Here is a 53,404-nt window from a genome sequence, read left to right on the forward strand (position 1 = left end):
GTTAATCCACCATAATCGATAAAAGTAAACAGTTCAATTTTCAAACAATAAAATATTTATCACTTTGTATTTGGATACGTAATGCTAACTTTGATAGATAGTTTTTGCCTTTAATGACGTTGATACAAACTAATCAAACTATCTAACTTCTCCGCTAACTGATTCAAGCTATTCGTTTGATCTGCAATTTGTTGCACGTTTTGTACATTTTGCTGTGCACTGTAACGAATATCCGCCATTTTTATATTTATGGATTCGATATTTTCCGATTGTTCGTTTGTGGCCACCGCCACTGTTTTATTCGTTTGTGAAATTTGGACAAAATGCTGCTGATTTTCCAACAATATTTTTTCTGCCTGACTAATTGATGTAGAGGTCGTTTGTGACTGCTGAATGATCTGGGCGATTTCAGTGGTAGCAGAACCTGAAGTTCGCTTTAATTCTTCCATGATATCTTGGACTTCGTGAGTGGAATCAGCCGTTCTGCGAGCTAAATTACGCACCTCTTCAGCTACTACGGCGAAACCGCGCCCCTGCTCGCCAGCCCGAGCTGCTTCTATCGCTGCATTTAACGCCAATAAGTTAGTTTGATCTGAAATGGCCTGAATGGTTTCAAGCACTTTAGCGATTGTCTCCGTATTGTTCGTTAGAGAAGTTATAACTTTGGCTACGTCGTTAATCTTTTCAGCTAGCTGCTTTATGTCAATTTGGGTACTATGAATGACGTCGGTAATGACCTTGCCGTCGCCACTAATTTGATCCGCCACTTTAGCGGCATCAGTCGCATTACTCGCCGCCATCACCACGCTGGCACTGACTTTTTCTAAAGCATTAGATATTAGTTGAGTATTTTGAGCGCTGTCCTCTACACTCTTTTTTGTTTGATCAGCATCACGCTTGAGCAAGGTTGCGACTCCCCTTAACTCCTCACCGCTGCGGGCAATTTGATTAAACAAGTCCTCTAGCTTCTGAATAAAGTTGTTGTAGCCAATAGCGACAACCGCTATTTCTTTTTGACCATCTTGAGGTAAACGATAAGAAAGATCTGCATTGCCCTGCCCTAGTTGACTGAAAACTTCGGCAAGCTGGCTAATAGGACGGGTCACTGTTCCTGCAATAAACCAAGCCACTATAGAAGCCAGTAACGCAATGAATAAGGACCAAAGTAAAATTTGCCAAGTAGCACTTGTTAAACTACTGAACATCTCATCGTATGGTACTTCAGCTACAACAAACCAGCCCATACTTGGAATAAAACTAGAAGCAAGTAAAAAGCGCTGTCCGTTTTTGTCTATCACTGACATGTTGAATTTTTGCTTATTTAATAATACCGCGCTGGTAGTAGCATCGAATAAAGTTGTTAAGCTGGCTTGCCCCACCACCGAACTGTCTTTGTGTAACTGCACAGCACCGCTACCATCCACCAAATAAACAAAGCCACTTTGTTCCAATTGGAAGCTTGCCAGCATATCAACAACAGATTTGAAAGACTTAGCTGTACCTGACAAACCTTGGCCATTGGGCTGTTGATAATTAACAAATAAATCAGTTTTACCTGTGTTTGGGTCACGATACACACTCACCATGTACTCTTTGCCACTTGCCGTATAGTTGTAATACCAACCATCAGCATTATCTTGTTTTAAACGACGCAAGAAGCCATCTTGATTCCAATAATCAGCGGTATTTTTGTCTGCAAAAGATACCGCACTTAATTGGTTAGCCACAGCGACGGCTTTTAATTTTCTCACTAATAAAGCTTCACCTGCGTTATCTCGCACGCCATTTACCCACTGGTGAATATGCTCATCAGTGGCGATTTGGCGAGCTATAACCTGCATTAATACGATATCGCTATCAATATTTTCAGCAATTTTTTCAACTGTAGTTGGCAACTCAGATTTTAAGACTCGATTTTCAATACTGGATTTTGCCGTCAACATACTCACCGTACCGACCAGCATCGCAGTTAGCATTACAAAAAGAATTAGGGTTAAAAGAATTTTTTGTCTAATTGAAAAAGTATTTATCATTATTTATGCCATCAAACAGTAAGTTGCGAATAAAAACGAAGAGCAAAGTCTAAGTTAAGCGCGTAAATTACAACATCCTGTTGTTCATTATTGTCCCCTCAACTGCATAATGATAAATGCTACAGCAACTGTAAAGTCACCCTTGAGCATTATTAAGAATATTACCATTTTTTTGCAATAATCCGGACCAAAAGGTCCAATTTGTTACAATAATGTATATAAATCAACATTTTAGAAACAAAATAAATGTTCGCACTTTACTTGTTTGTAAACTTCACAGCTATTTATAGTGATAAAAAAAGGCCACCGAAGTGACCTTTTTATAACGTTAATTAAATCAGCTATTAAACAATGATTTTAGCTACTACAGCAGCATGGGATGCCCCGCATTGGATGCCCCGCATGGGATGCCCCACATGGGGTGCACCACACTGAGTGCTCACGCCTACGGAACCACAAACTTACTCCGGGCATCCTAGCCTACGCCCCTTCGGGGCCGCGTTTCACACGTTCAACCTTCTCTCGAAACTTTTTCTCACGTAGGTATCCATTCGCCAGCGCGCAATAGTTGAAAGCCATAAAAAAAGGCCACCGAAGTGACCTTTTTTAGAACGTGAGTTAAATCAGCTATTAAGCAATGATTTTAGCTACTACGCCAGCACCTACTGTACGTCCACCTTCACGGATTGCGAAGCGTAAACCTTCGTCCATCGCGATTGGGTGAATCAACGTAACAACAAATTTAAGGTTGTCACCAGGCATTACCATTTCTACGCCTTCTGGTAACTCAACAGCACCTGTTACGTCAGTTGTACGGAAGTAAAACTGTGGACGGTAACCTTTGAAGAATGGCGTATGACGGCCACCTTCGTCTTTAGACAAGACGTAAACTTCAGCTTCAAACGTGGTGTGTGGCTTGATTGAACCAGGCTTACACAATACTTGACCACGCTCTACGTCTTCACGCTTAGTACCACGTAGTAACACACCTACGTTTTCACCAGCACGACCTTCGTCAAGCAATTTACGGAACATTTCTACACCAGTACAGGTCGTTGTCGTTGTGGCTTTGATACCTACGATTTCTACTGGCTCACCTACTTTAACGATACCTTGCTCAACACGGCCTGTTACAACAGTACCACGACCTGAGATTGAGAATACGTCTTCGATAGGAAGGATGAACGGACGGTCAATCGCACGCTCTGGCTCTGGGATATAAGCATCTAGAGCTTCAGCCAATTCGATTACTTTTGCTTCCCATGCTGGGTCGCCTTCAAGAGCTTTAAGCGCTGAACCTTTGATTACTGGTAAATCGTCGCCAGGGAAGTCATATTCAGTTAATAACTCACGAACTTCCATTTCAACTAATTCTAATAATTCTTCGTCGTCTACCATGTCACATTTGTTCATGAAAACGATCATATAAGGTACGCCAACCTGACGGCCTAACAAGATGTGCTCACGCGTTTGTGGCATAGGACCATCAGTTGCAGCAACAACCAAGATAGCGCCGTCCATTTGAGCAGCACCAGTGATCATGTTTTTAACATAATCGGCGTGTCCAGGACAGTCTACGTGGGCGTAGTGACGCTTAGGAGTATCGTATTCTACGTGTGAGGTATTGATAGTAATACCGCGCTCACGCTCTTCAGGAGCGTTGTCGATGGCTGCGAAGTTTTTCGCAGTACCGCCGTAGGTTTTTGCCAATACAGTGGTGATCGCTGCAGTTAAGGTGGTTTTACCGTGGTCAACGTGGCCGATAGTACCTACGTTTACGTGCGGTTTTGTACGTTCAAATTTTGACTTTGCCATTTTACCATTTTCCTAAGTTAAAAGTCCGGCCCCTATTAATATAGATAACCGGACCAGACCTTCATTATTAAGAGTGTCTAGCGTCAATAATAGCTTTAGCTACGTTATTGGGCGCTTCTGCGTAATTAAAAAATTCCATTGAGTATGACGCACGGCCCTGAGTAGCAGAACGCAGTGCAGTAGCATAACCAAACATTTCCGACAATGGCACTTTAGCATGAATTATTTTTATTCCAGCTAAACCGTCATCCATGCCTTCAATCATTCCGCGGCGGCGATTTAAATCACCCACCACATCACCCATCCAATCCTCTGGTGTGGTGACTTCAACTTTCATTGTTGGTTCAAGCAATACCGGATTCGCTAACGCTGCACCATTCTTGAAACCCATTGAACCAGCGATTTTAAACGCCATTTCCGAAGAGTCAACATCATGATATGAGCCATCAAACAAGGTTACTTTAACATCAAGCACCGGATAACCTGCTAACACACCATTTTGCAACTGTTCCTGAATACCTTTATCAACTGCGGGGATATATTCCTTAGGAACCGTACCACCTACAACAGCGTTAATAAATTTGTATCCAGCACCTTCTTCTTGAGGTTCAATCGTTAACCAAACGTGACCATATTGGCCTTTACCACCCGATTGACGGATAAATTTACCTTCCACATCCACCTTAGAGCGAATAGTTTCGCGATAGGCGACTTGTGGTTTACCTACATTACACTCTACATTGAATTCGCGTTTCATGCGATCAACGATGATATCGAGGTGTAATTCCCCCATACCTGAGATAATGATTTGGCCAGTCTCTTCATCTGTCTTGACCTTGAATGAGGGGTCTTCCGCCGTTAATTTACTTAAGGCAATGCCCATCTTTTCTTGATCAGCTTGCGAACGTGCTTCAACAGCAATAGAAATAACCGGTTCTGGAAATTCCATACGTTCAAGGGTGATTATGTGGTTTGGATCACATAAGGTATCGCCAGTGGTGACATCTTTTAAACCAATAGCTGCTGCGATATCTCCTGCTCGAACCTGTTTAAGTTCTTCACGGTCTTTCGCGTGCATTTGCACTATTCGTCCAAAACGTTCACGTTTGGCTTTAACTGGGTTATATACCGCGTCACCAGTGTTAACTACACCAGAATAACAACGGAAAAAGGTCAAGGTACCGACAAAAGGATCTGAGGCAATTTTAAACGCTAATGCCGCAAAGGGGGCATCATCGTCTGCAGGCCTTTCACCTTCCGTTTCGTCCTTATCATCGAGAATACCTTTAATAGCGGGTACATCTACCGGTGAGGGTAAATATTCGATAACAGAATCGAGTACGGCTTGAACACCTTTATTTTTAAAGGCAGAACCACAGGTTGCCAATACAATTTCGTTGTTTAAAGTACGCTTACGCAAACCAAATTTGATTTCTTCTTCAGAAAGTTCTTCACCTTCCAAATACTTGTTCATCAATTCGTCGTTTGCTTCGGCGGCTGCCTCGACTAAGTCAATACGCATTGCTTTCGCTTGCTCAACTAACTCAGCTGGTACAGCTTCATAACTAAAGGTCATACCTTGATCGGCATCACTCCAGTTAATCGCTTTAAACTTGATTAGGTCGATGACACCTTTAAAGGTCTCTTCTGCACCAATATTCAAATGAATAGGCACACAATTGGCACCTAAACGAGTACGAATCTGTTTGATAACACGTTTAAAGTCCGCTCCAGCTCTGTCCATCTTGTTAACAAATACAATACGTGGAACGTGGTATTTATTAGCTTGACGCCACACTGTTTCTGACTGAGGTTCTACACCTGATGAGCCGCAAAAAACTACCACGGCACCATCAAGCACACGCAAAGACCGCTCAACTTCAATAGTGAAGTCAACGTGTCCAGGCGTGTCTATGATATTTATACGATGTTGCTCGTATTGTTTATCCATGCCTGCCCAAAAGCAGGTAATCGCTGCCGACGTAATAGTAATGCCGCGTTCCTGTTCTTGTTCCATCCAATCCATGGTGGCAGCACCGTCATGTACTTCACCTATTTTGTGAGATACACCGGTGTAGAACAGCACGCGCTCAGTTGTTGTGGTTTTACCCGCATCAACGTGAGCCACGATACCAATATTTCGATAACGACCAATGGGCGTAATACGAGCCATAGCTTTCTCTTATTACCAGCGGTAGTGAGCGAAGGCTTTGTTTGCTTCAGCCATACGGTGAACGTCTTCACGTTTCTTAACCGCAGAGCCTTTGTTTTCAGCAGCGTCGAGCATTTCAGCTGCAAGGCGTTGAGCCATTGATTTTTCGCCACGCTTACGAGCAGCATCTACTAACCAACGCATACCTAGCGCATTACGACGAACTGGACGAACTTCTACTGGTACTTGGTACGTAGAACCACCAACACGACGAGATTTAACCTCAACCGTAGGGCGGATGTTGTCTAGTGCATCTTCAAATACGTCTAGCTGTGCTTTGCCAGCTTTTTGCGCAACAATTTCTAATGCGCCGTAAACGATTTTTTCAGCAGTCGATTTTTTGCCGTCTAACATCACGACATTCATAAATTTAGCTAGTAACTGTGATCCGAACTTAGGATCTGGTAGGATTTTTCGTTGACCTACAACTCTTCTTCTTGGCATCTTCAACTCTCCGTAGAATTTTCAGGGATATCCCAAAACTCAATTAATACTTAGTTTGGCCTTACTAACGGAGAACCGTTAAGACTTCGGCCTTTTTGCGCCGTACTTAGAACGGGCTTGTCTACGTTTGGTCACGCCAGCGCAGTCTAATGTTCCGCGCACAGTGTGATAACGCACACCTGGTAAATCTTTAACACGACCACCACGAATAAGAACAACACTGTGCTCTTGTAAGTTATGACCTTCACCGCCGATATAAGAAGAAACTTCAAAACCGTTGGTTAAACGAACACGGCATACTTTACGTAATGCAGAGTTCGGCTTTTTTGGTGTGGTGGTATATACACGAGTACATACGCCACGACGTTGTGGACAAGCTTGCAAAGCTGCGACGTTGCTCTTCGTCACTGGTGCTTGGCGTGGCTTGCGCACTAACTGGTTAACTGTTGCCATTAACTAGCTCCTGATTAAAATTACGACTGATTAACCCCTTGGGGTATAAAACGCGAAAAATCCGCTCCCATCATTGGATAACCATAGGGCTACCTAATTTTGGGTCGCGGAAGTCTAATGATCAATACCCTAGCTGTCAAGTAAGAAAGCCCTTAAACCGCATTTAATATGGGTTTAAGGGCTTCATTTTACTTACAGATCAAATTTGATCTTATTTTTTATTCGTCAATTTCAGAGGATTCATTAACCTCTGCATTTAACGCTTCACTCAAAGCTAACTCTGCATCAGAAGCTGAAACAGAAGGCTCTGGGTAACGTGCGGCCAATTTATTTGCTGCACGTTTTTGATGATACGCAAAACCAGTACCAGCTGGGATCAAGCGTCCAACGATAACGTTTTCTTTCAAGCCACGTAACTCATCTTCTTTACCTTGTACTGCTGCTTCAGTAAGAACACGGGTTGTTTCTTGGAAAGATGCCGCTGAAATAAAGGATTCAGTCGACAACGACGCTTTGGTGATACCCAATAATTGGGTTTCATACTTGGCAGGGATTTTTCCTTGCTTTTCGATTTCACGGTTAGCGATTTTAACGTTAGAAACTTCTACTTGCTCACCTTCTAAGAAGTTTGTATCACCTGAATAGGTAATCATACACTTACGCAACATTTGGCGGATGACCACTTCGATGTGCTTATCGTTAATTTTTACGCCTTGTAAGCGGTAAACTTCTTGTACTTCGTTAACAATGTAGTTAGACACCGCAGAGATGCCACGTAAACGTAGAATGTCATGGGGTGACTCTGGACCGTCAGCAATAACTTCACCTTTTTCAACGTTTTCACCTTCGAATACGTTGAGGTTACGCCATTTAGGGATCATCTCTTCATAGGGCTCGCCCTCTTTAGGAGTTATCACTAAACGTTTTTTGCCCTTAGTCTCTTTACCAAAACCGATCATACCAGACACTTCCGCAAGGATAGCTGGTTCTTTCGGACGGCGAGCTTCGAACAAGTCGGCAACACGTGGTAAACCACCGGTAATATCGCGTGTTTTTGAGCTTTCTTGAGGAATACGCGCCAACACATCACCAGGTTTAGCCATCATGCCATCTGTGGCTTCAATGGTGGTAAAACTAGGCAGACGGATTTCTTGTAAACCAAACTCGTCGCTTTCAAGAATAAGTTTAGGCTCTTTCGCATTAGCCTTAGACAAGTCGTTAACCACGATACGGGTCAAACCTGTCAACTCATCTTGTTGCATCTCAGTATTACTATCATCGATGTCAGCAAAAGAGATTTTTGCAGCACGTTCAGTAACGATTGGATGTGAATGCGGATCCCAGTTAGCGACGATCTCGCCAGCAGTGACTTTAGCACCATCATTAACAGTCAAGATGGCGCCGTAAGGTACTTTATAACGCTCTTTTTCACGACCTTGATCATCAATAATGGTGATCTCAGTTGAACGCGATACGATAACCACTTTGTCATCAGTATTACGTACAAACTTAGCGTTATGTAACTTAAGAGTACCCGTCGTTTTAACTTGTACGCTGTTTTCAGCAGAGGCTCTCGATGCCGCACCACCAATGTGGAAGGTACGCATCGTTAACTGTGTACCTGGCTCACCGATTGATTGAGCTGCGATAACACCGACAGCTTCACCGAAGCCAACCATGTGTCCACGGGCCAAATCACGACCATAACACTTGGCACAAACACCAAAGTCATTTTCACAAGTGATAACCGAGCGAACCATGATCATGTCAACCGAGTTGGCTTCTAACATGTCAACCAAAGCTTCATCTAACAATACGTTACGTTCAACAAGGATTTCATCAGAACCTGGTTTAACTACGTCTTCAGCAACTGTACGACCCAATACGCGTTCACGCAATGGTTCTACTACGTCACCACCTTCGATTAACGGAGTCATTTTGACACCTTCGAAAGTGCCACAGTCTAGGTTGTTAATAACCAAATCCTGCGCAACGTCTACTAGACGACGAGTCAAATAACCCGAGTTAGCTGTTTTAAGTGCAGTATCGGCCAAACCTTTACGTGCACCGTGAGTTGAGATGAAGTACTGAAGTACGTTCAAACCTTCACGGAAGTTTGCAGTAATTGGTGTTTCGATGATTGAACCATCAGGTTTAGCCATCAGACCACGCATACCAGCCAACTGACGTATCTGCGCGGCGCTACCACGAGCACCAGAGTCAGCCATCATAAACACAGAGTTGAAAGATGCTTGTTCTTCCATTACTCCATCACGGTTCATGACTTTTTCAGTTGATAGGTTTGTCATCATGGCTTTTGCTACACGTTCGTTAGCATTTGACCAAATATCGATTACTTTGTTGTAACGCTCACCGGCTGTTACTAAACCTGATTGGAATTGCTCTTGGATTTCACGAACTTCAGCTTCTGCTTCTTCGATGATATCTTTTTTGGCATCAGGAATAACCATGTCATCAATACCAACAGACGCACCTGCGATCATCGCGTAGTGGAAACCGGTATACATGATTTGGTCAGCAGTAATAACCGTATCTTTCAAACCTAGAGTACGATAACAAACGTTTAGTAAACGTGAGATCGCTTTTTTACCCATGGCTTGGTTGATGGTTTCAAAAGGTAAACCTTTTGGTAGGATCAACGATAAGATTGCACGGCCAACTGTGGTATCCGTTAAGGTTACTTTTTCAGTTTTATTGCCATCAGCATCAACATCATATTCAGTAATACGTACTTTTACGCGAGCATGCAATTCAGCCGCTTCGGTACGATAAGCTTTTTCAGCTTCATGGGGACTGGTAAATACCATACCTTCACCACGACCATTTACACGGTCACGAGTCATGTAGTACAGACCCATTACAACGTCCTGTGAAGGAACGATGATTGGCTCACCATTAGCTGGAGATAAGATGTTGTTGGTTGACATCATTAACGCACGAGCTTCTAACTGAGCTTCGATAGTTAATGGAATGTGTACCGCCATTTGGTCACCATCGAAGTCGGCGTTATAAGCCGCACACACCAATGGATGCAATTGAATGGCTTTACCTTCAATTAAGGTAGGTTCAAACGCTTGAATACCTAATCTGTGAAGTGTTGGTGCACGGTTAAGTAATACCGGGTGTTCACGGATTACTTCATCTAATACATCCCATACTTCTGGATCTTCACGTTCAACTAACTTTTTAGCCGCTTTGATAGTAGTAGCTAAACCACGGCCTTCTAACTTTCCGTAGATAAACGGCTTGAATAATTCAAGTGCCATTTTCTTAGGTAAACCACATTGATGTAAACGTAGTGTAGGACCAACGGTAATAACCGAACGGCCTGAATAATCTACACGTTTACCCAATAAGTTTTGACGGAAACGACCTTGTTTACCTTTGATCATATCGGCCAAAGATTTAAGAGGACGTTTGTTAGAGCCAGTAATTGCACGACCACGACGGCCGTTATCTAACAAAGCATCTACCGCTTCTTGTAACATACGTTTTTCGTTACGAACGATGATATCTGGCGCAGCCAAATCCAAGAGACGTTTCAAACGGTTGTTACGGTTAATGACACGGCGATATAAATCGTTTAGATCTGAAGTAGCAAAACGACCACCATCAAGTGGTACCAAAGGACGTAAATCCGGTGGTAATACTGGCAGTACTGTCATAATCATCCACTCTGGCTTGTTACCAGACTGTTGGAAAGACTCAAGCAGTTTAAGGCGTTTAGTGATCTTTTTACGCTTGGTTTCAGAATTAATACTTGGCAATTCTTCACGCATTGAGGCTACGTCGGCATCCACGTTTAAGGCTTTTAGCAATTCATAAACTGCTTCGGCACCCATCTTCGCTTCAAACTCGTCACCGTGCTCTTCTAAGGCATCCAAATATTCTTCTTCGTTGAGAAGTTGGCTGCGCTCAAGCGTCGTCATACCTGGTTCTGATACCACGTATGATTCAAAATATAATACTCGCTCAATGTCACGTAAGGTCATGTCTAACATCAAACCGATACGAGACGGTAATGATTTTAGGAACCAAATATGTGCGACTGGGCTGGCAAGTTCGATGTGACCCATACGCTCACGACGTACTTTGGTCAATGTCACTTCTACGCCACATTTTTCACAGATAACACCGCGATGTTTTAGGCGCTTATATTTACCACATAAACATTCATAATCTTTTACCGGCCCGAAAATACGCGCGCAGAATAAACCGTCACGCTCAGGCTTAAAGGTACGATAGTTGATTGTTTCGGGCTTCTTAACTTCCCCAAAAGACCATGAACGTATCATATCAGGCGAGGCAAGGCCTATTTTGATATTGTCGAACTCTTCAGTCTTATTTTGTTGCTTAAGAAACTTTAATAAATCTTTCACATTTCTCTCCCAGCGGAGTCAGTTGCAAATGTCCAGCACAACGTGCTGGACTATCCTGTCTATCAGCTCAGTAAGAGCAGTTTATTGCTCTTCTAATTCGATGTTGATACCGAGTGAGCGGATTTCTTTCAACAATACGTTGAAGGATTCCGGCATACCTGGCTCCATACGATGATCGCCATCCACAATGTTTTTATACATTTTGGTACGGCCATTCACGTCATCGGATTTAACGGTTAACATTTCTTGCAAGGTATAAGCGGCACCATAAGCTTCAAGTGCCCATACTTCCATCTCACCAAAACGTTGACCACCAAACTGTGCTTTACCACCTAACGGCTGTTGCGTTACCAAACTGTAAGAACCAGTAGAACGAGCATGCATTTTGTCGTCGACTAAGTGATTCAGTTTCAGCATGTACATGTAACCTACCGTTACAGGACGCTCAAATGCGCGACCAGTACGACCGTCAAACAAGGTGATTTGGCCACTAGTGGGCAGATCAGCAAGGGTCAACATGTGTTTGATTTCAGCTTCAGTAGCACCGTCAAATACTGGCGTCGCCATCGGTACACCTTTACGCAAGTTATTCGCTAAACGATTGATTTCGTCATCGCTGAAACTATCTAGGTCTACTTCTTGATGTGACTTACCGGCACTGTAAACTTCTTTTAAGAAGCTACGTAGCTTACTCATTTGCTCGTGTTCTTTAAGCATACGGTCGATTTTGACACCGATTCCGTTTGCCGCCATACCAAGGTGAGTTTCCAATACCTGACCAATGTTCATACGCGAAGGTACGCCCAATGGGTTCAATACGATGTCTACCGGCGTACCGTTTTCATCATATGGCATATCTTCAACTGGTTTAATGGTTGAAATAACACCTTTGTTTCCGTGACGACCGGCCATTTTATCACCAGGTTGGATATGACGTTTAACCGCCAGATATACTTTAACAATTTTAAGTACACCTGGAGCCAAGTCATCACCTTGGGTGATTTTACGACGTTTAGCTTCAAACTTAGTATCAAAGTCAGCTTTGATTTCAGAATGTTGTTCAGCAATCTGATCTAACTCAGTTTGCACATCATCATCTTTAAGGGTGATATCGAACCATTTTTCACGGGGTAGACCATCAAGTTTAGCTTGGTCAATACCGGCTCTGGTCAATACGTTTCTAGCACGTGAAAAAATACCATCGGCTAGAATATTGAATTCATCACCTAAGTCTTTTTTAACTTCACGTAATTGCATATCTTCAATTTCGCGAGCACGTTTGTCTTTTTCTACACCATCACGGGTGAATACTTGAACGTCGATAACGGTACCGTGCACACTGTTAGGTACACGTAATGAAGTATCTTTAACGTCAGAGGCTTTTTCACCGAAGATGGCTCGTAATAGTTTCTCTTCTGGCGTCAGTTGGGTTTCACCTTTAGGGGTTACTTTACCCACTAGGATGTCGCCACCTTTAACTTCAGCGCCAATATAGACAACACCTGATTCATCCAGTTTACCTAGTGCAGACTCACCAACATTGGGGATATCAGCAGAGATTTCTTCTGGCCCAAGCTTAGTATCACGAGCGATACAGCTTAGTTCTTGAATATGAATAGAGGTGAATCTGTCTTCCATCGCTACACGCTCTGAAATCAAGATTGAGTCTTCGAAGTTATAACCATTCCAAGGCATGAATGCGATACGCATATTTTGCCCTAGTGCCAACTCGCCCATATCAGTAGATGGACCATCTGCTAATACGTCGCCGGCTACAACTGGCTCACCAACATTACAATTTGGACGTTGGTTGATACAGGTGTTCTGGTTAGAACGGGTATATTTAGTTAAGTTGTAGATATCGATACCGGCTTCACCGGCTGTCATCTCTTCTTCATTAACCTTGATAACGATACGGCTTGCATCAACGTAGCTAACTGAACCACCACGTTTAGCAACAACAGTTACACCTGAGTCAACAGCAACGGTTTTTTCCATACCAGTACCAACTAAAGGCTTATCAGCACGTAAAGTAGGTACAGCTTGGCGTTGCATGTTTGAACCCATCAATGCACGGTTTGCATCATCGTGTTCTAGGAACGGAATAATACTGGCAGCGATAGATACGATCTGCTGAGGTGATACATCCATATAGGTGATATCAGAGCTCTGCATTAATGTGGTTTCACCACGGAAACGACAAGGGATCAAATCTTCAGCTAATTTACCATTTTCATCTAACACTACGTTAGCCTGAGCGATAGCAAACTGGCCTTCTTCAATGGCTGACAAATAATCGATTTCGTCAGTCACTACACCGTCAATAATTTTACGATAAGGCGTTTCTAAGAAACCAAAATCGTTAGTACGGGCGAAACTTGCCAAAGAGTTGATCAAACCGATGTTTGGACCTTCTGGCGTTTCGATAGGACATACACGACCATAGTGAGTCGGATGTACGTCACGTACTTCAAAGCCTGCACGTTCACGAGTCAAACCGCCCGGTCCTAAAGCTGAAATACGACGTTTGTGCGTCACTTCAGACAAGGGGTTGTTTTGATCCATAAACTGTGACAATTGGCTTGAGCCGAAGAACTCTTTAACCGCAGCAGAAATAGGCTTAGCATTGATCAAGTCTTGCGGCATAACCGCATCCAAGTCACCTAAACTTAAACGCTCTTTAACGGCACGTTCAACACGCACTAAACCAACACGGAATTGGTTTTCAGCCATCTCACCAACAGAACGAATACGACGGTTACCTAAATGGTCAATATCGTCAACTTCGTCTTTACCGTCACGAATAGTGATCAACTGTTTGATAACTGCAACGATATCCATTTTACTTAACGTGCCTTCACCAGTCAGTTCTTCACGTCCTAAACGACGGTTAAACTTCATGCGACCTACAGAAGATAAGTCATATCTATCTGAAGAGAAGAACAAGTTATTGAATAAGGTTTCAGCAGCATCTTTAGTCGGTGGCTCACCAGGGCGCATCATACGATAGATTTCAACTAAGGCTTCTAGCTTGTTAGTTGAACTATCGATTCTCAATGTGTCTGAGATGTAAGCACCGTGGTCCAGTTCGTTGATATAAAGCGTATCAAAACTGGTAAATCCGGCTTCTTTGATTTCTTCTAGATTTTCTAGGGTTAATTCATCGTTAGCAGTAACAATGATTTCACCTGTTTCTTTATTGACATAATCTTTTGCAAAAACACGACCCACTAAATAAGTTGCGGGTACTTCTAGCTCAGTAATACCGGCTTTTTCTAAAGCACGAGTATGACGGGCAGAAATACGACGGCCGGTTTCAACCAACACATTGCCTTTAGCATCAAGTATATCAAACTGAGCCGTTTCACCACGTAAGCGGTCTGGAACGATGTCAGATAAATATTTATCTTCGGTAATGCGAACTTGGTTTTTCTCGAAAAACAAATCAAGAACTTCTTCAGTTCCCATTTCCAATGCACGTAAAATAATAGTCGCTGGTAATTTACGACGACGATCGATACGTACAAAAAGGTTATCTTTAGGGTCAAATTCAAAGTCTAACCACGAACCACGGTATGGGATAACGCGAGCGTTATACAACACTTTACCTGATGAGTGAGTTTTGCCTTTGTCGTGATCGAAGAACACGCCTGGAGAACGGTGCAATTGCGACACAATAACGCGCTCAGTCCCGTTGATAACAAATGTACCGTTATCAGTCATAAGCGGAATTTCGCCCATGTAGACTTCTTGCTCTTTAATGTCTTTAACAGTGCCTGGTGCGGCTTCTCTGTCAAATAACACTAAACGTAACTTAACACGTAAAGGTGCAGAATAAGTAACACCACGAATTTGACATTCTTTAACGTCAAAAATGGGATCACCTAAACGGTAACTTACATATTGCAATTCAGCGTTACCAGAGTAACTTTTTATTGGGAAAACTGATCGAAATGCTGCTTCCAGTCCATGTTGACCATCGGTATCGAGGTCTATAAATTTCTTAAAAGAATCTAATTGGATTGAAAGTAGATACGGTATTTCCAATACCTGTGGGCGTTTGCCAAAATCCTTACGGATACGTTTCTTTTCGCTATAAGAGTAAACCATGGGTTCCTCAGCCTGCCGATTTTTGACCCAACTTGCTTGATAGACTTATCTAACTAAGCAAACTTCCACCATCCTTAAAGCTTGTCATCAACGCATTGACCAAATTCATTAAGAGGCTTACTTAACTTATTGGTTTTATTAATGTTTGATAACAATTTGCACTTCAAAACTAGAACCGGTATCAAAGGATGAAAATACCAAATCCTACAGCGCAAAAAGGCTGGTGATTATACAATCACCAGCCTACGCCATTTCAGGCTAATAATCTGTGTTTAGGCAGATTATTTAAGCTCAACTGTAGCACCAGCTTCTTCAAGCTCTTTCTTAAGTGCTTCAGCGTCAGCTTTAGATACGCCTTCTTTGATCGCTTTAGGAGCAGCTTCAACTAAGTCTTTAGCTTCTTTCAAGCCAAGACCAGTTGCGCCACGTACGGCTTTGATAACAGCAACTTTGTTAGCGCCGAAAGCAGTCATAACTACGTCAAATTCAGTTTGTTCTGCAGCAGCTTCAGCAGCAGCTACAGGAGCAGCAGCAGCAACAGCGGCAGTCGCAGTTACACCGAATTTTTCTTCAGCGGCAGCGATTAATTCAACTAATTCCATTACTGGCATTTCAGCAATAGCGTTTAAGATATCTTCTTTGGTTAGAGCCATTTCTCTAAACTCCTGGGGTTAATGTTAAAATTTAAAAATACAAAGAGCCAAATTATTTGGTTTCTTTGATCGCCGCCAATACACGCGCAAACTTTGAAGGCACTTCGTTGATTGTTTGAACGAACTTGCCAACAGGCGCTTTGAAGGTAGCAAGTAATCTTGCCAACGCTTCGTCGCGGGTAGGTAGAGAAGCCACTGCGTCCAATTTCTCTGGACCCAATAAACCACTACCAATAGTCAATGCGGTAACTTTAAGTTTGTTGTTAGTTTTACTAAAGTCTTTAAAAAGACGTGCTGCACCACCAGGTGCATCCATAGAAAAACCATAAATCAACGGACCAACTAAGGCACTGTCGATATCAGCAAAATTACTGTCTGCTAAAGCGCGTTTTGCAAGAGTGTTACGAATTACACGTAAATACACACCTTGTTCGCGAGCTTTAATACGCAGAGCAGTCAGTTCCCCAACGCCCATTCCACGGTATTCAGCAACGGCAACGGATAGAGCTTTAGACGCAACATCGTTTATCTCTGCTACGATCTCTTTCTTTGCTACTAAACCTAGTGCCACTGTGTTCACCTCTTAAAGTCTGAAAAATCATTTCTTTCTAATTGAAATATCATTTTCAGGATTCACAGATAGATGACCTTACTTCAAAGCATTACACTTTTGATAATATCACCGCTCTACGGTGTTCGTATCCCCAGAGAGTCTGAGTCGAAATCACCGTCTGCGCAGGCTGTTATTTTAAGTTGATTGTTGCTGCGAAAGTTCTCTTACCTCTTCCACCAATCTACGCCTGCGGTCTTGGACGGGAGTCTAAGTTTGCAAGCAAACCAGACTCCAACCCATAACCTTTACAGAGAACAAATAAGTCGATTTCAAACCCACTTATTTGCTATCCCGAACCACGTGGTTCGGGCAACCAGATTAACCTTCTTGACTAGCTTGAAGGCTACCTTGGTCGATAGCAATACCTGCGCCCATAGTGGTGCTCAAGCTTACTTTCTTAATAAATACACCTTTAGCAGATGAAGGTTTAGCACGACGAAGTGCTTCCAACAACGCGTTAAGGTTTTCTTGGATCTGTTGTGGTCCAAAAGCGATTTTGCCAATGCTTGCATGGATAATACCGTTTTTGTCGTTACGATAACGAACCTGACCCGCTTTAGCATTTCTTACTGCTGTCGCAACGTCTGGCGTTACAGTGCCGGTTTTAGGGTTAGGCATTAAGCCACGAGGACCTAAAATCTGACCTAACATACCAACAACGCGCATTGCATCAGGAGATGCAACAACTACGTCAAAATTCATTTCGCCTTTCTTAACTAATTCAGCTAAGTCTTCCATACCAACGATGTCAGCACCAGCAGCTTTAGCTGCTTCAGCGTTTGCACCTTGTGTAAATACGGCAACACGAACATCTTTACCAGTACCGTTAGGCAGTACAGTTGCACCACGTACGTTTTGATCAGATTTACGTGCATCGATACCCAAGTTAACAGATACGTCGATACTTTCAGGAAACTTAGATGTCGCTAATTCTTTCAACAAAGCAACTGCTTCATTGAAACCATATTCTTTACGTGAATCAACTTTGCTGCGTGCTAAACGCACACGTTTTGATAATTTAGCCATTGTCTTATCCTTCTACTACCAGGCCCATGCTGCGTGCAGAGCCAGCGATGGTATTAACAGCTGCGTCTAAGCTAGCTGCTGTAAGATCTGCTTCTTTCGCTTTTGCAATATCTTCTAATTGCGCGCGAGTCACCTTGCCAACTTTTTCAGTGTTAGGGCGACCAGAACCACTCTTAATGCCCGCAGCTTTTTTCAATAAATAAGAAGCTGGAGGAGTTTTAGTTTCAAAGGTAAACGAACGATCTTCATAAACTGTAATAACAACAGGAACTGGAGAACCTTTTTCCATTTCTGCAGTTTTAGCATTAAATGCCTTACAGAATTCCATGATGTTAACACCTTTTTGACCCAATGCTGGACCAACTGGTGGACTTGGGTTAGCAGCGCCTGCTGCAACCTGTAGCTTAATTAAGCCAGTGACTTTCTTTGCCATGATTCATACTCTCAAATTTGGGTTAAACGCCTCGTAATCACTGAGGATGATTACTCAATCGGCTTCCCGTTCCATAAAAAGGGTCGCAAATTATAGATGATGACATAGGGTAACACAAGTCCTATTGTTGACTTTTTAGTCTTTTATGCTTGTTAATTAAGCGTGATGATAAATGTATGAAAATGCGAAAGATATTGCTTGTACGCCGAGAATAAGCTTCCCTCTAAAAACAACAAAAACGCCTATTTGACGTTTTTAGTTTAATTTCTTCGACGCCATCCGTGGCGCAGTGTCCAGCTTAATATCCAAGTAACAATAAAGGATTTTTAACTCTTTTAAACTAAAAGAGACCGCCTAACGCAGTCTCTTCGGGCACATCCTGTGGCAAAGTCCAGCCCGACATCTCGATAACTGCTCCTGCGTTATTCTACCTTCCACCATCCATGGTGGTCGCATGTCGGTCGTTCAGCCGGTTGAAGCTTCGCTTCAAAAAGACTCCGGCTTCACCCCTTCTCCACTTGTCCGAATTCTAGTTCTACTGGTGTAGAGCGACCGAAGATAAGTACCGATACTTTTAGGCGGCTCTTTTCATAGTCAACTACTTCGACTACACCATTGAAATCAGCGAATGGACCTTCAGTGACTCTAACCACTTCACCTGGTTCAAACATAGTTTTCGGTTTAGGTTTGTCATGTGACTCTTCCAAACGATTCAAGATAGCATTAGCTTCTTTGGTAGTAATAGGAGCTGGACGGTCAGAAGTACCACCAATAAACCCTAATACTCGAGGAATACTTTTAACTAAATGCCATGAATCTTCATTCATATCCATTTGCACCAATACATAACCAGGGAAGAATTTACGTTCGCTCTTACGCTGTTGGCCAGAACGCATCTCTACCACTTCTTCAGTAGGCACTAAGATGTCTCCGAAGTGCTCTTCCATCGCATTCATTTTGATGTGTTCAACTAAGGTTTTTTTAACACGACCTTCATAGCCAGAAAATGCTTGAACTACATACCATTTTTTATCAGACATAGCTTAAATCCCTAAACCAGTAATAAACGATACCAACTCAACAATAATCCAATCAATAAAGTATATTAATAGGGCAATAACTGCGGTGGCGATCAGCACAATAATTGTTGTCTGAGTACTTTCTTGACGTGTAGGCCACACGACTTTACGCACTTCGATGCGCGCGTCTTTAGCAAAATTAATAAAAGCGCTGCCTTTTTCTGTGGTTGAGGCAATAAAACCTGCTATACCAACAGCGACAACTGCGCCTAATGCACGAATTAATACCGACACATCATCATAAATATAATCGGCTGCCACTATGCCAACTAATAAAGCCAAGGTAACCACCCATTTTACTAAATCAAATGGACTGGAATTGTTTACTGTGTTTTCGCTCATGCTAGACCCTAATTTTCATGCTATATATTTGGACTTATAAGCCGCCAGAGGCAAGGCTTATCGCCATTACTTTTTAAATGGCAGGGGTGGAGGGATTAACTCAGTTGCGTCCATGCAACTGACCGCAAGCGGCGCTTCCGCGGTTCAAATCGTTCCAGACGATTTGTCAAACCTTTGGGGGTTCTCACCCTCCACCTCTGTATACTATTTGTACCTTACAGGTAAAGTAAACTAAACCTGTATTTTAACTAAATGGCAGGGGTGGAGGGATTCGAACCCCCAGCCATCGGTTTTGGAGACCGCTGTTCTACCATTGGAACTACACCCCTAAAATCTTTTGCTATTTCGCACTTGGCGAAATGCTTAAATTCCAGTTACACCAGCCTTGGGAGATTTTAGATTTTTTTGGAAAAATTCTGAAACACTAACAAGGAGGGACGCGTATTATACTGATTAAAAGCGCTTATACAAGAATTGATCAAGGCAGGATTATTAAACAAGGCCTATTGACGAAAATGGGCGTAAATATTACGCATGTTAGTCTGGTTTAAGGGCCTAGCTAGCAAATTATTTGGGCATCATCGAACTTATAGTTTTGGTAATGCGCTATTAATATCTGCGTTTAAATAGGCATATTTAGACTTCAAATTATGGAAGAAGCTACCGCTAAATGATTGTGCTAAAAAATGCAATATACGCATTAACATACCAAAGTTCAGGTAAGTTTATAGTCCATCCACTAATCGATAAAAATTGGTGACAAGTAATTAACATAATCGGTAGAAACGATAGTAAACAGTAATTGGACCAAAAGGTATTATAAGCTTATGGTCCATAATAATTTTTAACAACTATTTAAGATGGAAAAGTAAAGCTAACTCCCTCACGAATACCACTCGACGGCCAGCGCTGAGTTATGGTTTTGCGCTTAGTATAAAAACGCACACCATCCGGTCCGTAAGCATGTAAATCACCAAATAATGAACGTTTCCAGCCCCCGAAACTGTGATACGCCACCGGAACAGGTAAAGGCACATTAATACCCACCATGCCAACCTGAATGTGGTCAGAAAAATAACGGGCAGCCTCACCATCTCGAGTGAATATGCAGGTTCCATTGCCATATTCATGCTCATCAATGAGTTGCATCGCTTGTTCCATTGTATCAACCCGCATTACTTGCAGAACAGGACCAAAGATTTCAGCTTGATAACTGTCCATGTCGGCAGTGACCCCATCTATCAGGGTAGCGCCCACAAAAAATCCATTTTCATGACCGCTAACGTTTAAATCACGGCCGTCAACTACAATTTTAGCGCCTTGCTCCTCAGCTCCAGTAATGTAAGCAATTACCTTGGCACGATGTTCGGCGGTAATTAAAGGCCCAAAATCATTGCTCGGCTTATCGTAGGGGCCAACGTTGAGATTGGTCATGGCCTTTTGCATTTTGGCGACCAAGTCGTCTGCGGCCTTTTGACCAACAGCCACCACTACAGATAGCGCCATGCAGCGCTCGCCAGAAGAGCCAAAGGCAGCGCCTAATAGCTGATTAACCGCATTATCCATGTCGGCATCGGGCATGACAATCGCGTGATTTTTAGCGCCACCAAGCGCTTGGCAACGCTTACCATTTGCACTCGCCGTTGAATAGACATACTCAGCAATAGGCGTTGATCCAACAAAACTCACCGCTTTGACGCGAGAATCAGTCAACAATAAGTCAACGGCTTCTTTATCACCATTGACCACATTTAATACCCCTTTGGGTAACCCCGCTTCACTTAGTAACTGAGCAATGTACAGTGCCGCGCTGGGATCCCGTTCAGAAGGTTTTAGTATGAAGGTATTACCACACACAATGGCCAGCGGAAACATCCACAGTGGTACCATTGCAGGAAAATTGAAGGGTGTAACGCCGGTCACAACACCGAGTGGTTGAAACTCACTCCATGAATCAATATTAGGCCCCACATTTTTACTGTGTTCACCTTTTAAAAATTGCGGCGCTCCGCAAGCAAATTCAACATTTTCAATGCCCCTTTGAATTTCACCTGCAGCATCATGACTAATCTTACCGTGCTCTTGACCGATTAGTTGTGCAATTGTTTCGGCGTGTTCTTCTAAGAGTTGTTTAAACTTAAACATAATTCGCGCGCGTTTGATAACCGGCGTATTACGCCAAGCGGGAAAAGCGGCTTGTGCACTCGTAATAGCCTCGTCGAGCGTTTGTTTTGATGCCAGTAGCACACTGTTTGCTACTGCCCCCGTTGCAGGGTTATACACATTTTGCGTGCGTTCTTGGGGTGTAGTTAACTGACCATTTATAAAGTGACCGATGATAGCCATTGAATATCCTTGCAATGTATGACTAAGAAAAAATTAAGATAGCCTTAACACAAACACAGCTGGGTGATTTGAATACAGCGAATGTTCGTGCGGCTCTGGGCGGATTAAAATAACCAGTGCAAGTTATTTTTCGAGATGATGATAAGCACGTTGGAAGTACAAAAGTGCACCTGCCTCATCATTTTGTTTAATAGCAAGTACCTCGCAGAAAAACACATCATGGGTAGCAACACTCTGCCTTGCGGTTATTTTGCAGTCAAATGAGACTGCAGCGTTTGCTAAAATCGGGGCTCCCGTGACTAACGTATCCCACTGACCTTGAGCAAAACGCTCTTCCATGGGCGCTTTACCACCAAAGACATTAGACAAGGCATCTTGACCTGCACCTAAGGTATTAATCACTAGGTTTGTTGCTTGGCTAAAACGTTGATGAACTGAGGCACCGCGGTTCAAACACACCAGCAACGTTGGGGGATTATCACTAACACTACAAACTGCCGTGGCAGTAAATCCCGCTTTTTCAGCACCTAAGTTCGTTGTTACGATATTTACTGCGCCGGGCAAACACGCCATGCCATTACGAAATGCGTCAGCCGATATGCACTTGGCAGCATCGTCCATTTTTAGATTACTTAGTGCGCTCATGCAGACTGAACTCCTTATTTTATTGGGTTGTGTTTATAGAATCTGACAAGATTGTTCAAATTCAAGACGGGGTAAACGTTTGTGTACTTTCAGACCATCGCCGTAGCCCAAGTTGATTAAAAAGTTTACTTTCCAAGTGCTATCAGCAAAAAAGAGTTCATTTAATCGTTTAGCATCAAAACCTGACATCGGCCCAGTATCTAAACCAAGCGCCCTAGCCGCGCTAATCAAATAGGCACCTTGCAAAGAACTATTGCGCATCGCGGTTTCATAAGCCGCTTCAGGGCTGGAAGTAAACCAACTTTTAGCATCCGCATAAGGAAACAGCATGGGTAAGTGCTCGTAAAATGTTTCATCATAGGCCACGATCACGGTGCACGGCGCTGTCATAGTTTTTTCTAAGTTACCGCTCGACAATGCAGGCTTTAGCTTTTCTCTGCCTTCATCGGAGGTAATAAATACAAAACGAGCTGGACAACAATTTGCAGAGGTAGGCCCAAGCTTAACTAAATCGTAAAGCTGATGAATTAGCGATTCAGGAATAGCTTTGTCTTGCCAGCTTACGTGGGTATGGGCTTCACTAAAAAGCTGTTCAAGTGATGATGTATCTAATGGTGTTGTCATAATGTTTATCTAATCAGGTGCAATAATCTGCGTTTACGCCACAGAAAATCGACCTAGTTGCTCCAATAATAATGAATTAAAAGTTTCAGGGGTGGTAATGCTTGACGCATGACCACCGTAATCAAATAAGGTTAAGGTCGCCGCCGGTAGTTTGTTTGCCAACCACTGGGAGCGCTGCCAAGGCACTAACATGTCATCTTTGTTGGCAACAACCAATGTAGGAACGTGAAATTCACGTAGCTGTGCCTCATTATCAAACTGACTTAAAGCACTGATCCGCGCTAACAAATTTGTTTTGTCAGGAAAGTGTCTCAAAGCAAGCTGTTCTTCCTTTTGCATTAAATCAATATTGTTTACGATCCAATCTGGCGGATACAAAAGCAGGGCTTGGGTCTGCAGATAAATTTCTGCAGAACAACTCTCTAATATCGCCTTTCTTATATTGAAGCAACGTAAGGTATGCGGATTGGGGCTACTCCACGCATTTATCAGCACCAAAGATTGCAATAATGCTGGACGGTCTACGGCTAGCTGCATACCCACTAAACCACCTAGGGCATGTCCAACAAAATGGCATAGGTTAATATCGAGTGAATCAAGTAATTCTGATAATTCATTACTCATATGCTGTATGGAATAATCTTTGGGCAAGGCTGCAGGACTGCGACCGGTGCCGAGCTGATCATAAACAATAACCTGATAATCAGTACTCAAGGCAGCGAGTTGTTTATGCCAAAAATGGGCGGAGCCGCCCAAACCAGAGCTTAAAACAACCGTAGCCGCCTTAGTTTTTTTAGCAGGTAGCACTTCAAAATACATAAACTACCTCATAATGCATCAAGCCAGCACATGGCCTAATAAGCAAGGCACCCACTAACTTGAAAATTAATTTCACACTTGTCACCTTGGGCTAAGCAATATGCGCAATGCTGGCAATTTCCACCAAGGCATCAGGTTTAACTAAACCACACTGAATGCAATACCGAGCAGGTTTTTCACCAGGAAAATACTCTGCATATACTTTATTCAAGGCTGGATAGTCGTCCCAGTTAGTCAGCATAATAGTGTTAAACGTAACATCATCCATCGTGCCTCCAGCAGCTTCTACCACTCCTTTAATCGTCTCTAATACATGACGAGTTTGCGCTTCTGCATCGCCTACATGTACCACGTTATTGTCTTTATCAAAGGCCAAAGTACCTGAAACATACAGGATATTGTCAGCCATTGAGCCTGGGACATAGGGCGCTAAAGGCTTGCCTGTACCTGGGGGGATAATCGATTTTTTAGTCATGCTGTTTCCCTATTGTAAAAACGCAGTATTAATAAACTTCAGTTACGCTATTTTGCTATGAATTGTTTGGCTAAAGGCCTCTACCGTCGAGACCCAACCAAAAAACGTGGCTATGTTAAAGAGGGACGACTCTTGTATAGCACTTGAACCCGCTTGATGAGTTGCATCAGCCAGCACAACCCCAAAGTATTCCAGAAAAAATCCGTCTCGTAAGGTGGACTCCACGCATACATTGGTGGCAATACCGGTAAACACTAAGTTACGTATTCCACGGCTGCGCAACATGCTGTCTAAGTTGGTATTGTAAAAGCCGCTATACCGAGTCTTAGGAATAACAATGTCACCTTCTTGCGGTTGCAACTCATCAACTAGCTGATAATCCCATGTTCCTTTTGCCAACAAAGTGCCCATTAACTCTGGATTTTTACGCATGGTCTTTAAGGCGTTAGATTTATACCAATTAGGTGAACCAGGGCCCCCCGCTTCGCTATATTGTTGATCCCAGCCATTTTGAAAAAACACAATGTGCATGCCGGCTTTTCGAGCCATTTCTATTGCTTTAGCGGTTTGCTCAATCACAGTTCCTGTGCTTGAAATATCAAATCCTGCTTTGTCTAAATAGCCATTTTTAGAGGCATAGGCGTTTTGCATATCGACGACGATTAAAGCGCTTTCGCTCAGTTTCAAGGCTAATGGCTCTGGCTGTGCGGGAAGGATAACCTCACCCACCTCAGTTCCTGAGCAGTAACCCGCAACGGTAAATTCAGTGACGGTCGGCATTAGGCTACCTGCTCACACTTAGACGCAATGATATGCTGACGAGACTTCATCAGCGGTTGAATTTTTTGACCGTAGTCATCCATACCCTGAATAAAATCATCAAACGTCAGTAATACCCCTTCACAGCCTTCGACCGTATCGATTTCATCTAACATGGCCGCCACTGAGGCAAAGGATCCGACTAAGGTTCCCATATTTAAATTTACTGCTGAAGTAGGATCGGTCATGTCACGTACATTGGTGTCTTTACCGGATTTTTTATCTACTGCGCCTTGGGTTGTCATCCAATCAAGGGCATCTTGATCTTTACCCGCTTTATAACGCTCCCATTTAGCCATCGCCAGCTCGTCAGTTTCATCTGCGATGACCATAATTAGGACAACTGAACCAACCTTGCGGCCAATATTATCAGCTACTTGTTTTAATCTTTGGGCGGTTGGTGCAAAAGCGGTTGGCGTGTTTAATCCTTTGCCAAAACAGAAGTTATAGTTGGCATGCTGAGCGGAAAATTCCATTCCTGCGGCACTTTGTCCGGCACAAATAATGGGAATGTCTGCTTGCGGTTTAGGTAGCATGTGGCAATCATCCATTTGGAAATGCTCACCTTTAAAATCGCTACGCCCGGTAGACCAAAGCTCTTTACACACTTGAATATACTCGGCCAGATATTCGTAGCGATTAGAGAAAAACTCATCTCCAGGCCACATGCCCATTTGCGAATATTCAGGACGTTGCCAGCCGGTAATTAAGTTAACACCAAAACGACCATGGGAGATGGAGTCGATGGTTGTGGTCATTCTAGCCATAATCGCTGGAGGCATAACCAGCGTGGCAGCAGTCGCATATAGTTTTATTTTTTGCGTGACTGCCGCCAAACCAGCCATAAGGGTGAAAGACTCTAGGTTATAATCCCAAAACTCGGTTTTACCACCAAAGCCCCTCAATTTTATCATCGACAACGCGAAATCCAGTCCGTAGTGCTCGGCTTTTTGCACTATCTCTTTGTTCAAATCAAAGCTTGGTTTGTATTGTGGTGACGTACTGGAAATTAACCAGCCGTTGTTGCCAATTGGAATAAATATACCCACGTCCATAATCGTCTCACTTTTGTTTTTGTTATCGGTTTTTACGCCACAACATGGCGCTCCGTTTGTTGATGCTGACACGCAAGCAGTCCTTCGCTCTTGGCAAATAGACAGCACAATCCAAGCCAAACATTTAAAAGCCATTAAAAACAGCAGGTTACATGATTAATACACATAAAGCAGACCAATTAGTCCAATTTGGAGCGTTAACCTTGTGCAGTTTGTGCAAAAATGATGCAACCAGAATAGGAGGCTTATGAGCCAGCTGTTTAGCAAAGTCTCATGCTAAGAGAGGGAGGGGTGTTCGTTGGCAATCATTAAGCCGAATTGAGCTTTACGAAAAAAAGAATGTCACTGTATGGAGGGACGAAATAGGGCTTACTTCGCCTCAAGGGCAAAGTAAGCTAAGAAGTATACTTTTACTCTAAACCAATAAACCCGCCGGTTTGATGAGCCCATAACTTGGCGTAAATGCCGCCTTTTTGCAGCAATTCAGCATGGGTACCACTTTCGACTATGCAACCTTGATCTAAAACCAATAACCTATCCATCTGCGCGATGGTTGATAAACGATGGGCAATGGCTAATACCGTTTTGTTGCGCATGATGGTATTAAGACATTGCTGAATAGCGGCTTCCACTTCCGAATCTAGTGCTGATGTCGCTTCATCGAGGATTAAAATAGGCGCATCTTTGAGCATCACCCGAGCAATCGCGATACGCTGTCTTTGTCCGCCTGAGAGCTTAACTCCACGCTCACCAACATGAGCGTCATAACCAATGCGGCCTTCTAAATCCGACAGCGTCTGGATAAACTCATGGGATTCAGCTTGTCTGGCTGCATGTAACATATCTTCTTCGGTGGCATCCAAGCGGCCATACAGTATGTTGTCACGCACCGAACGATGTAATAACGAAGTATCTTGTGTCACCAAGCTGATATTGGCTCTAAGACTTTCCTGGCTGATTTGGCTGATATTTTGCCCATCGATCACAATCTCACCACTTTGAATATCATAAAAACGCAATAACAAATTCACTAATGTAGATTTACCCGCACCAGAACGCCCGACTAAACCGACTTTCTCACCCGGCTTAATTTTTATGTCTAAGTTTTTAAAAATGACACTGCTTGCCATATCTGGGCTGTCGTATGCAAAACACACCTGTTTAAACTCTATGGCACCACCACTAACCTCTAACTGCGGCGCATCTGCTACATCTTTCACTGCCACTGGCACTGACAAGCTGTTAATACCATCCTGTACAGTACCAATGTTTTCAAACAGGCTTGATACTTCCCACATGATCCATTGCGACATGTTGTTAAGGCGTAAACAAAGAGTTATGGCTATCGCGATATCACCTGGGGTAATCGCTTGCTGCAACCACAAATAAATCGATAAGCTGCCGATGCCAAAAATTAAAAATGCGTTGTTAAACCATACACAGCCATTTAGCACCGTGACTAAACGCATTTGTGGATAAACACGTTGCAAAAATGCGTCCATACCTTGTTTAGCGTAATCGGCTTCTCGGCTGGTATGAGCAAACAGTTTGACCGTGGTGATATTGGTGTAACTATCAACAATCCGCCCCGTCATTAAGGATCGCGCATCGGCTTGTTGTTGTGAAACTTTTTTCAGTTTTGGCACCAATAATTTGAGGATAAATATATAGATAATAAACCATACAAACAGCGGCGCACTGAGTCGCCAGTCGGCACTAATTACTAATACCATTATGCTGACAAAATACACACTCACATAGACAAAGATATCCAAAGTTTTCATCACCGTTTCACGCACGGCTAAAGACGTTTGCATCACCTTAGTCGCTACCCGTCCAGCAAATTCGTTTTGAAAAAAGCTCAGACTTTGGCCTATTACATAACGATGGGCTTGCCAGCGGATCCGCATCGGGAAATTTCCCAATAAGGCCTGATGAGTTAACAGAGACTGGAAAATCACCAAACACGGCAATATGAGTAGGATCAAGGCTCCCATCCATAACAAACTAGAAAGTTCCTGCTCAATAAAAGTCGTTCTGTCACGCTCTGCCAGCCAGTCAACTAACTGACCTAAGAAGCCAAAAATGGATACTTCAAGCATCGCGATAGTGCCCGCGAGTAGGGATACCGCAATGATGGCCGGCCACATTCCCTGCGAATAATATCGACAAAAAGCCAACAGAGTCGTGGGTGGTTGTTGAGGAGTGTAACTAGGAAAAGGGTTGGTAAGACGTTCGAAAAATGAAAACATGTAAGGGCAAAGGTACTCAATATAATTTACTGCGTACCATACCCTAATTCTTGCATTTTTGAGTCAATTTTTTTCTGCTGTGACGTTTGCCATAACGTTAACATCATCGCAACATCAGTGTCCTTAAATGCTTTTGCTGCTTGCTTTACTGCACGCATTATTACTATGCCATAAACTTAGTTGCTAAGCGCATAATCCAAAACAAACAAATGCCTACTTGTACTAAAAAGAAGGCAAAACGAATTTGTACAGCTAAATTAGATGTTGATATTAAATGGCTGAGCGACTGCCCCAAACGCGCTATCAATAAGACATACGCTAAACCATTGGTAATCACCGCAGAATCTGTAGCTAATGCCAAAAGCATCAAACCACCAATAAAGGCAAAACTTTCTACACAATTTGCTTGGGCCCGAGTCAATCGTTGACCAAAAGGAGGTGAATCCGAACCATCGGCTTTAAAACCATTGGGGGCGCGTTTGCGCCTCATCACCAAGCTACTGCGATAAACCGCCAGTGCGACTAACAAGATAACCATCCAAGCAATATAACCAAGTAGGGCAATAATCGTCTCGTTCATAGTCAACTCTCTTTAAGGTTTGTTATTGTTATTTCATTGCCCAATAGTTTAGGCTGTAAACTACTAATACTGTGTGCAATGTATTGGAGTAACAAGACATAAGTTAGCAGTTTGTTAAATGAATGAACATGGCTTTTTTTATCATCCCGTGAAATTAAAATCCGGCAATATCAGTCTCTTAAACTACACTTTTGATTGTTTAAACCGCGAAGTAAAGGACCACATCATGCAAAAAATACTACTGCTACCTTTGTTACTTTTTACAACTGTGTTGCATGCCGCTCATCACGGTAAGTTATCCAATCAAGAATTGTCTGCCCTGCTGAATGATTCAAACAGACCCATAGCCGATAAAACGAGAGACGAAACGCGTCAGCCAGTCAAGATCATGGCATTTACTGGTGTATCAAGTGGCAATCACGTGCTGGATCTGGCCGCTGGCGGTGGTTGGTATAGTGAACTGTTTTCACGAGCGGTCGGCCCACAAGGCAAAGTGTATGTGCAAAATGATGAAGTCATTTGGCGTTTTGCCGAAAAAGATATCACAGCACGCACCAAAGATAATAGATTACCCAATGTTCAACGATTGGATAATGTGGCCATCGCCAATATGGCAGTACCTGCGGGTTCAATCGATATTGCCTTTACCGCACTGAATTACCATGACTTGTTTTTTACTGAAGTGCTGCAGGATGGCAAACTCGTTAAACTGCGCGACGAGGTGGTTGACTACCGCGTAGCCCTAGCTGCAATCAAAACCGCTTTAAAAGATACCGGCGTTTTAGTGATTGTAGATCACGTAGGCAAAACAGGGTCTGGCTACGAAGCCGCTAATACTCTGCATCGCATCGATCCCGATATTGTTAAATTTCAATTGAAAGATGCTGGCTTCAAATTGATAGAAGAAGCTTTTTATCTGCGCAACGAAAGTGACGATCACACTAAATTGGTGTTTGATCCAAGCATACGTGGCAAAACAGACAGGTTTATTTATAAGTTTGTGAAGCAGTAAATACTCAAACAGTGGCTAGTAAATAGATACTAGCCGCTAGTTAAAAACAAAAAGATCGCTTTGGTAAAATTCCTTGCTTTGGCCTTTACTAGTGTCTATTTACTAGCAACTAGTTGCTGCTTTTACAAAACACTTTTATGTGCCAATTTGTGAGCTCCCACTTCCCAATTTTGGCCATCAAATTCAACGATCTTTACTGAGTTGGGCTTAGTATCTAGGCAATTAACATTGATATCGATACCGTCAGGATTGGAGCGCGGAGTATAAAAAGCTTTCATACCACAGGTTTGGCAAAAGGTATGTTTAGCCACGCCAGTGTTAAAAGTATAAGTGCTTAGATTTTCTGCTCCGCTGAGTAAAGTAAATTTACTCAGCGGTAAAATTAAATGCAAAAATCCCGACTTAGTACAAATTGAGCAGTTACAGTAATCCACATCAAGATCAGCCGGTGCCTCAATTTCAAAAGTCACGGCCTTACAATGACAACTACCCTGATAAATCATTCAACTTCCTAGGTTTGAAACTGACGGACTAACCCAGTTTACGGGCCTTAAATTTACGGCCTTTTAGCTTGCCTTCGTTAAACTGTTTTAAGCTGCGTTTTACGCTACGGGTTTTAATCGCCACATAGGTATGGGTAGTGGTAACGTTAATTTTACCCACGTCGTCATTGGGTACTTCGGCATCTTTGGTTAAGGCACCTAAGATATCACCTGGGCGCAGTTTGTCTTTTTTACCACCATCAATACAAATAGTGACAAACTCAGGTTCAACCAAACGGTTTTGATGAAAACGAATAGACTGAATGCCCAACCATTTAACCTTAGATCCTTGGTAGTCTTCGATGGCATTGGCTCTGGCCATTTCTTTTGGAGAAACTAAGGTTAAAGCCAATCCTTTAGCATCTGCCCTACCCGTACGACCAATGCGGTGAATGTGTACTTCGGGATCAGGAGTGATTTGATATGAAATTACTGCGTTGACTTCTTTCACATCCAGACCACGTGACGCCACATCAGTAGCAATTAAAACGGAAGCACTTTTGTTAGCAAAACGAGTAAGTACCTGAGTACGATCTTTTTGCTCTAGATCGCCGTGTAAGGCAAGAGCCGAGACGCCGAGACTAATCAACTCATCAGCCACCTCTTGGCAGGCAATTTTGGTATTACAAAAAATGATCGCCGATTCAGGTTGATAGTGACTCAACAATGCCGCTACCGCTTGTATACGGTGGGCTTCATCTACTTCAAAAAAGATCTGTTCAATACTGCTAGTATCATGGGCTGCATCCACGCTGACTTGTACCGGGTTAGTTTGCACCTGGGCGCTAATCTGCGCGATGGTATCCGGATAAGTAGCTGAAAATAATAAGGTTTGACGATTGGTGGGGATATGGCGAATGACTGAGGCCATTTCATCTTCAAAACCCATATCTAACATACGATCGGCTTCGTCTAGTACTAGTGTATTAACTTCGCTTAAGTCCAGACGTTGACGCGACAAGTGATCGATAATCCGTCCTGGCGTACCCACAATAATATGCGCACCGTGTTCTAGTGAGCCAATTTGTGGACCCATGGGCACACCACCACACAAAGTAAGTACTTTGATGTTATGAATGCCCCGCGCCAAACGGCGAATTTCTTCGGCAACTTGCTCGGCCAATTCACGAGTGGGACACAAAACCAAAGACTGAATACGAAAGCGTTCAACCTGTAAATTTTGCAATAAACCCAAACCAAAGGCTGCGGTTTTACCACTCCCCGTTTTAGCTTTGGCTACCACATCCTTGCCTTGCAATATGGCGGGTAAACTGCCCGCTTGAATGTCTGTCATTTGGGTAAAACCTAGCGTTTCTAGGTTATCAAGCAAGGCGGGCTTAAGGCCAAGTGAAGCAAATTCTTTATTCACAATAATCTCTTTAAAGGTTAACTAATTAATGATCGCGGCAAGGCTTAGAGCGAACTATCGCGATCTTTTAAAATTGATTGATCCAGCACAGTTAACAACTCTGCTCTGGCTTTTAATTTGGTCTGATAATGGGATTTCATATCCAATTTAGTCAGCATTTGAGCAATTGCCGCCGTGGTCGGAATAAAGGCATCTAGACTGACCACCTTATCTAAAAAGCCAGCTGTTACTGCATCAACGGGCGACATCATTTCGGCTAATATAACGGTGCGATTAAAAAACACCGGAGCCAATCTGCCTCGCGCCAATTCCACCCCAGCATGATGCATGGTCATTCCGATAGCCACTTCATTGAGCCCAATTTTAAAAGGGCCTTCAACACCTATACGATAGTCCGCAGCCAATAACAAAAAGGCACCTTTGGCTACCGCATGACCACTACAAGCCACCACCACCGGAAAAGGAAAAGACAATAAACGGCGTGCAAGTGTGGAGCCTTTTTCGACTAGCTGCATCGCTGCGGCCATGCTTTCACGCATTACATTTAAATCATAACCAGCAGATAACATGCCGGGTTGCCCCGTAATAACAACAACTGCTTTGTTTTGTTCTGCCAAATCTAAGGCTTGATTGAATTCATCAATTACCTGATGAGATATGGCATTTACCTTACCATTGTTGAGTGTCAAGGTAGCGACATTGTCTGCTATATGCAGGGTAACTAGTGTAGTCATCTTGTGTAATCCGCGATTAATAGCTAAGTGCTAAATTATATGAAAAAAAATCTCAATCTTTGGCCCACAGATTAATAACACCTTTATCTAAGTGCATTTGTAGACCATTTTGTTGTTCGTATTGGCTAATCCATTTTTGCGTTGTTTGCTTAAACGCCTGACTGTTTTTGTAGCTTGCTGCCGCCTTAGTTAACCTTGCAATAGTGATGCTATCGGTTCCTTTTGACAATGCGACATAGGCTGTAATTTGTTCATAGGTCAATATTCGTTTTACATGGTGACAGTCTCGTTGCAATTTTTTACACATGAGCTGTATACCAATAGTCGACAAAAACAGATTGGAAATTTTACCATCTAAAAGTTTTTCTGTGCCTTCAAGCCAACTATTAAGGATCACAATATTAGTGGCACCCGCTTGTTGTAAAAGCGTTAGACGATAATCACCATCAAGTACACCTATGGAGTCTGTCAAGTTAAGCTCACTCAGTTGACCTATTGGCTGTTTAGGAGCGTCTAAACTAAATACGCCTACGATGGCTGACGTCAGTGGTGTCAGCCAAATAAACTGATCTTCACGCTCGATAATCCGAGCAACCCCAACTGTCATTACGTTGGCTTTACTGGCCGCTTCTTTAAATACCCTTTCCCACGGAGCAGCCAATATTTGTTGGTCTATACCAGCTTCACCTAATATTCCATTGGTAATATCAACAATAATCCCCTCAAACTGACCGCGTTCATTTTGTTGACTAAAAGGTGGTTCAAGATTGGTTAAAACCCACAATTTGGGCTGTTCAGCGTTAACCTGACCAACACATAACAGCAGTAACATGACAAACGTTTTTATCATGTTTGCCATTAGTCTGTTGGTTCTGGGCTTAATTACTGCAACTGCCAATTGATGGTTTGCCCTGCAAAAAAGGGCACGATGGGATTACCATTTGGTAAGGTAATTGACTCAGGCACCTGCCACGCTTGTTTTACCAGAGTCACTTTCCCAGTATTACGTGGCAGGCCATAAAAATCGGCGCCATTAAAACTGGCAAAAGCTTCGAGTTTATCCAAGGCACCCAAGTCTTCAAATACTTGGGCGTAGAGCTCTAAAGCACTCCATGCACTATAACAACCCGCACAACCACAAGCTGACTCTTTGCGGTGTTTTTCATGGGGGGCAGAATCAGTACCTAAAAAGAACTTTGCGGAGCCACTAGCAACGGCCGCACGTAAAGCGTGTTGGTGAGTACTGCGTTTTAGTACTGGCAAACAGTAATTATGAGGTCTGACACCACCCACCAGCATATCATTACGGTTTAATAACAAGTGCTGAGGGGTAATTGTCGCGGCAACATTAGCCGAACTGGCATTAACAAAGTCCACGGCACCAGCGGTGGTGATGTGTTCAAACACTATTTTTAACTGAGGGAAATCACTGACCAGTTTGTGCATATACAAATCAATAAAAGCTTGTTCGCGATCAAAGATATCCACATGGCTGTCAGTCACTTCACCATGGATAAGTAACAACATGCCCTGCTCGGCCATTTCTGCAAATACCGGATACAACAACTCTATGCCTTTAACTGCGGCGTCAGAGTTGGTGGTGGCACCGGCGGGATACATTTTAGCAGCCAGAATACCCGCTTGTTTGGCTTCTTGAATATCCTTAACCGAGGTTTGGTTCGTTAGATATAAAGTCATCAAGGGCTCAAAATTAACGTAAGAACCACGGGCCTGCATAATACGACTTTTATACTCTAGGGCCATTTTTGCCGTGGTAATTGGCGGCACTAAATTGGGCATCACTATCGCACGAGCAAAACACCGTGCCGTAGCTGGAACCGTTTCTGCTAGTATGTCGCCATCTCTAAAATGTAAATGCCAATCGTCTGGCGTGGTAATTGTTATTGCTTGCATTGAGTAACCCGTCAACCTTCACACTATTACTAAACTAAGTTGGCTATTATGCCGCAAAACTCAACGCAAAATAACTGTTGTTTGTTTATTAGCTCCTATACCTCGTACTAATTGACATTAATAAAATAGATTTGAAATTAATGGCTGAAAATTCCGGTTTAATAACCCAATATATTCAAACAAAATTATTCGTTGTGATGGAAAGAAAAACCATGCCCCTAGCCATTAGCCTGCTCAATCTCATAGCGCAAAAACGACAAAATAGACGGACTAAAGTGGCTATCACAATTTTGGACAAAGTATTAGGCATTCATCACTTAGACAAACTTTATCAAACCCATGAATTACATGGCTTAAACAAAACGCAATTTGCCAGTCGATTACTGCAAGGCATGAATATCCAAGTAAGTGGCGTCGATGAGTTATGTGGCAAAATTCCTCAACAAGGCCCTGTAGTCATTGCCAGTAATCATCCCTTTGGTGGCATAGAAGGCGTTATTTTAGCTTGGGCCATTGAGCAAGTAAGGCCAGATATAAAAGTACTGGCCAATAAAGGTTTGAAAATATTTCCAGAGCTTAGCGACTATTTTATTTTTACTAATCCCTTGGTTGAAAACGATAAACAAAATGCGTCCTCTATTCGCTCTTGTCTTAAACACCTTAAAAATAATGGAGCCTTACTTATTTTCCCTGCCGGACGAGTCAGTTATTTTCACAAAGACAGTAAACGCATTGCCGATCATAAGTGGAATAGATTAGTGGCAAGCCTAACTAATCGTAGTGAGGCAAACTTTATGACGGTTTTTGTAAGTGGACAAAATAGCCGTTTATTTTACCTCTTAGGTCGACTCTATTACCGCCTTAGAATGCTTATGTTACCCAGAGAATTAAGCAACAAACGCGATGCACAAATTCAGCTATCAAGCAGCAACTCCGTTGCCAGTTCTGCGTACAAAAGTACTGACAACCTAGAAGTGCAAACTCAGCTAATGCGCGCGCAAAGTTATTTATTGGACCCCTTATGGCAAACACCATGGGCCCCCGATCCAGTCACACAATTAAAGCCACTACATCCGGCCATTGTGGGCAATATCATTTTGCAAGAAGTACACAACTTACCGACAGAACAACATTTACTGGCTCACAAAGATCTCGCGGTTTATTTTGGCTACAAACATCAAATGCCCAATACCCTGCTTGAAATCGCACGACTACGCGAATTAGTTTTTCGTCAACACAATGAAGGCAGCGGCGAGCCTGTCGATAGCGACAAATTTGATGACAGCTACACCCACCTTTTTGTATTAAAACCAGCAACGGGACAAATCATTGGCGCCTACCGCATGGGACAAACGGATCTTTTATTGGCTGAAGGCAAATTAGACGCGCTGTATTTACATCGCATGTTTGAATTTGGTCCTGAGTTTGTTAATCGTCAGCAAGCTTGTTTGGAAATGGGCCGCTCATTTTTAATTCCAGAATACCAACGTAGTTTTCAAGGTTTGTATTTATTGTGGCGTGGCATAGGTGCTTTTGTCTGTCAGTATCCCCAATATCGGGCCCTCTACGGCACAGTATCAATTAGCAAACTGTATGATCCCCGTAGTGTTGCCTTAATTGAAAAAGCCATGGTAACCCCAACCGACAGCGTTCAACCTAGGCTTGCTTTCGACTTTAAGCTGGCGCCCGAGGTGCAGGATTTTTGCGAGCAACATAGGCTGCGTCCTCACCTTAGTGCTTTATTAAAAGGCATTGAACCAGATGGTAAAGATGTCCCTATTTTGCTTAAACACTATGAAAAACTCGGTGCTACTTTTCATTGTTTGGGTATAGATCAACACTTTAACGCTACGCCAGGTTTATTGCTCAGTGTTGATTTACCTTCTGCCCCAGAAAAACTGCTTAAGCTGTATTTGGCAGAAGGTTGGCAAAAATATCGTGAAAAACACTAAGCGCTAGGCACGATATACCTCAAAATTAATCTCAGACAATCGTGTGCCACGCAGCAAACTACCCACACTGAAAGAAATTACCAATTGCCAATACAAACTATTGAAAATAATCTCAATGTGCTGCCAATTAAAGGCATCTACGCTCTTATTAAATATAAAAAAAACACTGATCAAAATACTGGTATACACAAAAGAGTTGAGATTAGCGCGGATCACCTTAACTCTGTCACTGGCGCTTTGATGGGGGTCCATCTTTTTGCCATATAACAGATTAATCGTCACAAAAACAAAAAGGCCATTGCTCAATAACAGGGCCCCCAGCAAAATCATTAATTCATTGCTTAAGCTGAAGTTTTCAAAATACAGCAAACTAACAACGCAGGTGACAAACAATACTGCGGCGCTGAACACCTTGGTAGGCGAGATAAAACTAAATAAATTACGTGGCGCGAGCTCTGCTTGACGTTTGCTCTGGGTATTGAGTTCACGCATGACTTTGAGTTGTTTAAAATTGGACAACTCAAGTAATGCATAGGGGATGGCTTGGCCCAATCCTAAAAACAATGGAATAAATGCGAGTTGTCCGGCCGTTTTTGTTTCCTGCTCTATCATAAAAATGACCATGCCCAATACAAGTGTACCTACTATTAAAATTCCCCAATTAAGCCACTTAAATAGTTGCTGCCCAGCCAATAATTTAGCTTCAGATTGAGGGTATAACTTGGGATAAGCACTCGATGGATAATCTTGTAGCAATTGTTTAATACGACCCGCAATTTTTGTCGGGTAGTAATACGAAAGCAATATAAGTTGCGCTAAAAAAACCAAATAAGCGAGATAGTTAGTTTCCATGTTTTGTTCCTTTATGTGTTGCTAATAACGAATGGCTTGATTCATTGCCTGAGTAAAAGCAATGCGAATTTCAGAATCGGTTACCCCTGATTCACGTAATTTTGTAATGGTGTCGTTGAGCAATTCAGCCGTCCAAGCAGCATAATCGAGCGAACAATTAGCTTTAGCATCTGGGTGCACAAAAGTGCCTCGGTAACCGCGCATTTGGATCACCGAATCACGTTCCAGTAGCTTGTAGGCTTTTGCCACCGTCTTGCTATTTAACTCCAAGTCACCCGCTAACTGTCTGATGGAAGGCAGAGGATCACCCGGTGCTAACTGCTCATCTGCAATCGCTCGTTTTACTTGCTCAATGAGCTGAGTAAACAAAGGGACGGGGTCATCAATATCAATTGTAATTTGCATCGTATTTAATTGAACCAGTTGAACCATGTGACGTAATGGTACAACTAACTCAAAATTAGTCAAATATTAATCAATAAAAAATGTAGCGAAAGAAATGCAAAAACTAAATTCGACCCCAACAGCAGCTTTGGATTTCAAAATAAATCAATTTAATTCAATCAGTTAATGAAGATAAAAAAGGCGTAACGGGACAATAAAAAAGAATTAACAAACACGGGGAGGAATTAAAGAATGAGCCAGTTTGTTTGGTTAAACAAACTGGCACTGGTACTGACTTATACTTTTTTAACAAACTCAGACTTGAGTTTCATGGCGCCAATGCCATCAATTTTACAATCGATATCGTGATCGCCATCCACCAAACGGATGTTTTTCACTTTGGTACCTACTTTAACTACCAGTGACGAGCCCTTGACCTTTAAGTCTTTGATCACTGTGACAGTGTCGCCGTCTTGTAAGGTATTGCCATTGGCATCTTTTATAATTTTTTCATCTTCTGCAACCGCCTCTTTCGACCACTCATGAGCACATTCTGGGCAGACATAATTTAAGCCATCTTCATAAGTATATTCAGACTGACAGGCAGGACAATTGGGTAAATCGCTCATGGAGCATCCTTAACACGGGTTATTAGCTAATTTTTTGCTAATAACTAAATTTTTGGGAGCGGAATTATCCCTACTTTTTATAAGGATTACTAGGCACTTTGACGCAAATGACTGGCCGTTGCCGGGGCTAGACCAAAATTGGGGGAGCAATGCTTACCTTGCAAGGAACTCATCACTAATAACAAGGAAAAATGATGGATGGCGTGGCTAGCTACAAACAACAGTTCTCGCCCTAAAGTGGAGGTAGTTTGACTGTTTTGACTTGTGGTTAGCGAAATTTCACACACTATAGTTAAACTTAAATTTGTCTCTAAACGGCCAACATCAATTAACCACGTTTTGATTTGTAACCACGACTGCAAAGCACTTTTAGGGCAAAGCGCTACATCGGAATCCCGATGACGGCGATTATAATCAACAATGTGTGAGCTCAAACCTTGTTGTAAAGCTATATAGTGATCAAGAATATGCCGCATGTGCGCGCCCATACTCCCAGTAAAATGGGGTTTAAGCACTTGCTGATAATGCTCAACAGATACCTTGCTTAAAAACTCAATAGCTTGCTCAACTATTTGTAACTGGCTTTCAAGCTCAATATTATTGTTAGCCATGTATTTCCTATTTTATTCTGGTTTTGCGGTGTAAAGGCACATCTCCTATTGACCTAAGACAGCGATGTTTTATTTCAAATTAACTAACAGTTTTAAAAACTAGAACTAATGTTTGACCCAAATGAGTTTATCGGTCGCAAAACCAGCAATACGTGCTTGCTGCAAAATATGCTCCTGTACCTCTGGCGACAATTTTGGTGTACGCGCTAAAATCCACAGATAATCCCGATCAGGCCCCGTTATCACAGCGTAATTGTAATTTTCTTTATCTAATAAAAAGATCACATAACTCGCATAAAAAGGCCCAAAAAACGACACTTTCAAATGACCAACATCACTGTTTTGTACAAAATACGCCTTGCCTTCGGCTTCATCCCACTCTTGTGATTGGGCATTAAAACCACGATTAAGCACTTTAACGCCCCCATCGTCACGCAGAGAATAGTCTGCACTAACCTGCTCTAGACCACGTTCAAATGAATGATCAAAGCGCGCTATTTCATACCACTTGCCCAGATAACGAGGTAATTCAAATCCATCAACTGGCTCAATACCTTCGGGAATAGAGGTACAAGCACTCAGTAAAAAGATACTTAAAAAACAGCCTAGGGTTTTATAGAGTTCAGCTAATGTCATTGAGTAAATCCTCCATAACGTTATTAAATCACCTGAGCACAGATTAAATAGGTAAGTGCCCTGTCTTGACCAAAATGATGGTTTCTTGTTCCTCCACAAAAGGTTGATGCTGGCTAAGGTGGGGATTACGCAACCAACTTAAGGCGGGATAACGTCCGTGCTCATCACAAAATTCACCTTGTAGAACCAGTATTTCTTCGCCGCCCATATGCTTATGGAGATTAAACCTTGTATGGCTAGACCATTTCACCAATGCAGTATTTTGGGTAGCAAAAGTGTGTAAAGGCATAACCTGTAAGCCATCTACCATACCTTGCAACCAAGCTTGCTGCACAGTATTAATTATTACATGTGAATTGTCTTGGGGATCAAAATAACAAAGCTTTACAAACAGGGTACAACCTTGTTTTGAAAAAGGCGCATGGGAGCTGCCTGCAGGATTACGTAAATAAGTGCCTGCAGGATAATCGCCATTTTCATCAGAAAACACGCCTTCGAGTACAAAAATTTCTTCACCATAAGGGTGTTTATGAGTAGGGAACTCAGAGCCAGCGGCATAACGTACAATAGAGGTTGCCCTACCACGCTCAGCATCTTCTCGTTCTAACTTCTTACGTGTTACGCCCTTGGCAGGAGAATCCTCCCAAGCTAATAAAGACGTTTCAATCACCACTCTTTGCTCATAGTCTTGATTTAACATAGGTAGCCTTGATTCAGCATAAGATTTTATCGATGTTTAAAATAATAGTTAACCTTGGAGATGGGTTTGTCGAGCCATAAAACAAGGGCGCCTCAGCGCCCTTGTTATTGATTTCTACTTAAAGCCTTATACCCTAAAAGCGCATAGTGGCACCCAACATGTAACTGGTGTCAGAACCACTATCATAGTCGGCATAAGATACTTCAGCCGATACGGCAAACTGCTTATTCACAAACCATTGGCTGCGCACGCTACTTATGCCGTCACTAAACTTGTCTGCCCACTCGTAACCAAACCCAACAGATAAAGCGCGGTTAAGATAAAAATCACTGGATAGTGCAAAACTATCATCACCTTCATCAGGATTATTATAAACACCTTGCAAACTGACGTAGCGTTCACTGCCAAGATCAAACAACTTTTTACTGCCTAAACTCATGCCCAAATAATTTAAATCTTCATCAAATTCTGTATCAACATACACCGTCAAATCACGACTTAAATAATACCCACCACCAAAACCGTAGATATCTTCTGAATATCCGTTTAAATGGGCGACTGAAGCATTGAGATATAAACCAGAACCTTGCACTACATAAGTGCCAGCTAAGGCCCAAGCATTGAGATTGTTTCCATCATAATCAAAGCGGGTAAACACTGCATCTACTGAGCTTTGTTTATCCAAAAAGGCCGCTTCAGCTAGCGGACCTTTGTTGGTATTTACACGATCAAAATAATAACTGCCACCTAAGCCAAAAACTTTTAAGTCATCTGCTTTAACTACTGAAGCATTTAATTCAGTAGTAAAATCGGCATGTGCTACACCGCTGATTAAACCGAAGGCGAAGAGTGAAGCTACATAAGTCATTTTTTTCATTTGTTACTTTTCCTTAAATATAAAGTCGACAGACTTGAGATGAAAATCCGCAAAAACGTTTAACATTGAGTCCAATATGAATTTGGCTCACCCCGCTAAACTTGCGACATTTATACGTTTTTCAACTTAACCCCAACTGAATCGACTCTGAATTGGCTTGTGCCTACGATGACATTTATTTGTGGAAACGTTAAAGATAGAGGCAAGGTTATTTAACTGTTATTTCCGGAGTTTATCGGGATCAATTCATCAGTGTGTACATAAGAGCGAAAACAAACTGTTACACTGGCTGAACTTGATTATTTTTCATTACAGCGAGTTATGACTATGCAAACATCAAAACAACTTTTTACCTTAATCACTTCAGGTGACCAATTAGAAATGTCACTGAAAGAAGTGAATGTGCCGACCCCAAAAGCTCATGAAGTAATAGTGCGTATCGAGGCTGCACCAATAAACCCATCGGATATGTGGCCAATGTTTGGGCCAGCCAATTTAGAAAAGGCGAGCTACGATAAAGATAAAAAACAACTTATCGCTCCCTTACACCCCGGCATGTTATCGCGCGTGAAATCACGTATCGATCAAACCTTACCCATTGGTAATGAAGGCGCAGGAACTGTGGTAGCCGCGGGCGAACATCCCGCCGCACAAGCCATGTTAGGTAAAACAGTCGCGGTTTTATCTGGTGCCACTTATGCAGAATATTGTTGTGTGCCAATTCAATCCTGCATAGTGCATCATCAAGACACAACAGCAAAAGACGCCGCTTCCTCTTTTGTAAATCCCTTGACCGCACTTGGTATGGTTGAAACCATGCGCATGGAAGGTCATAGTGCTTTGGTGCATACCGCTGCAGCTTCTGCTCTTGGGCAAATGCTCAATAAAATATGTGTGGCACAAGGTGTTAACGTGGTCAACATTGTGCGTAATCAACAACAAGCCGATATTTTACAAAAGATTGGCGCTAAATATATTTGTGATTCTTCAGCCCAAGACTTCAAGCAACAACTAGTACAAGCCATTGATGAAACTGGCGCAACTCTAGCCTTTGACGCCATAGGTGGAGGTGAGCTGGTAAGTCAAATTTTAAGCGCCATGGAATACGTTGGCAGTAAAGATGCAACAGGCTTTAATACCTACGGTTCAGCCGCCAATAAACAAGTTTACATCTATGGTGGTCTGGACTTTTCACCTACCATATTAAATCGCGCTTTTGGCATGACTTGGGGTATAGGCGGATGGTTGTTAATGCGCTTTTTGGGCAAACTCAAGCCTGAGCGTGTTGGAGAATTATACCAACAAGTTGCCGCTGAAATTACAACAACATTTGCGACTACTTTTAGCAACGAACTCAGTTTCGAACAAGCCATGACACCGGCCGTAATAGCGCAATACAATGCCAAAAAGACCGGCGAAAAGTATTATATCAACCCTAATAAAAGCTAAGTTAAAAACTCATTTTAAGTAGACATGGTTCATATTTGGACCATGTTTTACTCCTAAACTATTGGGTGTTTTACTAGAAGCTTAGTTATTCAACCACATTGCATACACACTTCGACCTTTTTATTCGGCCTACTGTTTGAGGTACTTTTATTCGCCACACTAATTACGATGGTAGGTAAAAAATTCTTCATATTAAGTGAGTGATAACCTATCATCAAATTTCATCTTATTGCCGTAAGTTAATGGACTAAAGCAAGTAACTTAAAGTGATGAATCGTTACATACATCACAAATTTAATTAGGGAATATTCAATTGCAAAAATCACTCTTACTTCTTGTTTTATTGTTTTTAAATTTTAGCGTTCAAGCAACACAGCCACCTACTGAAAAACAAATTGAGAAATACAAAAAAGACGGAACATTAAGACAAAAAGCCGAGAGAGCCAAAGCCTATGGCAATCTTAAAATTGCCCCTAATTTGCTTAACAATTTAAAGTACAGAGCCGAATTGAAGACATCTTCATCTACAACGTCATTCAATAAAAAAGCAGATCTCGTTCTAGGTAATTTTGCCAGTTTAGGCACACCAAAAATGTTAGTACTACTGGTTGAATTTCCTGAATATTTGCATAAAGCAACCAATAGCCGTGAACAGATCGCCAATAAAATATTTGGACAAGGTGATGCAGAATTATTTCCCTATGACAGCTTAACGGAATTTTATAAACGCTCTTCCTATAACAAAGTTGATATTCAAGGCAATGTTCTTGATTGGTATCAAGCCCCCCATCCTCGACCAGTAGATACTGGCGATAACGCATGGCAAGTTAAACAACAAATAGTAAAAGATGCGATCAACCATCATGAAGCACTAGGCCATGATTTTACTCAGTATGATAACGATGGTGACGGCGCAATAGATTACATTGCCGTTATTTGGACGGGTCCCCCGGGAGAATGGGCGTCCTTATGGTGGGGAACCTATTCTACCTATGGTGATGATTCATTTGTAGTAGATGGAAAAACCTTGAGGGGGATTTCGTGGCAGCAAGTATCTTATGATGTGGATGAAGGTCCTTTCACAGCGCAAACGCTCATTCATGAAACAGGCCATGCAATGGGACTTGCTGACTACTATGATTATGCTCCCGACATTGGCCCTAAAGGTGGTGTTGGTGGCCTAGACCAAATGGGAGGAAATTATGATCATAATGCTTTTAGTAAATATCTATTAGGTTGGTTAACCCCTCAGTTTGTCGGCAGTGGTTCTGAAGCGATTAATTTGCTCTCATCAACATCCACTGCTGATGCCCTATTAATCATGCCCTCAGCAGATGAATCGACTATTTATGATGAATTTTTCATTGTTGAATCTAGAAAGCAAGAAGCTAACGACACTTACTTACCCAATACTGGAATATTAATTTGGCATGTTGACGCAACACTTAATGAATGGAGTTGGTTTAAAAACGATAATAGCTATTCTGATGATAAATTTTTGCGATTAGTACAAGCTGACGGTTTAAATGAAATTGAAAACCTAGGCAGCGTGGCTAATGCTGAAGACTTTTATACCACAGGTGGAGAATTTTCTCCTGACACCATGCCACAAAGTCGAAATAATGCCCAACTACAAACCGGCGTCAAGATTGCTGATATGACAGTAGACGAAAACGTAGCTTTTATTGGTGAAATATTACCTAACGTACCTGATTTTAGTTTAATTAATTTAGACGAATATCAGGCCCTTAGAAACGGTGAAACATCATCCGTTGCGGCGTTAGCTGATACTGACATTGCTAATGTAGAAATATATGTAGATAACACTCTGATAACCACTTTACATGATGCTCCGTTTAATATTGTTTGGACTGACGACAATATGACGTTGGGCTCACATAAAGTCGCCATTAAAGTCAGCAATAGCGATGGAAACTCTAGTACTGCACATCGTGACGTCATGTATCTCAATAATGAAAAAAGCGCGTTAATTGTTTCATTAGGAAAACGTGACATTGATAACGATACTCAGCTCGAATCGATGTTATCTGAAGCAGGTATTAACATCGTAACGAGTACTTTTGTTTTCCCGCTTGATAATACTGATTTTAGTTTTGTGTTTGTGAATTATGGCTCGGCAAATGGACCATGGGTGTCAATAGAAGAAGGCTCTGATAGTAAAACAGCCTATGGCATTGCGCGAGCGGCATCCTCTAATGAAGTCGCTGCTTTTAGTCATTATATCAATCAGGGCGGGTCTATCATCATTCAAGGTGAAGGCGTTTTTAGTTATTCTGCGCAGGAATTTTCTGATCTATTTGGGGTTGACGTTGAAAAAGAAGGTTTAAATGTAACTAACGTTTTTGCTGACAACGTTTACCAACAAAGAGCTATCGATGTGTCACTTAGTGAAAGTGAAGACATCGTGCAAGTAGATCTATTTAAGGCTCAAGACTCGATTGAAAACAGTCATACTATTTTGACAGCGTCAGGTGATTATTATGATTGGGATGCAGGTCAATGGCTTCAAACCCAAGGAACTTGTAGCTTAAACCAGCAAGTTTCAGGCGCTAAAGTTATTATTTCTAGCTGTTTAACACGCCGTTTAGATAAATACTCGAAAGGTGTGCTGTTTAATAATTACTTAGCTTTTTTAGGCGTAAATGAACGTATTGCAATAAATCGCAAACCGGTAATATCTGCTGGTTCAGATCAAACTATTGCAGAAGGAAGCTCAGTAACCTTAGCCGGGTCTGCTAAAGATGATGATGATGACAACCTCACAATTACCTGGAGTCAATCAAGTGGCCCTGCTGTGACGCTATCAAATATAAATTCATTAACGCCAACATTTACTGCACCTGAAGTATCAAGTAATCAAAACGTTGTATTTGAATTATCCGTTTCAGATGGTATTGATACTGTGATTAACCAAATTGTAATAACAATTAAGAATGTTAATCGCAAACCTATAATTTCTGCAGGTTCAAATCAAACTATTACAGAAGGAAGTTCAGTAACTTTAGCTGGGTCTGCTAAAGATGATGATAATGACAACCTCACAATTACCTGGAGTCAATCAAGTGGCCCGGCTGTGACGCTATCAAGTATAAATTCATTAACGCCAACTTTTCCTGCGCCTGAAGTTTCAACTAGTCAAACCGTTGTGTTTGAATTATCCGTTTCAGATGGCACTGAAATGGTAACTGACACCGTGTCTATTACCATAAGGGATAGTGCAGTAACGCCACCTAGCAGCGGCAATCCAAGTAGCTCGTCGGGAGGAGGCTCAACAACTTTTTACAATATACTTATGTTACTTTTGCTGTTTTTTGTGCGACAAAACCAGGCGTGCAAAGTGCCGCTCTGCAAATGTACAGATGTAAAAAAACTCGGCGAAAAATTCTTACTTAATCCCCACAAAAAATAAGTAAAAATGTCAGAGAGTCACAAGCAGTGACTCTCTTGATTTATTCCAGTCAAAACCTCTCAAAGCCTACCTATGCTCAGCTATTCACTAGTCTCGTTTTAAGATAGGCAGAAGTCAAAAATGGGATTATAGTATTTGCCGTAAAAAAAAGTTTTAGACACTAAAAACAATCACTATAGTCACTTTTTGAGGAGCTACAATGGACAGAAAATATGTAATGACAGCTTTGGGTTATGGCTTAGTTGGACTGCTAATGGGCATTTACATGGCCCACTCAAAAAACCATGCTCAAGTGGTCACTCACGCCCACATCATGTTAGTGGGTTTAGTTGTATCCTTTATCTATGCTGTTTGTTATAAACTATGGCTAGCGGCTTCACCTTCAAAACTATCGACCATTCAGTTTTACACCCATCAAATAGGCACTTTTGTGATGCTTATTTCCTTGTTTTTGTTGTTTGGTGGCTTTGCCCCTGAAAGTCTACTGGGCCCTATACTGGGTATCTCAACCTTATCAGTTTTGATTAGCATGTTACTAATGAAAATCTTGTTTATTAAAAGTAAACCAAAGAATTAATACGCTGCTCACAGCCTGGTAGTTTATTGCCGGGCTGTGTTGTTCCTCACTGCTTTATTTCCAATAAATTACTCTCGGTTTATCAGCTGTATTCTTTAATTTTTTAAAACACTGCGTACCAACCTTATCGCTATTAAACATAAAAGAGTTAGCGCAAACATTCTCCTTTTGTTTAAGTTTTCAAATAATATTTATATTGACTTTATTCTAGCAATATTTAAACTTTCAGAAATTACTGAAACTTCAGAAGATTAATTAAATGCAACTCACTCCTATGCTCGAATCTTTTATTATGCACTTTGGTGAAATGGGCAGTCGTTGGGGATTTAATCGTACCGTTGGGCAAATTGTGGCGTTACTTGTGATCAGTGAAGAGCCGATCACAGCTAATGACATTGCCGATGCGCTGCGTATATCTCGTGGCAATGTAAGTATGGGTTTAAAAGAGCTACAGGCTTGGCGTTTAGTGCAATTGCAACACAAACCGGGCGAGCGTAAAGAGTATTTTCAAGCCTGTGGCAGTATTTGGGAAATGGCCAATCGGGTATTTGAAGAACGTCGCAAACGCGAAATGGACCCCACTTTGACTCTGCTACGCGACATACTATTAGATAAACCTGCCAATGGAGCTGAGCAACACGCCCAAGTAAAACTACAAGAAATCCATGATTTACTTGAAGGGATCAGCAAGTGGTCGACTGAGTTACAACGTCTTGGCCCCGACAAACTCAGTACCTTAATGAAACTAGGCTCGGGGGTTGGCAAAGTGCTTGATTTGAAAGACAAACTACTCGCCAAACCATCTAACAGTTAACACTTAATTTTAACGATTTTTACTGAGGATATTATGGAGGATGTACTGTTACTCTCCCGTTTACAGTTTGCTGCCAACATTAGTTTTCACATACTGTTTCCCAGCATCACTATTGCGTTGGGATGGTTTTTGTTCTACTTCAAACTGCGTTTTAACTTGTCAGGTCATCCAGTATGGATGCGAATCTATCGTTTTTGGGTCAAAATATTCGCGCTGACCTTTGCCCTTGGCGTGGTTACTGGCATTACCATGTCGTTTCAGTTTGGCACTAACTGGCCTGGTTTTATGGCCACAGTGGGCAATATTGCAGGGCCCTTATTAGGTTACGAAGTTCTCACCGCATTTTTCCTCGAAGCAACCTTTTTAGGCATTATGCTATTTGGCATCAATCGAGTTCCCCCTTGGGTGCATACACTAGCAACCCTGATTGTGGCGATTGGGACTACCCTATCCGCATTTTGGATCATCGCTCTCAATTCGTGGATGCATACACCTGCGGGTTTTGAAATGCGCGACGGTGTTGCTTATGCAGTAAATTGGTGGGCCATTGTTTTTAACCCGTCCATGCCCTATCGCCTCACCCACGTATTGTTGGCATCTGGGCTGACTGCGGCATTTTTGATTACGGGGATCTCGGCCTATCGCATCAAACGTGGTGACGATAAAAAAGCACCAAAACTAGCGTTAAAATCAGCTGTTTTTGTCGCAGCTATCTTAATCCCTATTCAGATCCTAGTGGGCGACCAGCACGGTTTAAATACCTTAGAGCATCAACCACAAAAAGTAGCGGCCATGGAAGCCGCTTGGGAAACCAAACAAGGTTTACCCCTAGTCCTTTTTGCTGTGCCTGATGAAAAACAACGAACTAATCATCTCGAAATTGCTATCCCCAATGGTGCGAGTTTAATCTTGACTCATGAGTTACTGGGCGAGGTCAAAGGCCTCAATGAGTTTGAAGGCAAACATCCTCCCGTTGCTCCGGTGTTTTATGCCTTTCGTATCATGTTAGTGACAGGGGTATTGATGCTGCTGATTTCTTGGCTAGTCAGTTTTAAACTGCTGCGCAATCAAAACCTACCGCCCTTATTGCTTAAAGCCTTGGTAATAATGACCTTTTCTGGCTGGCTAGCGACAATTGCGGGTTGGTATGTGACCGAAATTGGCCGCCAGCCTTATTTAGTGAGTGGCATACTAAAAACCGCTGATGCTGTCACCACTATTCCATCAGGCAACGTATTATTCAGTTTAATTGGTTATCTTTTAGTTTATGCCATCTTGCTCACAGCCTATATAAAAACCTTGTTCAGAATGGCGCGTAACTCGGTGTTGATTGAAGAAATAAAACTCGAAGAACGTGAAACTCAGAAAGATTTCAAACTTAACCGTGAAACCCAAACTACAGAGCAGAAAAACTCATGATAGCTGATCACAATTTACCCGTCATTTTTGCCGGTTTAATGGCTTTAGCCATCATAGTGTATGCCATTCTTGATGGTTACGATTTAGGCGTTGGTGTGTTACTACCACTTGATAATACTGAACATAGTGACCAAATGATTGCTTCGATTGGGCCCTTTTGGGATGCCAATGAAACCTGGTTGGTGCTGGCTGTCGGTTTGTTATTAATTGCCTTCCCAGAAGCTTACAATCTGGTCTTAAAAGAACTGTATCTACCCGCTTTTGTATTACTAATTGGTTTGATATTGCGGGGGGTAGCCTTTGACTTTCGCGCTAAAGTCCACCTTGATCACAAACGTACGTGGGACAAAGTATTTAAAGCCGGCTCAATTATCTCATCAGCCGCACAGGGCTATATGTTGGGCATGTATGTGATGGGTTTTGAATCAACTATCAGTGCCCATGCTTTTGCCATTTTAAGCGCCTTTGGTGTGACCTGTGCCTACGCCTTAATTGGCAGTGCATGGTTAATCATGAAAACCGAGGGCGAATTACAGTTGAATGCCATTCGCTGGGCTAAGCTATTTGGCAAGATTGCTTGTGCAGGTATTATCGCAGTATGTGTGGTTAACCCCTTGATCAATCCCTTTGTTTTGGAACGCTGGACCACAGCACCCTACGCCTATTTTATGGCCATCATCCCCTTTATTAGTTTTGTACTGTTGTTTATCGGTAATGCCGTATTAAACCGCTTGCCCTTAAAAGATGATAGTGGCTGCTGGCTGCCATTTGTGATCACCTTGGTGTTGTTTATGTGCTGTTTTAGCGGCTTAGCTTTTAGCTTTTTCCCTTGGGTAGTGCCACAGCAACTTACCATTTGGCAAGCAGCCAGTGCAGCAGGTTCGTTGCGTTTTATTTTAATAGGCGCACTAATCGTAATTCCCTGTATCTTGGCTTATACCGCATTTTCGTATCGGGTATTTTGGGGCAAGGTCGAGCATTTACGCTACTACTAAACACGCTTTCACTGAGCACCCCGCCCATTACTAGGACTTGTTACTGAGCAAGTCCTGTTATGCAGAACTAAAAATTGCATAATAATTAATCACTTGACCATTTACTGTCTTTTGTATCATTCTTAAGTAGTTGAACAACTATTAAGAAAACGTCCTAAACCATCCCTATAATAAAACCATTTATTGCTGTTTTGCAGATGACATACTAGGCAAGAAGAGTATTAACTTAAGTTAATGCTAGTGCGTTAAATTCAGTTTTTAGAAGCTATTATGAAACCATAGTGGCGATTATTTACCGGGATGTAAAAATGCCTAAAAAATATGCATTGCTTATTGGTATTAACAAATACCTTTTCATGCCAGATAAGTATCAATTACATGGATGTGTAAACGATGCCAAGCTCATCCAGAATATCCTCATCAATAAATTCAATTTTGCAGCACATAATATCATCAGTCTTTTTGATGAGGCAGCAACACGAGATAACATCCTCGCTGAAATGGAAGGTCTAGCAAATATTATAGCGAAAGACGATATCTTGGTTTTTCATTACAGTGGACACGGGCATCAATGCAAAATTAAAACAGAGTTTACTGATGAAGGCAGTGGTAAAGATAACTGCATTTTGCCATGTGATGATGCAGAGCCCTCAGCAGAAGGCGATATTTGGCGGGAAATTCGAGACTATCAGATCAACGAATGGCTGCAGCGCATCGCGCAAAAAACGCCTTACTCCACTCTCATTTTTGACGCCTGTCATTCAGGCACCATGACACGCAGTACAGACAAAGCAACAACCCGCAGTTTGCCAACTGAAGCGCGTCTTTTAGCAAAAAGTGCCCCCATAGCCAGAAGTACGCCAAGCTTGCGATCCAATACCAACCTGAATACCAACGCAACTTTGTTACAAAAGCCAAGCGCAGGCGGCTGGTTAAACTTAAGTGATAACTATGTGGTGATGTCGGGTTGCAGAGATACACAAAAATCCAAAGAAAAATACTTTAGCCAGGATGGGCAAAACACTAAACACGGGGTTTTAACATACTATCTCAGTCGTGCACTGCTGCGAGCCAAACCAGGAACTACCTATCGCGATGTATTCGAATTGGCCTGTGCGAATGTGGTCGCGGATGTTTCTGAACAACATCCACAAATCGAAGGGGCACTTGATCGAGAACTTTTTGGCGTCAAAGACATCGAGCCCTTAGCATTTATTCCAATAACCAATATCGATGGTCAGCAAATTACTCTGGGCGGTGGAGCGGCCCATGGTTTGCGTAAAGGTTCAGTTTGGAATATTTATCCACCTGGCAGCAAACAGGCTAGCAGCAATCAAGCGTTAGGCTCACTTCAAGTCACTGCTGTGGGAGCATTAAGTTCAACAGCTTTGCTGCAAGAAAGTACTGCCCCATTGCTCATAGGCGCACGATGTGTCGAAGTGCAAGCAGCCTACGCCCCTGATTTATTGCAAATTGATATTAGCCAACTGGCCGACACCTATAAGCAAAATATTACAAGGGGCATCAGTCAGTCAAAATTAATAGCTGTGGCTGCCACGCCCGATGACGCACACATACTTGCCTGCGTTATTACCAGTGGCACGGTATTACCGCCAACATTAAGCGCACAACTGCATCAACAACAGCCACTTATTAGCCAGGACACCTGGGCATTTTTTGAAGCCGATAACGTATTGGCCATGCCCTTGCATGCCGTGGCTGAGCCAGGTGTAGTCAGAGTGTTACTAGATAACCTCGAGAAAATTGCTAAGTTTCGAAATGTGCTACTGTTAGATAACCCCGCCACAACACTGAATGTTGAATTTAATTTGTTCAAACAAACTACCGACGGCAACCTGGTGTTGGCCAATGGCGGAAGTACTGAATTTTTGGAAAACCAAGCCATGGTGCTTGAACTTAAAAATAACGAGGCAGCTAAAACGGTATTTTTTAGTATTTTGTGGATCAGCGCTGATCGAGAAATTAGTCATTTTTATCCCCATCGCAAAACAAGTGAAGAACTTAGCCCAGGCAAAACCATTCGGATTGGTTTGGGCAACAATAAGCTCACCGCCTCGCTGAGCAAAGATTATTATGGCGATATCGGCAGCGAGTCATGCAAAGTCATTTTCTCTAGCACTGAGACTGATTTTAGTTGGCTCAACCAACAGGGTTTACGCTCCAGTAGCGGCTCACAATCCAACTTAAGTGCTTTTGACTCAGCCTTTCTTGGCAAGGACGCCGGTTTGCGCACTACCGATCAACTAAACCCAAATAGCAGTGCAGAGTTAGCAGAGCGCAGTGCTGTTGACGTACACCACGACGATTGGGATGCCGTCACTCGGAGTTTTATCCTAAGAAGAACCAGTAACTCATGAAGACTGCCCCACTTCCCATTGTTTTTTTGGCTTTTGCCAACGACTTTGATAATCATCTGAATGCCTTAAAGGATGAAAGTCGAAATATATTCCGCAGTTTACAAGGACTCGAACAAGACCATGTCTTAGCTATTCACCGTGAGGAAAGCGCTCAGGTTGATGAACTCTACAACGACTTACTAGTTTACGATGGCCAGATTGTGATTTTTCACTATGCAGGTCATGCCGATGGCTCTATGTTGCAATTGGAAGGTGCGGCTACAGGCGCAGACGGTTCAGCGGGCGCTGGGGGTATCGCAGGACTTTTAGGCCAACAACGCAGTTTGAAACTGGTTTTCCTTAACGGCTGTGCGACCAAAGATCAGGTGAAATTGCTGCATAAAGCTGGTGTGCCAGCGGTCATTGCCACTGCCGTTAAAATCAATGATAGCAAAGCCACCTGCTTATCTACGGCATTTTATGCAGCACTGGCCAGTGGGCAAAGTATCTATGAAGCCTTTGACTCTGCGCAAAATTATATTGAGGCCAAGTTTAGCACCTCTGGCGAGCACCCACTTAAAATAACCCGTCAGCCTAACTTTAGTTTTGCAGAAGAAGAAACAGAACCACAAAATTATGAGTTTGAGTGGACACTCTATACACGCCCTGATGCCGAAGCCGATCTCAAACAATGGCGTCTACCCCATGCGCGTGAAAGCTGGCAAACCCAGTTGGCAAATTCTCAGGGCAGTATAAAAAATCTTGATGGCGAAGCACTGCCTATTGATTATCGCTCACGCACACGAACAGTTCATGTACTGGCTTGCACTCACTGCGGCATTCGCAGCTCACAAACACCACAAAATAGTGTTTACTGCCCTATATGCACAAATAAAAATACCGACGTTAGCAGCGCACAAACG

45 protein-coding genes and 1 tRNA gene are annotated in these 53,404 nt (G+C 42.4%); 10 read left to right on the top strand and 36 right to left on the bottom strand.

What is annotated here, in order from left to right; all coding sequences use genetic code 11:
• Window positions 1-110: 110 nt before the first annotated feature.
• The 24 genes from AX660_RS22355 to AX660_RS22465 form a co-directional block, all read right to left on the bottom strand.
• Window positions 111-2,033, bottom strand: a complete 1,923-nt coding sequence (locus AX660_RS22355) for a methyl-accepting chemotaxis protein (RefSeq protein ID WP_235594816.1) — start codon at window positions 2,031-2,033, stop codon at window positions 111-113.
• 630 nt (window positions 2,034-2,663) lie between these two features.
• Complete coding sequence (gene tuf / locus AX660_RS22360) at window positions 2,664-3,848, bottom strand: elongation factor Tu (RefSeq protein WP_068382334.1); 1,185 nt, start codon at window positions 3,846-3,848, stop codon at window positions 2,664-2,666.
• 67 nt (window positions 3,849-3,915) lie between these two features.
• The gene (gene fusA, locus AX660_RS22365) at window positions 3,916-6,021 is read right to left on the bottom strand and encodes an elongation factor G (protein WP_068382336.1); all 2,106 of its coding nucleotides are present in this window, start codon (window positions 6,019-6,021) and stop codon (window positions 3,916-3,918) included.
• Window positions 6,022-6,033: 12 nt separating this feature from the next.
• Window positions 6,034-6,504, bottom strand: a complete 471-nt coding sequence (gene rpsG / locus AX660_RS22370) for a 30S ribosomal protein S7 (protein WP_068382338.1) — start codon at window positions 6,502-6,504, stop codon at window positions 6,034-6,036.
• Between the two features lie 78 nt (window positions 6,505-6,582).
• Window positions 6,583-6,957: a 30S ribosomal protein S12 gene (rpsL, locus tag AX660_RS22375; RefSeq protein ID WP_068382340.1), complete on the bottom strand. Its 375-nt coding sequence runs from the start codon at window positions 6,955-6,957 to the stop codon at window positions 6,583-6,585.
• Window positions 6,958-7,175: 218 nt separating this feature from the next.
• On the bottom strand, window positions 7,176-11,357 hold the full coding sequence (rpoC, locus tag AX660_RS22380; protein WP_068382342.1) for a DNA-directed RNA polymerase subunit beta': 4,182 nt from the start codon (window positions 11,355-11,357) through the stop codon (window positions 7,176-7,178).
• Window positions 11,358-11,438: 81 nt separating this feature from the next.
• Complete coding sequence (rpoB, locus tag AX660_RS22385) at window positions 11,439-15,467, bottom strand: DNA-directed RNA polymerase subunit beta (RefSeq protein WP_068382344.1); 4,029 nt, start codon at window positions 15,465-15,467, stop codon at window positions 11,439-11,441.
• Between the two features lie 281 nt (window positions 15,468-15,748).
• A complete protein-coding gene (rplL, locus tag AX660_RS22390; protein WP_068382346.1) occupies window positions 15,749-16,120 on the bottom strand; it encodes a 50S ribosomal protein L7/L12 in 372 nt (123 codons plus the stop codon).
• Window positions 16,121-16,172: 52 nt separating this feature from the next.
• Window positions 16,173-16,691 carry a 50S ribosomal protein L10 gene (gene rplJ / locus AX660_RS22395; protein WP_068382348.1) on the bottom strand — a complete coding sequence of 173 codons (519 nt, stop codon included), beginning with the start codon at window positions 16,689-16,691 and terminating at the stop codon, window positions 16,173-16,175.
• 360 nt (window positions 16,692-17,051) lie between these two features.
• Window positions 17,052-17,759 carry a 50S ribosomal protein L1 gene (gene rplA, locus AX660_RS22400; protein WP_068382351.1) on the bottom strand — a complete coding sequence of 236 codons (708 nt, stop codon included), beginning with the start codon at window positions 17,757-17,759 and terminating at the stop codon, window positions 17,052-17,054.
• Between the two features lie 4 nt (window positions 17,760-17,763).
• Window positions 17,764-18,192, bottom strand: a complete 429-nt coding sequence (gene rplK / locus AX660_RS22405; protein WP_068382353.1) for a 50S ribosomal protein L11 — start codon at window positions 18,190-18,192, stop codon at window positions 17,764-17,766.
• Between the two features lie 503 nt (window positions 18,193-18,695).
• Window positions 18,696-19,232 carry a transcription termination/antitermination protein NusG gene (gene nusG / locus AX660_RS22410; protein ID WP_068382355.1) on the bottom strand — a complete coding sequence of 179 codons (537 nt, stop codon included), beginning with the start codon at window positions 19,230-19,232 and terminating at the stop codon, window positions 18,696-18,698.
• A gap of 3 nt (window positions 19,233-19,235) precedes the next feature.
• On the bottom strand, window positions 19,236-19,613 hold the full coding sequence (gene secE / locus AX660_RS22415) for a preprotein translocase subunit SecE (RefSeq protein ID WP_068382357.1): 378 nt from the start codon (window positions 19,611-19,613) through the stop codon (window positions 19,236-19,238).
• 253 nt (window positions 19,614-19,866) lie between these two features.
• Window positions 19,867-19,942 (bottom strand) — tRNA-Trp (locus AX660_RS22420).
• A 526-nt stretch (window positions 19,943-20,468) separates the two neighbouring features.
• Window positions 20,469-21,959: a CoA-acylating methylmalonate-semialdehyde dehydrogenase gene (locus AX660_RS22425; protein ID WP_068382359.1), complete on the bottom strand. Its 1,491-nt coding sequence runs from the start codon at window positions 21,957-21,959 to the stop codon at window positions 20,469-20,471.
• Between the two features lie 123 nt (window positions 21,960-22,082).
• Entirely contained in the window at window positions 22,083-22,604 is a 522-nt protein-coding gene (locus tag AX660_RS22430; RefSeq protein WP_068382361.1) for a flavin reductase, read from the bottom strand.
• 33 nt (window positions 22,605-22,637) lie between these two features.
• Window positions 22,638-23,228: a malonic semialdehyde reductase gene (locus AX660_RS22435; protein ID WP_068382363.1), complete on the bottom strand. Its 591-nt coding sequence runs from the start codon at window positions 23,226-23,228 to the stop codon at window positions 22,638-22,640.
• 33 nt (window positions 23,229-23,261) lie between these two features.
• Window positions 23,262-24,047 carry a pyrimidine utilization protein D gene (gene rutD / locus AX660_RS22440; protein WP_068382365.1) on the bottom strand — a complete coding sequence of 262 codons (786 nt, stop codon included), beginning with the start codon at window positions 24,045-24,047 and terminating at the stop codon, window positions 23,262-23,264.
• Between the two features lie 91 nt (window positions 24,048-24,138).
• Window positions 24,139-24,522, bottom strand: a complete 384-nt coding sequence (gene rutC / locus AX660_RS22445; RefSeq protein WP_068382368.1) for a pyrimidine utilization protein C — start codon at window positions 24,520-24,522, stop codon at window positions 24,139-24,141.
• Window positions 24,523-24,564: 42 nt separating this feature from the next.
• Window positions 24,565-25,302: a pyrimidine utilization protein B gene (rutB, locus tag AX660_RS22450; protein WP_068382370.1), complete on the bottom strand. Its 738-nt coding sequence runs from the start codon at window positions 25,300-25,302 to the stop codon at window positions 24,565-24,567.
• Window positions 25,302-26,468: a pyrimidine utilization protein A gene (gene rutA / locus AX660_RS22455; RefSeq protein WP_235594817.1), complete on the bottom strand. Its 1,167-nt coding sequence runs from the start codon at window positions 26,466-26,468 to the stop codon at window positions 25,302-25,304. The genes rutB and rutA overlap by 1 nt, the downstream gene beginning before the upstream one ends.
• Before the next feature lie 338 nt (window positions 26,469-26,806).
• Window positions 26,807-28,648 carry an ABC transporter ATP-binding protein gene (locus AX660_RS22460; protein WP_068382374.1) on the bottom strand — a complete coding sequence of 614 codons (1,842 nt, stop codon included), beginning with the start codon at window positions 28,646-28,648 and terminating at the stop codon, window positions 26,807-26,809.
• Window positions 28,649-28,674: 26 nt separating this feature from the next.
• Window positions 28,675-28,806, bottom strand: coding sequence for a hypothetical protein (locus AX660_RS23660; RefSeq protein WP_268801405.1), 132 nt, complete (start codon window positions 28,804-28,806; stop codon window positions 28,675-28,677).
• Between the two features lie 5 nt (window positions 28,807-28,811).
• On the bottom strand, window positions 28,812-29,228 hold the full coding sequence (locus AX660_RS22465; protein ID WP_068382376.1) for an MAPEG family protein: 417 nt from the start codon (window positions 29,226-29,228) through the stop codon (window positions 28,812-28,814).
• A 226-nt stretch (window positions 29,229-29,454) separates the two neighbouring features.
• Between AX660_RS22465 and AX660_RS22470 the strand changes: the two genes are divergently transcribed.
• Complete coding sequence (locus AX660_RS22470; RefSeq protein WP_068382498.1) at window positions 29,455-30,240, top strand: class I SAM-dependent methyltransferase; 786 nt, start codon at window positions 29,455-29,457, stop codon at window positions 30,238-30,240.
• 122 nt (window positions 30,241-30,362) lie between these two features.
• Here AX660_RS22470 and AX660_RS22475 read toward each other — a convergent pair whose 3' ends face one another.
• The 5 genes from AX660_RS22475 to pyrC are packed head-to-tail and all read right to left on the bottom strand — an operon-like array spanning window position 30,363 to window position 34,799.
• Entirely contained in the window at window positions 30,363-30,743 is a 381-nt protein-coding gene (locus tag AX660_RS22475; RefSeq protein WP_068382378.1) for a GFA family protein, read from the bottom strand.
• Between the two features lie 28 nt (window positions 30,744-30,771).
• Window positions 30,772-32,151, bottom strand: a complete 1,380-nt coding sequence (dbpA, locus tag AX660_RS22480) for an ATP-dependent RNA helicase DbpA (protein WP_068382380.1) — start codon at window positions 32,149-32,151, stop codon at window positions 30,772-30,774.
• A gap of 44 nt (window positions 32,152-32,195) precedes the next feature.
• Entirely contained in the window at window positions 32,196-32,885 is a 690-nt protein-coding gene (locus AX660_RS22485) for a crotonase/enoyl-CoA hydratase family protein (protein ID WP_068382382.1), read from the bottom strand.
• Window positions 32,886-32,937: 52 nt separating this feature from the next.
• Window positions 32,938-33,735, bottom strand: a complete 798-nt coding sequence (locus AX660_RS22490; protein WP_157884373.1) for a substrate-binding periplasmic protein — start codon at window positions 33,733-33,735, stop codon at window positions 32,938-32,940.
• 32 nt (window positions 33,736-33,767) lie between these two features.
• Window positions 33,768-34,799, bottom strand: a complete 1,032-nt coding sequence (gene pyrC / locus AX660_RS22495; RefSeq protein WP_068382386.1) for a dihydroorotase — start codon at window positions 34,797-34,799, stop codon at window positions 33,768-33,770.
• 212 nt (window positions 34,800-35,011) lie between these two features.
• Here pyrC and AX660_RS22500 point away from each other — a divergent pair, with 212 nt between their 5' ends.
• The gene (locus tag AX660_RS22500; protein ID WP_068382499.1) at window positions 35,012-36,751 is read left to right on the top strand and encodes a lysophospholipid acyltransferase family protein; all 1,740 of its coding nucleotides are present in this window, start codon (window positions 35,012-35,014) and stop codon (window positions 36,749-36,751) included.
• A 3-nt stretch (window positions 36,752-36,754) separates the two neighbouring features.
• Here AX660_RS22500 and AX660_RS22505 read toward each other — a convergent pair whose 3' ends face one another.
• The 7 genes from AX660_RS22505 to AX660_RS22535 form a co-directional block, all read right to left on the bottom strand.
• A complete protein-coding gene (locus AX660_RS22505; RefSeq protein ID WP_068382388.1) occupies window positions 36,755-37,603 on the bottom strand; it encodes a hypothetical protein in 849 nt (282 codons plus the stop codon).
• A 21-nt stretch (window positions 37,604-37,624) separates the two neighbouring features.
• Complete coding sequence (locus AX660_RS22510) at window positions 37,625-38,008, bottom strand: GntR family transcriptional regulator (RefSeq protein WP_068382501.1); 384 nt, start codon at window positions 38,006-38,008, stop codon at window positions 37,625-37,627.
• Between the two features lie 275 nt (window positions 38,009-38,283).
• The gene (locus AX660_RS22515) at window positions 38,284-38,616 is read right to left on the bottom strand and encodes a zinc ribbon domain-containing protein YjdM (protein WP_068382390.1); all 333 of its coding nucleotides are present in this window, start codon (window positions 38,614-38,616) and stop codon (window positions 38,284-38,286) included.
• 89 nt (window positions 38,617-38,705) lie between these two features.
• On the bottom strand, window positions 38,706-39,227 hold the full coding sequence (locus tag AX660_RS22520; RefSeq protein ID WP_068382393.1) for a hypothetical protein: 522 nt from the start codon (window positions 39,225-39,227) through the stop codon (window positions 38,706-38,708).
• Between the two features lie 105 nt (window positions 39,228-39,332).
• Window positions 39,333-39,863, bottom strand: a complete 531-nt coding sequence (locus AX660_RS22525; RefSeq protein ID WP_068382395.1) for a lipocalin family protein — start codon at window positions 39,861-39,863, stop codon at window positions 39,333-39,335.
• A gap of 43 nt (window positions 39,864-39,906) precedes the next feature.
• Complete coding sequence (locus AX660_RS22530; RefSeq protein WP_068382397.1) at window positions 39,907-40,563, bottom strand: cupin domain-containing protein; 657 nt, start codon at window positions 40,561-40,563, stop codon at window positions 39,907-39,909.
• 133 nt (window positions 40,564-40,696) lie between these two features.
• On the bottom strand, window positions 40,697-41,440 hold the full coding sequence (locus AX660_RS22535) for a putative porin (RefSeq protein ID WP_068382399.1): 744 nt from the start codon (window positions 41,438-41,440) through the stop codon (window positions 40,697-40,699).
• 327 nt (window positions 41,441-41,767) lie between these two features.
• Here AX660_RS22535 and AX660_RS22540 point away from each other — a divergent pair, with 327 nt between their 5' ends.
• The 8 genes from AX660_RS22540 to AX660_RS22575 form a co-directional block, all read left to right on the top strand.
• Window positions 41,768-42,889: a zinc-binding dehydrogenase gene (locus AX660_RS22540; RefSeq protein ID WP_068382401.1), complete on the top strand. Its 1,122-nt coding sequence runs from the start codon at window positions 41,768-41,770 to the stop codon at window positions 42,887-42,889.
• Between the two features lie 313 nt (window positions 42,890-43,202).
• Window positions 43,203-46,319, top strand: a complete 3,117-nt coding sequence (locus tag AX660_RS22545; RefSeq protein WP_068382404.1) for a M6 family metalloprotease domain-containing protein — start codon at window positions 43,203-43,205, stop codon at window positions 46,317-46,319.
• 199 nt (window positions 46,320-46,518) lie between these two features.
• A complete protein-coding gene (locus AX660_RS22550) occupies window positions 46,519-46,896 on the top strand; it encodes a TonB-dependent receptor (RefSeq protein ID WP_068382406.1) in 378 nt (125 codons plus the stop codon).
• 259 nt (window positions 46,897-47,155) lie between these two features.
• The gene (locus AX660_RS22555; RefSeq protein ID WP_068382408.1) at window positions 47,156-47,710 is read left to right on the top strand and encodes a GbsR/MarR family transcriptional regulator; all 555 of its coding nucleotides are present in this window, start codon (window positions 47,156-47,158) and stop codon (window positions 47,708-47,710) included.
• Window positions 47,711-47,743: 33 nt separating this feature from the next.
• Window positions 47,744-49,129, top strand: a complete 1,386-nt coding sequence (locus AX660_RS22560) for a cytochrome ubiquinol oxidase subunit I (protein ID WP_068382410.1) — start codon at window positions 47,744-47,746, stop codon at window positions 49,127-49,129.
• The gene (gene cydB / locus AX660_RS22565) at window positions 49,126-50,124 is read left to right on the top strand and encodes a cytochrome d ubiquinol oxidase subunit II (protein ID WP_068382412.1); all 999 of its coding nucleotides are present in this window, start codon (window positions 49,126-49,128) and stop codon (window positions 50,122-50,124) included. Before AX660_RS22560 ends, cydB begins: the two co-directional genes overlap by 4 nt.
• A gap of 308 nt (window positions 50,125-50,432) precedes the next feature.
• Complete coding sequence (locus tag AX660_RS22570; RefSeq protein WP_068382414.1) at window positions 50,433-52,502, top strand: caspase family protein; 2,070 nt, start codon at window positions 50,433-50,435, stop codon at window positions 52,500-52,502.
• The coding region (locus AX660_RS22575) for a CHAT domain-containing protein (RefSeq protein WP_131811861.1) at window positions 52,499-53,404 on the top strand (906 nt) is incomplete at its 3' end. The genes AX660_RS22570 and AX660_RS22575, both read left to right, overlap by 4 nt.

The organism is Paraglaciecola hydrolytica (genome assembly GCF_001565895.1).
GTDB classification, from domain to species: domain Bacteria; phylum Pseudomonadota; class Gammaproteobacteria; order Enterobacterales; family Alteromonadaceae; genus Paraglaciecola; species Paraglaciecola hydrolytica.

Coding starts and splice junctions, on each gene's coding strand:
- rpsL (WP_068382340.1), bottom strand. CDS start 6,957: ATGGCAACAGTTAACCAGTTAGTGCGCAAGCCACGCCAAGCACCAGTG.
- nusG (WP_068382355.1), bottom strand. CDS start 19,232: ATGTCTGATAAAAAATGGTATGTAGTTCAAGCATTTTCTGGCTATGAA.
- AX660_RS22525 (WP_068382395.1), bottom strand. CDS start 39,863: ATGACATTAGCTGAACTCTATAAAACCCTAGGCTGTTTTTTAAGTATC.
- AX660_RS22555 (WP_068382408.1), top strand. CDS start 47,156: ATGCAACTCACTCCTATGCTCGAATCTTTTATTATGCACTTTGGTGAA.
- rplL (WP_068382346.1), bottom strand. CDS start 16,120: ATGGCTCTAACCAAAGAAGATATCTTAAACGCTATTGCTGAAATGCCA.
- AX660_RS22515 (WP_068382390.1), bottom strand. CDS start 38,616: ATGAGCGATTTACCCAATTGTCCTGCCTGTCAGTCTGAATATACTTAT.
- fusA (WP_068382336.1), bottom strand. CDS start 6,021: ATGGCTCGTATTACGCCCATTGGTCGTTATCGAAATATTGGTATCGTG.
- AX660_RS22460 (WP_068382374.1), bottom strand. CDS start 28,648: ATGTTTTCATTTTTCGAACGTCTTACCAACCCTTTTCCTAGTTACACT.
- cydB (WP_068382412.1), top strand. CDS start 49,126: ATGATAGCTGATCACAATTTACCCGTCATTTTTGCCGGTTTAATGGCT.
- rutB (WP_068382370.1), bottom strand. CDS start 25,302: ATGCCGACCGTCACTGAATTTACCGTTGCGGGTTACTGCTCAGGAACT.
- AX660_RS22435 (WP_068382363.1), bottom strand. CDS start 23,228: ATGACAACACCATTAGATACATCATCACTTGAACAGCTTTTTAGTGAA.
- AX660_RS22520 (WP_068382393.1), bottom strand. CDS start 39,227: ATGGCTAACAATAATATTGAGCTTGAAAGCCAGTTACAAATAGTTGAG.
- AX660_RS23660 (WP_268801405.1), bottom strand. CDS start 28,806: ATGCGTGCAGTAAAGCAAGCAGCAAAAGCATTTAAGGACACTGATGTT.
- AX660_RS22425 (WP_068382359.1), bottom strand. CDS start 21,959: ATGGCTATCATCGGTCACTTTATAAATGGTCAGTTAACTACACCCCAA.
- AX660_RS22465 (WP_068382376.1), bottom strand. CDS start 29,228: ATGAACGAGACGATTATTGCCCTACTTGGTTATATTGCTTGGATGGTT.
- AX660_RS22505 (WP_068382388.1), bottom strand. CDS start 37,603: ATGGAAACTAACTATCTCGCTTATTTGGTTTTTTTAGCGCAACTTATA.
- rplA (WP_068382351.1), bottom strand. CDS start 17,759: ATGGCTAAATTATCAAAACGTGTGCGTTTAGCACGCAGCAAAGTTGAT.
- AX660_RS22550 (WP_068382406.1), top strand. CDS start 46,519: ATGGACAGAAAATATGTAATGACAGCTTTGGGTTATGGCTTAGTTGGA.
- AX660_RS22490 (WP_157884373.1), bottom strand. CDS start 33,735: ATGATAAAAACGTTTGTCATGTTACTGCTGTTATGTGTTGGTCAGGTT.
- AX660_RS22485 (WP_068382382.1), bottom strand. CDS start 32,885: ATGACTACACTAGTTACCCTGCATATAGCAGACAATGTCGCTACCTTG.
- AX660_RS22570 (WP_068382414.1), top strand. CDS start 50,433: ATGCCTAAAAAATATGCATTGCTTATTGGTATTAACAAATACCTTTTC.
- rpoB (WP_068382344.1), bottom strand. CDS start 15,467: ATGGTTTACTCTTATAGCGAAAAGAAACGTATCCGTAAGGATTTTGGC.
- rplK (WP_068382353.1), bottom strand. CDS start 18,192: ATGGCAAAGAAAGTCACTGGCTTAATTAAGCTACAGGTTGCAGCAGGC.
- AX660_RS22540 (WP_068382401.1), top strand. CDS start 41,768: ATGCAAACATCAAAACAACTTTTTACCTTAATCACTTCAGGTGACCAA.
- tuf (WP_068382334.1), bottom strand. CDS start 3,848: ATGGCAAAGTCAAAATTTGAACGTACAAAACCGCACGTAAACGTAGGT.
- secE (WP_068382357.1), bottom strand. CDS start 19,613: ATGAGCGAAAACACAGTAAACAATTCCAGTCCATTTGATTTAGTAAAA.
- AX660_RS22475 (WP_068382378.1), bottom strand. CDS start 30,743: ATGATTTATCAGGGTAGTTGTCATTGTAAGGCCGTGACTTTTGAAATT.
- AX660_RS22355 (WP_235594816.1), bottom strand. CDS start 2,033: ATGATAAATACTTTTTCAATTAGACAAAAAATTCTTTTAACCCTAATT.
- AX660_RS22430 (WP_068382361.1), bottom strand. CDS start 22,604: ATGAGCGCACTAAGTAATCTAAAAATGGACGATGCTGCCAAGTGCATA.
- AX660_RS22560 (WP_068382410.1), top strand. CDS start 47,744: ATGGAGGATGTACTGTTACTCTCCCGTTTACAGTTTGCTGCCAACATT.
- pyrC (WP_068382386.1), bottom strand. CDS start 34,799: ATGCAAGCAATAACAATTACCACGCCAGACGATTGGCATTTACATTTT.
- AX660_RS22535 (WP_068382399.1), bottom strand. CDS start 41,440: ATGAAAAAAATGACTTATGTAGCTTCACTCTTCGCCTTCGGTTTAATC.
- rutD (WP_068382365.1), bottom strand. CDS start 24,047: ATGTATTTTGAAGTGCTACCTGCTAAAAAAACTAAGGCGGCTACGGTT.
- AX660_RS22510 (WP_068382501.1), bottom strand. CDS start 38,008: ATGCAAATTACAATTGATATTGATGACCCCGTCCCTTTGTTTACTCAG.
- AX660_RS22470 (WP_068382498.1), top strand. CDS start 29,455: ATGCAAAAAATACTACTGCTACCTTTGTTACTTTTTACAACTGTGTTG.
- rpsG (WP_068382338.1), bottom strand. CDS start 6,504: ATGCCAAGAAGAAGAGTTGTAGGTCAACGAAAAATCCTACCAGATCCT.
- AX660_RS22500 (WP_068382499.1), top strand. CDS start 35,012: ATGCCCCTAGCCATTAGCCTGCTCAATCTCATAGCGCAAAAACGACAA.
- rutC (WP_068382368.1), bottom strand. CDS start 24,522: ATGACTAAAAAATCGATTATCCCCCCAGGTACAGGCAAGCCTTTAGCG.
- AX660_RS22530 (WP_068382397.1), bottom strand. CDS start 40,563: ATGTTAAATCAAGACTATGAGCAAAGAGTGGTGATTGAAACGTCTTTA.